Genomic DNA, 56,428 nt, shown 5'->3' with positions numbered 1-56,428 from the left:
CGCCGGCCAGGCTCATCGACACCAGGTCCAGATAGGCGCCGATCACCCGCCTGAGGTCGCGGCGCTTGTCGGTCGCGTCCCGCCGCGCCTCCAGGTCGGGCAGGAAGAAGAACAGGGCCGCGCAGGCGAGGGCCAGCCAGACCGGGATGACCGGGCTGTGGCCGAAGCCCATCGTCCACACCACCGCGAACAGCAGCGGCCCGAAGAGCAGACCGGCGCAGGCCAGCAGCACCTTGGTCGCCAGGAACCTCTCCCAGCTGCGGTCCAGCACCGCCAGGTCCGCGCGCAGCGACCGCTGTTCCCAGCCCTGCTGCAGATAGAACTCGGCCACGCGCGCGCCCACTTCGGCGCGCAGCGAGCCGAAGCGTCCGCTCTCCCTGGCCTGCTGGCGCGTGGACTCGTACGCCGCTCCCCGCGCCCGCATCGCGTCGATCCGGGCGACCTGCGAGACGGCGCTGCGCCGGGACGGCATGAGGGCGCGGATCAGGGCGTAGACGCCCAGTCCGAAGATCACGCCGACGATGATCGGCATCGTCAGGTTCACCGTCGTACACCTTCCTCGGACGGGAGCGGCTGCTGCGGCGCGGGCGTGCTGCGCGGCCGTACGAACTGCACGGAGGCCTCGTCGCGCACCAGGAACCGTTCGGGGGTCTCGATGGTCGACAGCTTGCGCAGCCACCAGAAGCCGAGCGCGAACAGGCCGCAGACGACGGCGAGGACGAGCTGGCCGACAGGCGTGCCGTACGGCGAGACGAAGTCGCGGTTGAAGACGGCGAGGCCGAGGACGAAGGCGACCGAGACCGCGACGACGATCTGCACCGAGCGCCGGGTGGAGGCGCGCTGGGCCATCACGCGCTGACGCATGTCGACCTCCTCGCGCGCCGACTTGGCGAGCGCGCCCAGCACCTGGCGCAGACCGGGGCCGCGCAGCCGGGCGTTGAGGATCAGGGCGGCGACGATGATGTCCGCGGAGGCGTCGTCGATCTCGTCGGCGAGCAGCTGGAGCGCGTCGGGCAGCGGGGTGCGGGCGCGCAGCCGGTCCACGAGGGCGTCGAGGTGGGACCGCAGGACGGGGGCGGCGGCCCGGGCGGAGGCGGGGATGGCCTGTTCCAGGCCGACCGCGCCCGCGATGGTGTCGCGCAGCGACTCCGTCCAGGAGGCGAGGGCCTCCACGCGGCGCATGGCGGCCCGTTCCTCGGCGGCGCCGCCGAAGAGCCGGTCCCAGAAGAAGACGAGGACACCGGCCGCGATGCCGGCCACCGCCCAGCGGGTCAGCAGCAGTACCACGAGCCCGACGATGGCGGCGAGCGAGCCGCGCCGGCCGGCGAAGCGGAGCAGCTCGGCGGCGCGTTCCTCGGCCTTCTGCCGCTCGTGCGCGGGCTTGGCGGGCAGGCCGCGGAGCGCGACCAGGAGCAGCGCGAGCCCGCCGCCGACGGCGACTCCGCTGCCGATGGCGTACAGGACGGTGGTGGAGAAGAGCCCGCCGAGCGAGCCGAGTGAACTCAGGTTCATGCTCACCCCCACGCCCCGTGCGGCTGGTAGCCGTAGGCCATCAGGTCCTCCAGGCAGGCTATGGGCGCGTGCGGTACGACCCGTCCGTCGGGCGCCTCGGCGAAGACCTCGCTGGACAGCACGCGGCCGTCGACGCCGTTGACCTCGCGCACGGAGGTGACCATGCGCTGGAGGCGGCCGCCGGTCTGGTAGTTGTTGCGCCGCTGGATGAAGACGACGAAGTTCACCGCGCCCGCGATCAGCATCTGGCTGGCCTCGATGGGCAGTCGCTCGGAGGCCTGCAGCGCGTAGGTGGAGATGCGGTTGAAGACCTCGCTGGAGCTGTTGGCGTGGATCGTGGACAGCGAGCCGTCGTTGCCCTGGGACATCGCGTTCAGCATGGTCACGATCTCGTCGCCGAGGACCTCACCGACGATGACGCGGGAGGGGTTCATGCGCAGCGAGCGGCGGACCAGCTCGGCCATGGAAATGGTGCCCTGGCCCTCGGAGTTGGGCAGCCGTTCCTCGAAGGCGACGACGTTCGGGTGCAGGTCGGGGAAGGTGTCGAGGCCCAGCTCCAGCGCGCGCTCGACGGTGATGAGCCGCTCGTGCGGCGGGATCTCGTTGGCGAGGGCCCGCAGCAGCGTCGTCTTTCCGGCGTTCGTGGCGCCCGCGATCATGATGTTCTTGCGGGCGCGGACCGCGCAGGCCATGAAGTGCGCGACCTCGGGGGTCAGCGTGCCGTTGCCGACCAGGTCGGAGATGAACACCTTGCCCATGCGCGCCCGTCGGATGGACAGCGCGGGCCGCCGGGCGACGTCCATGACGGCGGAGAGCCGCGAACCGTCGGGCAGCCGCAGGTCGAGCTGCGGGTTGGCGGAGTCGAAGGGCCGGGACGACAGACCCGAGTAGGCGCCGAGCACCTGGATCAGCTCGATGAGTTCCTCGTCGGTCTCGGCGACCGGCTCCCCCTTCGTCTCCCGCCCGTCCGCGTAGCCGACGAACACCTGGTCGCACCCGTTGATGTCGATGTTCTCGACCTCGGGGTCGTCGAGCAGCGGCTGGAGCCGGCCGACGCCGAACAGCGCGGCGTGCACGGCGGCCGCGTACTGCTCCTCGGTGTCGGCGTCCAGCGGTGTGCGGCCCGCGTTGATCTCGGTGCGGGCGTAGTCCTCGAGGATCTGGGCGATGACGGCACGGGCGTACTGCCGCTCGTCCTCGCTGGACATCGGTGTGACGGCGTTGACCTGGTCGAGACGGCGCTGCTCGGCGATACGGTCACCGGCGTCCTGCCGGAACCGCTTGACCAGCTGGTGGTCGACAGCGGTCATCGCCCGGCCCCCGCGTGGGGCACCTGGGTCGGTACGGTCCAGGCGGCGCCGTACTGCTGGTGGATGTCCGCGGTGATCTTGCGGGCCGAGCGGATCAGCAGGGACTTGTCGAGGCGCCCGCGCTTGCGGCCGGCCAACTGGTCGGCGCCGGTGGGGTCGTCGGCGAGGGTGCCCACGACGCGGGCGCCGGTCTGGGCGTGCACCAGCATGTCGTTGACCTGGTTGACCAGCTTGCCGGAGCTGCCCGGGTCGGCGATCAGGACGACGCCGATGAGCGGGGTGGCGAGGGCGGCGGCGCCGCGCGGGCCGCCGTGCAGCTTGGCGGAGAGCGCGGCGGCGCGGTCCCGGACGCGGGCGATGGCCTCGGGCTCGGTACGGCTGACCAGCAGGACGAGGGCGGCGTGCGGGAACAGTTCGACGGCCGGGGTGTCCCCGCTGATACGGCCGCAGTCGGCGATGACGTCCGCGGGGGCGTTCGGGGAGTCGGCGAGGGCGGCGAAGGCGCGGCCCAGGGTGGGCCACAGCCCCGCCAGACCGGTGGCCTGCTCGGCGATGCCGAGGCCCACCAGCACTTCGAGGCCGCCGCTGAGCGGCTGGACGTGGTCCCACAGCTGGTCGGGGACGAGGCCGCGCCGGGCGGTCGCGGCTATGGACAGCATCCCGGTGTTGGGGTTCAGCGGCCCGCCGTGCGCGGCGGCGCTGCGGTACACCAGGTCGCCGCCGGCCGGGTCGGTCTCGGCGAGCAGTGTCCGGCGCGGCCAGACGGCGGCGAGGGCGACGGCCGCCGTGGTGACGCCGGGGGAACCCTTGTCGGCGGCGATTGCGATGAGCGCCATGGGGTGGGTGCCGCCTTCTAGTTGCCGCTGCCGGAGACGTGCACGACGGCGACCGCACCGGCGGACGCGGCCCGCGCCACGGCGGCGGCGTCGGCCTGGTCGACGAGCAGCGTCATCGACAGGTTGCCGGTGCTCACGGTGGCGTCGCTGCTTTGGGCCACGGTGGCGACCTTGGCGTTGCCGACGAGGGCGCTGCCGGTGGAAGTGGAGGTGGAGCCGGTGCCGGTGCTGCCGGTGGACCCGCTCTTGCCGGAACCGGATCCGGAGCTGTCGACGTTGTAGACGGCGACGCTGTCACCGGGCTTGATGTCGGCCGGGTACTGGCCTTCCTTGAGCGCCACGCCCACGGAGGCCTTGCCGGCGGGCAGGCTGCTGCCCGAGGTGAACATCTCCCCGACGACGATCGTGCCCGGGTAGATGGTGGACTTGGCCTTCAGGGTCTTGAGGGTGTCCAGCTGGTCCCAGCGCACGTAGTGGATGCTGTCGTCGGAGGCGACCATCACGGACGTCGCGTTGGAGGTGTCGACGGACTGCCCCGCCTCGACCTGTTGCGTCACCTTGACGACCTCGATACGGTCGCCGGCGCGCAGCACCAGCGTCGTGGCGCCGAGCGCACCGAGCAGGATCAGCAGCACCGCCAGCGCGGCCAGCGCGGGCTTGCGCTCCCGGGGAGGTGTGGGAAGCCGGTCACCGACCGACGGCTGAGCCGGAACGGCGGCACGACCGGCGCCCGCCCCCGTACGCTCTTGGATTTTCACGCAACCGCTCCCCGTACATCCAAGAAGATGTCTACCAATTGCCCTTCAAAAGCGGACACTTCGCCCCTGGGATGTCTTGTGTCGTTTATCCAGCTCGGGGTCCGTGTCAAGCGCTCGCACCGTATCAGCCACACATAAGCCCCTCAAGGCGCGTTCGCACCCACGGCGTTCACCCGAATCGACGCTGCCGCACGCAACGGCGGTTATGCTCCCGGCGGTTCGGCAAGGGCCCGCACGGGGGGGGCACGGCCCGGGCCGACGCCCCCCTTAGCCCCCTGCACATTTCACACACACGAGGATGGTGAGGTTGTGACGAGATCTTTACCAGTGGCATGCCGCTGCCGTCAGCGACTGCCGCAACCCTCACCCTGCTCCCGCGCGGGGAAGGTACTCGTGTCGATCCGTACCCGCTCCCCGGTGGCCGGGGTGAAGCCGACCGGCCGCCCGTACGGAATCTCGGCGGCCCGCCCGTACCCCGAGGCGTGCGGCTTCGACATCATCGTCACCGTCTTCCTGAACGGGTCGGCGATCATGTAGAAGTCGATGCCGGAACGTCCGTACTTCCGGACGTTCCGGACGTAGTCCTTCTCGTCCTCCGGCTCGGAGGGCACCTCGACCACGGCCAGGACGTCGATGCAGGAGTAGCTGTTCTTACGGCGCTCGGCGTCGAAGCCGGCGATCGTCAGGTTCGGTGCCGCGTCGTTCTCGCCGGGGAAGGTGATGAGGACGTCACCGAAGACACGCTCCCGGGCGATCCCCGCGGCCTTCATCGCGTCCTTGACATCGGAGACGGTCCAGTCCTGCTCAGGACTCCGCGGCGTCATGATCACCCTGCCGTCGAAAACCTCGCCCCTGTAACCCTCAGGGATGGCGCCACGCTCGATCAGGTCACTCATGACGGACACGGAAGCTCGCCTCCCACGGGCATTATGACCGAGAGCGATCACTGTCCGACGACTCATCGGATTCGGCGGGGTACGCGACGAACATGCCCTTCACGGGGAGCGTGACCACGAGGCCGCGCTCGCCGAGTTCACGGACGGCGCGGCGGGCGGTCAGATTCGCCACCCCGTACTCCACGACGGACGAACCGGTCCTGGTCCACGAGGTCCACGCACCGACGGGCCCGGGCTTCGATGTCTACGCCTACCAGGGGTACGCGCCGTACTACCCACCCCTGACGGACCCCCTGGAACTCCTGGAGACCCCCCCCCGCGGCCGGTCCCGGCTCACCCTGCGCGTCTACAAGACCGACGCGGCAGGCACCGTGACCGAGGACCGGGGCCGGGTCGAGATCCTGGCAGGCGGACACAGTGAGCCACCACCGTGGACATCGGCGTATCCGCCGTGCGCCTGCCCCGTGGTGCAGAGCACCGCGATAGCAAAGGAAGGTGCGCCGCACGGACGGCCCCGGACGCGATACGCACCAAGCGCCCGGGGCGGTCACCCGTCCGGGTCAAGGGGGCGGACGGTACGAGGGCTTCGTCGAGCGCCTCGGCCTCGGCCGCATCGGCTGACGTCAGGGTGACCTGCCGGACGGCCCGCCCCCAACGCTCTTCCTCGTCGCACCAAGTCCCGTACCGCATGGGATCATTCGACCGCGTCGCGTAGTCGTTTGTTTCGAGGGGATGACATTGGGAGACGCTGGCACCCAGTCGAAAGTAGACAATCCGCACCTGGCCTCGCTGAAGAGTCTCAAGAACAGCCTCAAGTCCGAGACCGAGGAGCTGAAGAAACAGCTGGAGACCGCCGCGAAGGACATGGGCGGGAAGAAGGTCTGGGTCGGGAAAGCGGCCGATGACTGGGCCAGGGATCTCGAAGGCCGGCGGTCCCGCATGAAGACCCTGCTGGACAAGCTCATTCCCGCGGTGGACGCGGAGATCGCCAAGTGCCCGGAGAAGGTGACTCCGGGCGAGGCCAAGATGATGCGCATGGACCTGCAGGGCTACTGACGCCCCGGACGCCGCGCCGACACACGCACACCCACCGGGGGAGACACACATGGGCGAGTTCTCGGGGATCGACTCCAAGGCACTGAAGGGCATGATCGGATCGGTCGAGAAGGACAAGGACCGGTTGCGCCAAGGCGCCGCCGGGATCAAGTCGAGCTTCGAGCGGCACGGCATCGACACCCAGCCGTTGGCCGAACTCCTCGGCATCTGCGGCTGGCTGGACAACCAGGTGCCGCTCCTGACCCGCCGCTACCACCTCGCTCTCGCGGCCGAGAAACCGTACCCGTACGCACCCAAGGGCACGGTGATGGTGTCGATCGACGAGGCTCAGGTCGGCCGGAAGGCCGCCGCCGAACGCGATGGCAAGGTGCTCGCCGAGCGGTTCAAGAAGGACTTCAGCGGCAGCGATTCCGCTGAACTCTTCGCCGCGTTGGAGGCGAACGCCGGCGACGGCGACTTCCTCAAGGCCTTCTACGACTCCCTCGGACCGGACAAGCTGGTGTGGCTGTCCAACGAGATGGCCGACGACCCCTACGACGACTACTACGCCAAGCACCCGGACGCCCTGACCCACGACCGGACCCTGCTCGCCAAGACACTCGGCACTTTCACCCAGGTGGCCTTCGACGGCCAGACCACCAAAGAGAAGCGGGCGAACTGGGACAAATGGTTCGACAGGTTCGCCATGGACCCACAGCGCGGCTTCCGCCCGGACCGGCTGATGCCTCTGCTCGCCGGCGGAACGTACGACAAGGACTTCCTCGTCGCACTCGGCGACCGCGTCTTCTCCAAGGACCAGAAGACCTCGGAGAACGAGTGGATGAACGGCAGCGGCAAGGGCCCCTGGGAGGCCGACCACTACACCCAGCTGTTCAACGCCATCGCCAGGAACCCCGAGGCTTCCGGCGAATGGATGAGCGATGACCACGACAGCATCCAGAACATGCTCTACAACCCCGCGGGCTCATGGGACAAGTCCCGTTCGGCCGCCCTGGTCGCCGTACTGCACTCCGCGACCATCGACCTGCGCCCGACGAACGAGCCCCTGGCCGAGAAGCTGACCGCGCGGCTCATGTTCGACAACTACCGACACATGAACGGTGACGAGAAGGGCATCCACCCGATCGAGGGAGTGGACTACTTCTACTCCCAGCTGATCACTGCGTACTGGAAGGACTTCGAGTACGGGATCACGTCACCGGTCGCCGACAAATTCTGGATGGGCGACGCGACCATGGGCGGTTTCGCGGAGAAGGCGTCCACGTGGGACGAGAAGGCGTTCGCGAACAGCCAGGACCCGTCCCGCTTCGGCCTGGAGGCGGGAGGGCCGATGTGGCAGGCACTGATGAACGAGTCGGCCCGGGATCCGAGGGCGGCCGGGGAGTTGAGTGCGCTCTTCGACGCGTATCGCAATCAGATCGACGGGCAGATCGTTCCCACATATCGCACAGACGATGCTGCACTTGAATACCTGAGCATGAAGCAGGGCCTGATGATGAAGGCGTACGGGACGGCTTTCACCTACGCGAAGGGGTCCATCGAAGGGGACGCCGACGCATGGGCGGAGAGTGTGAACGAATTCCGCAAGACGCTGATCGAGACGGCGGCTGACGGAGCGCAAGCGGCCGCGACGGGCGGCACCACCGCCGTCGCCGACATGGGCCGGGAGCAGCTCACCGGGCTCGGTGACTCTGCGAAGGGCATGCTCACGGACTGGCTGGCGGAACAGGGGAGCGTCAAGCCCGAGGAGGCGCCGGGCGGCCTCGCCGAAAAGTACAGGAAGCTGTCGGAGGCCGAGTTGGACACTTCGTGGCGTGATGCTTACCGGAGGCTCGCCGACAGGCAGCTCGACGGAAACGCGGCCACGGGCCAGAAGCCCGGTTTCGACTCTGCCATCACCAGACCTGTCACGGTTGGGCCCGCTCACGAGAAGGGAGAGACATACACAGGAAATCCGCTAGACAAACATCGCCCGTACATCCACAGCCCGGCTGATAACTTCCTGACTCCTTCGGGTCAAGTGGTGGACCTGAACAAGATGAGCCCCAAGCAACTGAATGCCTACTCACAGTGGCTTGAGGACTTTGCTGTGGTCACCAAAGTCCAGCATGATGGTTTCAAAACGACCCAGCAATTTCAGAATCTTCCCGACTGACCCTCGGCACATTTATTCCGCTACACAGATGCTCCGCACTCACTTCGGCGGTGTGATTTTCAGTGCGTTGACGAAGTTACGGAGATCTCTGGGCGCTTCACCGGATACGATGAGGTCGTGGTTTAGCACAGGAGCCAAGGTGACATAGGTCGTGCCATTACGCCAACCACACGTGGTGAACGCGCTCCCGCCTACGGTGATAACCGCACACTGGATCTTTCCGCCCACGGCACCCGCTGGATACGTCTTCACCCGCCTCTGGTCGATCGTCGAATCGAGGACCGAGTAGAGCGTGTCACCAGATTCCTCCGACCCAGGCGTGGGCTGCGGCTCGAATCTGGCGCGGATAATCAACGCCCTTCCACCCGAAGCTCGATAAGTCAGATTAACCTCACCTTTTGCGATATCAGTATTGACCACAGCATCCTGTTTCCACTCGGTATCGCCAGCCTTGGCCTCCTTGTACGCGCCAAAAGCATTCGGCAGCACCGGAGTGCGCTGCGCGGCCTCGCCGCTCCCGCCCCTCGTTGCCAACCAGGCCCCACCGCCCACGAGCAGACCCGAGACGATCACCACCCCCGCACCGATGAGCCGCCTTCGACGACGTCGGTGCCCAGCCTCCGGTGCCGGCCGGTCTAGCGGGGACGGCGCCTTCGTGTCGTCGCTGAACGAGGAGTCAGTCACGAGTGTTCCTGTAGGTGTGGGGGCACGACGTGGACGTCGGAGATTGTCTGTCGGAGACCGGGGCGGTCAGCGGTTGACGGCTTGAATCTCCTGTACGACGACATCCTGGGTCGCCCCGAACGTGCCGTCCGGCAACGTGTCGCCCGTGCCGCCGCTGCCCGTCCAGTGGATCTTCCAGGTGATGGTGGCCTTGAGGGGGTACGAGCCCGTGCCCGAGGAGCGCAGGTACTTCACTCCACAGGGTGGTGTCTCGTCGGCCTTGCCCTTCGCGTAGGCCTCGCCGATGCCGCCGTTCTTGAACTCGCAGACCCCTGACGCCGGGTACGTCTCCGCGTCGGACGTGCCGGGGGCGATCCTCAGCGAGTACGGTTCGGCGGTGGTCGTCGCGGAGACGCCCAGCAGCGGGACGGAGGCGGTGACGGAAACCGGCTTGAACTCTGCGCCGTCCAGCCAGGCCCAGGTCGGCAGGTTGACCTTCGTCGCACCGGTCGGGGCCAGGGTCACCTTCGTGCCAGGGACACTGATCTGGTTGTAGGCCAGTTCGGCCAGGACCTTCGGGGTGATCGCCTGAGGGATGTCAGCGGGCGGGGCATTGTTCGTGTCCACCCAGAAGGGGGGCTCGGTGCAGTCAAGGGCGCCGGGGTCTCCCTCACGGCCCGGGGTGACGTAAGAGTCCCACCAGTAGCCCTTGCCGGCCTTGTCCTTGTTGAAGTCCTTGTACGGGTGCCCGTTGACATAACGGTCGCGCTGCTTGGCATCCCACTCGTAGCCGGTCGACTCCGCCTCCCAGATCGGCTCCAGAGTCGCCTTGAGCTGGTCGGGCGAATACTTCGGGGCGTAATAGCAGGCCGGCGGGGTCCATGCCGTCGTGGAGGCCACGGGACCGGCTGAGTGTCCGGAGCCGTTCTTGGAGACATCGAAGACCACGGCTCCCGCCGTCGCGGAGATCGCGCCTTTGCCGTCCGAGCTACCGGAAGGTCCCGTGGGCTGGGAACCCTGCCCCTCACCGGGCCCGTACGCCACAGCGGTGCCTGGCAGCGCGGAGGCGAATGCGGCCACAAGAGCGCTCAGCGCCAGGACCCGTCCCCGTGCACTCACGCGGCGCACGACTTGTCCCCCCGCTTGGAGATCAGGTTGGTGGTCTGCCACACGCCGTTCTTGTTCTTCTCAAGGCGCGTGTTGTACAGCACGTACGGACTCCCCTGCGAAGGCGTTTTGTCGACCTTCTTGGTCTTCCGGTTCTTGTTGAATCCCTTGCTCTCGTCAGAGCAGTAAACGACGGATGCCGTCGTGCCACCGGAAAGCGTGACCTTGGGATCGTAGTAGCGAGTGGTGCCCGTGAAGGAGAGGTTCGCCTTCACATACGCCTGCACCCAGGCCACAGCGTCACTCAGGGCCTTGTCCCGATAGTAAAAGGAGAGTCCCGGCGCCTTCGTGTCGCCGCGCAGAATCGCGTCGTTCGTCGCGTCGATGCGCGCGGCGGTATCGGCCAGGACCGCGTTCTCGGTCGCGTCGCCGCTTTTCCAGTTCTCGTACTTGTCCGTGACGTCCGACGGCAGTGTGATCCTGGGGCGCTCGGTTGACGTCGGCGCCGAAGCACTCGGTGTCGCCGACGCCGAGCCCCCCGTGTCCGCCCCCGCGATCTTGTCGTCCGGCTTCGACTTCGAGTCACCCCCTCCTCCGCACCCGGCAAGGAGGACTACGGCCGCCACACCGGCGGCGGTTGTCGTGAGCAGGCGGGAACGGCGGGTCACGGTGGGCTCCTGTGGGGCGGTTGGGGTCGAGAAGCAGCGATTACCGTATCGAGCCGGTCCCTGAGGCAAAAGAGCGAAGTGCCCCGCCGCACGGGCACAGAGGGCGTAAAGCAGGGTGAAGAGGGTTTACCGGCAGGGCTCGGAGCGGTTCTGGTGCCGTGGCTTGGCGTGCCCGCACGGCCTGGACAAGCTTCTGATTTGCCGGCGTGAACAGATGACTGACGGGGGCGGAGGAACTTGCCCGCCAGCCGCCCGCGTCAGCCACAGGCGTCGGCAACCCCCCATCGGCCCCGACCCCCACCCCACCCCCACCCCCGAAGCCACAGCCCGAGGACCCTTGAAGTACCGTGAGCGCGTCCGCAGTTCCCCTTGCCCCATGCAAATTCGCGCTGGCGGAACCGGGAATCACCCGGGTAGCGTCACCCTCTGGCTCAACTGGCTTGTCCGGTCGGGTGAAGGGCCACGGGTCGTGAGGGAGGAACGCGGTCGATGCGGATGTCCGTGACAGTGATCCGGCAGGGTGCGGATCCACAGGACGTCATCCTGGACTTCGGTGAGGACGCGAGCGTCGCCGAGGTGGCCAGGTCGTTGGCCGGTTCGGCCGCCCCCGCCTCGCCGGTCGTCGCGATCGCGCAGGGGTCGTACGATCCCCGCTTCGACAGCGCGCGGATGAAGGCCGCGGCGGTCGCCGCCTCAGCCGGACTGTGGGCCGACGGGCTGTACTGCGAACCCGGTGTTCGCGCGAGCGACGTACTCCGGGACGGTATGCGGCTCTCCGTCGACGACGCCCTCGGGCCGTTCCTGCGGGCCGGTGAACCGTCCGGCCGTTACGAGCTGCGCGTCACCGCCGGACCCGGCGCCGGCCGCGTCGCCCGGCTGGCCGCCGGGGTGACGACCATCGGCTCGGGGCAGAGCTGCACCATCGCCGTCGCCGACCCGAATCTGCCCGCCGAGGCGCTGCGGGTGAGCGTGGGCGTCGACGGCCGCGTCACCCTGGCGCCGGGCTCGGCCGGGGCGCAGGTGCTCCTCGACGGGGAGAGCGTGAACGGGGAACGCGAGTGGCCGCTGGGGGCGCTCGTCAGATGCGGCGGCTCCCTGCTGGTCCTCGACGACCCGGTGGAACCCGACGCCCACCTGGCGCCGATGGGCGAGGGCGGCCTGGCCTACAACCGGCCGCCCCGGCTGAGTTCGCTGCCGCCCCGGGCCCGGCTGGCGGTCCCGCAGGAGCCCGGCAAGGCCGAGCGCGCCCGCTTCCAGCTGATCGCCTCCCTCACGCCGTTGATCTTCGGCGTGGTCATGTACCTCATGACCAAGCAGGTCTACACCCTGCTGTTCTGCCTGATGAGTCCCGTGATGATGGCGGGCGAATGGGTCAGCCAGAACCGCGAGGGCAAGAAGAAGAACCGTACGTCGGTCAAGGAGTACAAGGCGCAGAAGGCCAAGTACGACGAGGAGCTGGCCGGGCTGACGGCCGCCGACCAGCGGGCGCGGCGCAGCGCCTACCCGGACGCCGCCTCCCTCCTGCTGTTCGCCACCGGTCCCCGGCGCCGTCTGTGGGAGCGCCGACTGACCGACCCCGACGCCCTCGTCCTGCGGGTCGGCGTGACGAACCTCCCGGCGAACATCGAACTCGTCGCCCCTCCGGGCAGGGCGGCGGAGGACGGGCCGCCCGCGCCGCCGCTCGTCCACGACGTCCCGGTTCCGCTGCCGTTCACCGAGCTGGGCGTGGTGGGCCTGGCCGGGGCGCGCCCGCAGGCGCTGGCCGGGGCCCGCTGGTTCGCCGCCCAGGCCGCGGTCCTGCACAGCCCGCGCGATCTGTCCCTGGTGCTGCTCTCCTCCGCGCCGGACGCCGGCACCGCCTGGAACTGGGTGCACTGGCTGCCGCACGCCGCGCCGCAGAACGGCCAGGACTGCGTCGCCCTCGTCGGCTCGGACGCCGAGACCATCGGGCGGCGCGTCAACGAACTGCTGATCGAGTTGAACCGTCGCAAGGAGGACGCCTCCGCCGGCGGCTCGGGCCGGCTGCGGCCCGACCCGTACGTCCTGATCGTCCTGGACGGGGCGCGGCTGCTGCGCCGGGTCCCGGGTGTTCCGCAGCTGCTGCAGGAAGGGCCGCTGTACGGGATGTTCGCGCTGTGCGTGGACGAGGACGAACGGCTGCTGCCCGAGGAGTGCCGGGCCGCGATCTGCTGGCCGCTGCGCTCGACGGACCGGGTGGTGCTGCGCGGCGCGGGGCTCGACGCCCTGGGCGAGGTGCTGGCCGACCAGGTCTCCCATGCCTGGTGCGAGCTGGTGGCCCGGTCGCTGGCGCCGGTTCGCGACGTCAGCCGCGACGACGCGGACAGTGCGCTGCCGTCGGCGGCCCGGCTGCTGAACCTGCTGCAGATGCCGGACCCGACGGGCGCCGCCATCGAGCGGATCTGGCGGGCCGGGGGCGCCACCACCCGCTTCCCGGTCGGCGTCGGCGCCGAGGGAACGTTCTATCTCGATCTCCGCCAGGACGGGCCGCACGGTCTGGTCGCCGGTACCACCGGTGCCGGCAAGTCCGAGCTGCTGCAGACGCTCGTCACCTCGCTGGCCGTCCACAACCGGCCCGACGCCCTCAACTTCGTCCTGATCGACTACAAGGGCGGCGCCGCCTTCCAGGACTGTTCCCGGCTTCCGCACACCGTCGGCATGGTCAGCGACCTGGACGCGCATCTGACGGAGCGTGCCCTGGCCTCGCTCGCCGCCGAACTGCGGCGGCGCGAGGAGCTGCTGCTGCGCGCCGCGCCGGCCAAGGACATCGAGGACTACACCGACGCCCGCCGGCTGCGTCCCGAGCTGGAGCCGATGCCCCGGCTGGTCATCATCATCGACGAGTTCGCCTCGCTGGTGGCCGAGCTGCCCGACTTCGTCGCCGGTCTGGTCGACATCGCCCGCCGTGGCCGTTCCCTCGGTGTCCACCTCATCCTCGCCACGCAGCGGCCCGCCGGTGTCGTCAGCCAGGACATCCGCGCCAACACCAACCTGCGGATCGCGCTGCGCGTGACGAACCGGGACGAGTCCGCGGACGTCATCGACGCCCCGGACGCCGGGAGCATCGCGAAGTCGACGCCGGGCCGGATGTACGTGCGGTCGGGGGCGAACGCCCTGATGGCGGTGCAGTCCGCACGGATCGGAGGCCGGCGGCCCGGGCAGTCGTCCCGGGCGGCCGTCGGTCTGCTCCCGCTGCCCTGGACCTCCGTGGGCCGTCCGCTGCCCAAGCAGGCCGAGGACGGCGACGACGGCACCCTGCAGACCGACCTCGCGGTCCTGGTGGACGCCATCGCGGACGGCTCGCGGCAGATGGGCTTCGGCCGGCCGCACAGCCCGTGGCTGCCCCCGCTGCCGGACCACGTCGCGGTGGCCGAGCTGCGCCAGGAGGTGCGCCCGGCGCACGGCGACGTGGCACCGGCGGTCTTCGGCGTGATCGACGTACCGTCCCGCCAGGCCCGTACCCCCCTGGAACTGGACCTGGTGAACGGCGAGCACCTCCTGATCATCGGCGGCCCCCGCTCGGGGCGCTCCACCGCCCTGCGGACGGTCGCCGCCTCGCTCGCCACGACCTCGGCCCCGTCCGACGTCCATGTGTACGGCATCGACTGCGGGGCCAACATCCTGCTGCCGCTGACCCGGCTGCCGCACTGCGGCGGCATCGTCACCCGCGACGAGACCGAGCGTCTGGTACGGCTCCTCGGCCGTCTGCAGAACGAGGTGACCCGGCGTCAGCAGCTGCTGGCCCACCTCGGCGTCTCCAGCGTGGCCGAGCAGCGGGCGTCGGCCGAGGGCGAGGACCGGCTGCCATGGATGGTGCTGCTGCTCGACGGCTGGGAGGGCTATGTCTCCACCTTCGAGGGCTACGACTACGGCAAGCTGATCGAGGCCATCACCCGGCTGTTCCGCGAGGGCCCGGCGGTGGGTCTGCGGGTGGTGATGACCACGGACCGCACCGGGATGAGCGGCGCCATGACCACCTCCTTCGGTGAGCGGCTGATCCTGAGGCTGACCGACCCCAACGACTACGGCATGGTCGGCATCAACCCGCGTTCCGTGCCGAAGGACATGCCGCCCGGGCGCGCGCTTCGGGTGACCGACGAGGGCGTGCAGGAGTGCCAGCTGGCCCTGCTGGCGGCGGACCCGGCGGGCAAGGCGCAGGTCGAGGCGTTGCAGCAGATCGCGACCGAGGCGGCACGGCTGCACCCGCGGCCGCCGCGGGCGCTGCGGCCGATGCGGGTGGACGCCCTGCCGGTACGGTGCACGGTCCGCGAGGCGCTCACCCTCGACCCGGACTTCGCGCCAGCCTCGGACCTGTGGGCGCTGGTCGGTGTCGGCGGCGACGAACTCGCGCCCCTCGGCGCGGATCTGTCGGAGGCCGGACCGGGTTTCGTGGTCGCGGGTCCGCCGAAGTCGGGCCGGTCGAGCACGCTGATCACGATGGCGCGGACGCTGACCCGTGGCGGTCTTCCGGTGGTGCTGATCACCCCGAAGCGCTCCCCGCTGAAGGAGCTGGAGGGGGAGCCCGGTGTCCTCGGCGTGCTCGCCGGTGACGCGGCGGGGCAGGACCTGACGGACCTGCTGGCGCAGGCGGAGGGGGGCCGGTACGCGGTCCTCGTGGACGACGCTGAACTGCTGTACGACTCCGCGCTGGACTCGGCGCTGGAAGAGGTCGTCCGCAGCGGCCTGGACGGCGACCACGCGGTCGTCGCGGCGGGTTCGGCCGAGTCGCTCGGGTCGCAGTACCGCGGCTTCGTCGTCGAGGCGCGGCGCAATCGGCACGGTCTGCTCCTGGCGCCCACCGCGGACGCCGGCGAGCAGCTCTTCGGGGTGCGGCTGCCCCGGACGTCCTCCGCCGGCCCCGCCGGGCGAGGCGTACTGATCCAGGGCGGCGCGGTCACGCAGGTGCAGGCCGTCATCGACGGCTGAGAGCGCCCCTGGGGCCGCCGCTGGTCGTCGGCATGGAAACGGCCCGGGGTGTGCCGTCCGACAGTCGGATGGCACACCCCGGGCCGAGACCAGAAGGCCCTCGTGGGGCCGCGTCCACTCAGTGACCGGCGGTCGCCCGACGGATGTTGTCGTGGTGGGTCTGCGAGGCCTGGTGGGCCTCGTGCAGCAGGTCCACGATCTTCTGGAGGTGCGGCTTCATCGAGGTCCACTCGTGGCGGAACTTGTCCGCCAGGGGGCCCGTCCAGTAACCGTGGCTCTCGTCAGCAGCCGAGTTCAGGCCGCTGAAGACCGACTCCAGGTTGATCTTCTGCGTCTTGAAGTGAGTGACCAGCTTGTTCAGCGCATCGAGATCGGCACCACTGATTGCCATGAGTCGCCGCTCCTCCCCGTATCAACAACATTGCCACGGACCCGTCGTCCGCGGTGGCACCGTACTCTACGCCACTCGGGAAACGTCCGTTGCTTTGCGTTCCTTTACAACACACGCCAGCCGCAGGTGCGTTGGTTCCCCATGCCATCATGTTGCTTCGACTCGGCCCATGTGGATGTGACGGAAGCGGGGAGAACTCATGGGGGATCCGGCAGCCCAGCAGAAGGTCGACAATCCCTGGCGAGCGGCGCTCGTGACGCTGAGGAACGATCTCAGATCGGAAACCGAGCGACTGAAGGCCATGTTGGCAAAGGCCGACGCCGACATGCAGGGCAAAAAGGTGTGGACCAGTGAGGCCGGCGGAGTCGCCGCGAAGTTCCGGGACGACCTGCACGGCAAAAAGCAGCGGATCGGGACATTGGCGGGCAAGTTGATTCCGCTGGTGGAAGCCGAAATAGCCAAGTGTCCCGAGAAGGTCTCGCCGGGCGAGGCAAAGATGTACCACATGGAGATGCAGGGCTACTGAGTCCCGCCGTCGACAGATTACCGATAAAACAACTCCAACGGGGAAGTAAAGAGTGGGCGAGTTTTCGGCAATAGACCCGGCGGCCATGCAAAGCATGATCACGTCCTACAGCAAGGACAAGGGTGACCTGCGCAACAGCGTCACCAACCTCAAGTCGCGCTTCGACCGGTTCGGTGTCGACTCCGGTGATCTGACGGAGATCCTGGGCATCTGCAACTGGCTCGACGACCAGCTCGCCTCCCTCACCCGCCACCAGGCCCTGGGCGCCGCGCTCGAACGCGAGCACCCCGGCCTCGCCATGGTCCAGGTGCCCGAGCCGGTCGTCAGCGCCGCGCAGGCCCGCAAGGACGGCAAGGACCTCGCGGACCGGATGAACAAGGTGACCGAACTCGACGGCGAGGGCGGAAAGCAGTACCACGAGATCGCGCAGCAGCTGGCTGCGCACCGGGACGACCCCGACTACTGCTCGGCGTTCTACGCCGCGCTCAGCCCGAACCTCACTCAGAATCTCCCCAATTTCCTCGCATCCACGGGCAGTTCCACGGCCGGCCAGGATCTGAAGGCGTTCAGCCAGGCGCTGGGCGTGGCCGTCAGCGACGCCTACCCGCCGCCGGGTTTCGACAAGGTCAGGAACCTCTTCACGACCCCGCCTCCCAAGGGCGGCCGCGCCCTCGCCTGGGACCGCGGCGCCATGCTCGCGTACGGCCAGTTCCCCGCCGACTTCCTGGCGAAGGCCGCCCGGGCCAACGTCCTGGACGACTTCGCCCACGACAAGGACCAGGACTTCCGGGGCGCGTCCCCCTTCGAGGTCCAGGCACTGGGCCTGCCGGACGACACCGTCGCCCTGTACCTGAACGACCTGGGCGACAACGGCGGGGCGGCGCGCCTTGCCCTCACCCAGATGGGACAGCCGGCCAGCAAGTCCGACTTGCAGGAGAACATCAAGTCGCTCATGGAGTACGGCCGGACGAACTCCGACGTCCAGACGGCCCTCGGCAAGACGATCGACGCGGGGGCCGGCGTACAGGGCACGACCGACAAGGACGGTCTCTGGCATGTCACGCCGGGGGCACACACGGCTGACGAGAGCAAGTTCGCGTTCGCTTCGATTCTTGCCGCAGGGCACGACGAGGATGTCCACAAGTTCGACGGCCTCTTCAAGCAGGACATGGGCAGACTCGCGGCCTCGTATGCGCCCGAGATGCTCATCGGCGGACACAACGTCGACGAGAACATCGGCGAATCATCCTTCGACTCACCAACCCAGTACGACAAAATACCCGGCATCGACCCGGCCTTCTACCTGAGCCCGCAGGACACATACCGGTTCATGAAGACGTTCGCCGATGACGACGGAATGTCTGCCCCCTTCGACGAGGCAATGGGCAGACTCCAACACGACGTGCTCGTCAAAGCGGCAAAATTCGACCACGACGCGAACACGGCTGGGAAGGACGCACGGTCATACGACCTTGCGGCCAAGGCCTTCGGTAACACACAACGTCTTGAGTACGACGCCGAAATGAAGATTCGCGGCGAAATGGACGAGTCGGAAAAAGCCTTCAAGGAGCACCTCAAGCAGGCCGCGATCCTTGGATCGGAAATTGCGGGCGAGCCCGAACTTCCCGCAGCCTGGAAAATGGCCTGGCGTGGTGGCATGTTCGCTCTCAAGGAGTACGGCGGGGGCGCGTATGTTGAATCCGGACCTGAGCGGACCGAGGTAGTCAAAGAGAAAAACTTCGAGATGGTCTCTCAGGCGCGGTACACCATGGCCACGACGCTCATGGACGGCGGCTGGAAGACCACGCCACTGCCCGACGACCTCAAGGGCCAGGACGGCAAGATCAAGTCCTTCGAAGACCTCTCGAAGGATCATCAACTCGAAGCCTTCAACGATTGGGCGAACGAACAGCGTGAAGGCGAGGTCTCCTTCCACACGAAGCAGGTCCTTGCGGCGGGCGAGCTGAGCAATCAAGATGCGGATGTCTATGTCAAGGAAGTGGACGGCGAATAGAACTCAAGCAGTCGGGTGACCAGCATGTAATTACCTGGCCACCCCACGGGCTTGCTGTACTCATAGGCAGTCCGTCGTTCCCGTCAGCGCATAGTCGAGGGTTGGCACGCCATGCGCCGTCAATGTGACAGTGATGCGAGTGCGCTCCTTCTTGTTGAACAGCACCTCGACATACCTGTTGTCACTTTTCCGAACCTCACCTTTGCCCGTGTCCGGTTCATATCCGCGCGATGCGAGGAGACCGCTCACATCGCCGGCGTCAAGCGTCAGAGCCGTATGGGCATTCGGTGACGCCGGGACCTTCATATTCGCAGCGAATGTCCGTTTGTGCTTACCGCTTCCGCATTGACTGTCGGTTGAGCCATCATCCGTTACGGTGTACCGCTCCGGTGCCTTCAACGACGTTTGCATGGTGGTCAGGAGCCACGTCGCATCCTTCGACAGTCGCGCCCCCGCATCCTTGCTGGTGGGTCCCTCAGAGGACGAAGTACACGCGGTAATGGCCACCGATGCCCCGATGGCAACCAAACCCAGCACCATTCGTTTGGAACGCCGCTCACTCGTCGACTGCATGATGTCTCTCCTCCAGAACAGCAAAAAGGTTTACAGCCGTACGATTCCCAGCACCAGCAGAGCAACGCCGAGCGCAGCCACAAGGAATTTGCCACGCATGCCGGAGCCCATCCCGCCGTATGGGTCCATGGGGCTGAAGGGGTGGTGCGGGGATACCAGAATGGTCATTGAGGTGCCGACGGCAGCGGGGCGCCTGAAAACCGGATTGGCGATCTCGGCCTCGTATCGTTTACCGTCGACGTAGTAGCGGACCACCGGAGTGGAATAGTACGCACCGGCGTTGCCACTTGAGGTGGACGTGTTGTCTATGACCTCCCCCGAGATTTCCATGGCCGTCGGGCGAATCTTTCGTAGCGTCGGGACTTGTACCAGTCTGTGCACAATTGAACCGAGTGACAGCGCGAGCGTCACAACTGCCAGTGCCAGGATCCACATGGGTCATCTATAGCGCACTGCGGATAGCACCCAGGGTGGCTACCCCACCCTCGACAGCACCGCCACCGGATTCCCCTCCGCCGTGCTGTCCGACGTGTACTTCAGGTTGTCGGCCACCGGGGTCAGTTCCACCGTGGTGGGGGACCGGTCGCAGCCGGGGTGGTTGGCTGCGGCGCCGAGCGAGGTCGCGATCAGGTTCGTCGGTGTCACCTGCTTCAAGGTGAGGACGTCCGTGCAGGTTCCGCCCAGTTGGTCCGTCTGGCGCAGGCGGCCCAGTTCCTGGCCCGTCGCCGCCTGGTGGACCGTGAGTCGGAAGGTGCCGATGGGGAGGTTGCCGTCGAGGGCGGTGGCCCGGCCCTGCCAGGTGCCGAGGTAGCGGGTGGGGATCTGGGTGGGGGAAGAGAGCGTTGAGGACGGGGAGGCCCCGGCCGCGCTGCCGCCGCTGGTGTCGCCGGCGTCGAACCACGGTCGTAGCAGGAAGCCCATGCCTACCGTCACCACCGCCAGCGCCCCCGTCACGGCCAGCGCGAGCGTGCAGCTGACCCGGCGTCCGCGTCCCCCCTCACCGGGGGTGGAGCCGGCGGCGACGGTGACCGACACCTTGCCCGGCCGCTGCGACGGCATCGCGGGCGCCGAGCCGAACTCCCCCGCCGAGCCCGCCGAGCCCCCCGCCGAGCCCGCCGAGCCCCCCGCCGAGCCCCCCGCCCGAGCGTCCGTCCCGCCCACCGAAGGGCTGCTGAAGGTCACCGGGCCCGACCGTGGTCCCTCCGTCGTCTCCAGGTTCAGCAGCTGTACGGCGCTGCGGCTGACCTGTTCCACCAGGGAGCCCGGGAGCCAGCCGTCCGTGACCAGCCGTGCCGCGCCCTCGGGGGCAAGCCGTCGGGACAGTTCGCCGGGGGTCGGCCGCAGCCCCGGCTCCTTGGCCAGGCAGGCCGCGGCCACCTCGCGCAAGTCGCCCCCCAGCGTGCCGAGTTCCGGCTCCTCGTGGACGACCTTGTAGAGCAGGGCGGCCGAGGAATCGCCGGGGAAGGGCGGGGACCCGGTCGCCGCGTACGCCAGCACCGCGCCCAGGGAGAAGACGTCCGCCGCCCCGGTGGCGTCCCTGCCGAGGATCTGTTCGGGGGACATGTAGCCGGGCGAGCCGACGGAGACCCCGGAGGAGGTCAGGGAGGCGGTGCCCCCGGTGGCGCGGGCGATGCCGAAGTCGATCAGCAGCGGGCCGTCGAGGGTCAGCAGGACGTTGGACGGCTTGACGTCCCGGTGCACCAGGCCCAGGTCGTGCACGGCCGCGAGCGCCTCGGCGAGGCCCGCGACCAGCGCGCGCACCGACGGCGTGGGCAGCGGTCCGTGGGCCTCGACGGCCGCCGCGAGGGACGGGCCCGCCACGTAGGCGGTGGCGACCCAGGGCACGGCCGCGTCCGGGTCCGCGTCCAGGACCGGCGCGGTCCAGGCGCCGCCCACCTTGCGGGCCGCCTCCACCTCCCGCCGGAAACGTGCGCGGAACTCCTCGTCCAGCGCGAAGTGCGGGTGCACGATCTTCACCGCGACGGTACGGCCGCCCGCGCTGCGTCCCAGGTAGACCCGGCCCATTCCGCCCGAGCCGAGCCGCCCGAGCAGCCGGTAGGGCCCGATGACGGCAGGTTCGTCGGCCGTGAGCGGCTGCATGGTGTCCACCCCATCCCCCGTGGAGGCCCCCTCAGGACTCACCAGCAGGTTAGTGGGAGCCCCCTCAGGGCTGCAGCAGATCCACCTTCACGTCCGCCGGGAACCCGGTCGTCGGGCCCACCCGGCGCGCGAACTCCGCGACCGCCGCCAGTTGCGTCCCGCCGAAGCTGAAGTCGAGGGTGGTGAAGTAGCGGGCGAGGACCTCCTCGTCGAAGGCCTCCCAGCGTGCCGCCTGCTCGGCGACCTTGCCGACCTCCTCCAGGGAGAGGTTGCGGGAGGCGAGGAAGGCCTCGTGCACCTGGCGGGTGATGTCGGGCTCGCGTTCGGCGTAATCCCGCCGGGCGGCCCACACCGCGAAGACGAACGGCAGCCCCGTCCACTCCTTCCACAGCCGGCCTAGGTCGTGCACCTGAAGGCCGTAGCGCGGCCCGTCGAGCAGGTTCGCCCGCAGCGCCGCGTCACCGATCAGTACGGCGGCCTCGGCCTCCTGCATCATCAGGCTGAGGTCGGGCGGGCAGGTGTAGTAGTCGGGCGTGACGCCGTAGCGCTCGGCCAGGAGCAGCTGGGCGAGGCGGACGGAGGTGCGCGAGGTCGAGCCGAGGGCGACCCGGGCGCCGTCCAGCCGGTCGAGGGGGGCCTGCGAGACGATCACGCACGACATCACGTCGCCGTCGCAGCCGACGGCGATGTCCGGGAAGGCGACCAGGTCGTCCGCGTTGCGCAGGAACTCCACGAGGGTGATCGGCCCGATGTCCAGGTCACCGCGCACCAGCTGCTCGCTGAGCTTCTCGGGCGTGTCCTTGGTCAGCTCGAAGTCGAGGAGGGTGCCGGTTCTCGCGAGCCCCCAGTAGAGGGGCAGGCAGTTCAGGAACTGGATGTGGCCGACGCGCGGCCGGGTGCGGGAATTGTCCACATCGCGAGACTAGACCCCGTGGGGTACGGTGCTGGGACCGGCCCACCGTCAACCCACCTACCGGAGCGTTCAAACATCCGGGTGACGTGATCTTGACCTCTATTGCTTTCGGCTGCCCGCGTGCTAGGCTCGCCGCAAGTTGCAGTTTGGTTTCCCTTGCAGTACAGAGCCTGCGGAGCATGTAACCGCGGGCTCTCGTCATTTTCAGACGTATGCAGTTGTGCAGCACCGTTTCGCACTTGCAGGATCTGGAGCAGGGCAACCCTTTTGAGCCCAAGGAGGGCTTATGGCTACCGGAACCGTCAAGTGGTTCAACGCCGAAAAGGGCTTTGGCTTCATCGCCCAGGAGGGCGGCGGCCCCGACGTCTTCGTCCACTACTCCGCGATCAACGCCTCGGGTTTCCGTTCGCTGGAGGAGAACCAGCAGGTCTCCTTCGACGTGACCCAGGGCCCGAAGGGTCCGCAGGCGGAGAACGTCACTCCGGTCTGAGCGACCTGATCGCCCAGTAACCAGATCCTGAGAGCAGTACCCAAGGAGCCCCACGCCGCGAGGCGACGGGGCTCCTGCCTTTTCTCCGCCAGGGGCCCCGGGGGCCATAACCGGCAGCGCTCCCGGTAACGGCGTAACCCCTGGTCAAAGCCTCCTCGAGGCCCTGTCGAGGCCCACTTGAAAGGCGGACTACCGACGGCCTCCCGGTCGTCGGGAACCAGCGGGTACGGCAGCGGTACCGCCCCCCAAGAGAGTCGTTGTCGTCCCGGTGAAACGCCGGGGCCTTGACGAGAAGCTGCGTCTCTCCTGGGGGTTGGACATGCACGCGATCACACTGCGCACCAAGACGGTTCTGGCCACGCTCACCGGCGCCGGCATCCTGGCGCTCGGAGCCGTCGCGGCGACGCCGGCGGTCGCGCACCACTCCCTGGCCGGCGACGGCCGCGGCCCCGGCGTCGTCTCCTCCTCGGTCGTCCTGGCCGACGGCCGCGGCCCCGGCTTCGTCCAGGGCTGACCAGCCGGGCCCAGCCCGGCACCAACCGGTACCGGCCGGCAGACCAGCCCGGCAGACCTCACAGCGCACCGCCTTGCAGGATCACCGGCCGCACAGGCCGTCCACGCAGGCAGCCCCGCAGCCGGCCGCAGAGCCGGCCCCACACCCGGCCTCAGAGCCGGCGGCCCGCCTCCGTGACTCCCATCGCGTCGTACAGTGCCTCGGCCGCCAGCTGATGGCGGCGGGCCGTCTCCGCCTCGCCCAGCGCCTGGGCCGCCTCCGCCATACCGTGCAGGGCCCGCGCGGTCTCGATGCGGTAGCCCAGGCGGGACGCCAGCTGGTGGGCGTGCCGGTGGAGCTCCAGGGCGCGGGTGGGAACGCCACGCCGAAGATGCACGAGTCCCACCACGTTCACGACGGCCGCCTGCCGCAGGGCGGTGCCCTCGGCCGACACCAGGTCGAGTGCGCGCTCGGCGTGTTCGGCGGCCGTTCGCACCTCCCCGAGCCGCTGGCACACCCGGGCCCAGTGCGCGAGCACGAAGGCGACGTTGCCGGGCTGGCGGGACTCGTCGCACAGTTCGAGCGCCTGGGCCAGACAGGCCCGCGCCCGCTCGTCCTCGCCGGTGCCGAGATGGGCCAGCGCCAGCCAGGTCAGCGAGGAGATCTCGTTGCTGCGCTCACCGAGCCGCCGGTTCAGCTCGGTGGCGCGGGCGGCGTGCCGTACGGCCTCCTCGTAGTGTCCCGCCCACGTCTGCACCGAGCTGAGGTTGATCAGCGCCTCCGCCTCCATGCGGGACGCGCCCAGCTCCCGGTGCAGGGCTATGCCCTGGGCCAGATGGCTGCGGGCCTCGTCGAAGTTGCCCAGCGCCCCGTGCAGCAGCCCCAGGACGTCCAGGCAGAGGGCCTCCGTGCGGCGGTCGTCGGCCGAGGCCAGCTCCAGGGCCTCGCGGGCGGTGCTGATGCCGTCCTGGAAGTCGCCGAGCCACCAGTGACCCACCGCAAGGTTCGACAGGCTGATGCTCAGCAGCACGGGATCGCCCAGCCGCCGGCAGGAGTCGACCGCGATCCGCCCGATGACCCGGAACTCCTCGTAGTGGCCGCGCAGGTCGAGGTAGAAGAGCACGTTGCGGGCGAGCAGCGCTGCGGTCTGGTGCAGCCCCTGCGCGTCCGCCTGCCCGACCACCGCCAGCAGCGCCTCGTGCTCCCGGTCGAACCATCTCAGCGCCCGGTCACCGCACTCCAGCCGGGGCAGCTCCGGAGTACTCCGCCCCCCGGCCGGGTCGCCGTAATGGCTGCGGCCGGGGAAGAGGACGTCACAGGCCGCGTCGGTGGCCACCGCGTAGTACGACACCAGCTGCCGCATGGCCTCGTCCTCGTCGTCCTCGGCCTCCCGCACGCTCATGGCGTACGTCCGCACCAGGTCGTGGAAGCCGTACAGCCCCGCCTCCTGCTGCTCCAGCAGGTGCGCGTCCAGCAGGCTCTCCAGGACGTCCTCGGCGTCGTGCACGTCGGTGCCGAGCAGCGCCGCCGCCGAGTGGACGTCGATCGCGCTGCCGGGGTGCAGGCCGAGCAGCCGGAAGGCGGCCCGCTGGTCCTCCTCCATCGCCTGGTACGACAGCCGCAGCGTGGCCTCGACGCTGCGTTCCCCGGCGCTCAGCTCGCGCAGCCGCCGGGTCTCGTCGGCCAGCCGGTCCACCAGGTACTGCACGGTCCAGCGCGGCCGGTTGCGCAGCCGGGCGGTGGTGATGCGCAGGGCGAGCGGCAGTCCGCCGCACAGGCTGGCCAGCCGGGCGGCGGCCTGCGGTTCGGCGGCGGTGCGGTCGGGGCCGAGCACCCGGTCCAGCAGGGTGGCGCTGTCGTCGGCCGAGAGCAGGCCGAGGGAGAGCCACTCGGCGCCGTCCAGGTCGAGCATCCGTACCCGGCCGGTGAGGATGGCCAGGCAGTCCTCGGAGGCGGGCAGCAGGGGCCGTACCTGAGCGGCGTCGGCGGCGTTGTCGAGGAGCAGCAGGAGCCGCCTCTGGGCCGAAACGGTTCGCCACAGGGTGGTGCGCCGCTCCAGGTCGTCGGGGATCCGGTCGTCCGGAACGCCCAGCGTGCGCAGCAGCGAGTGCAGCACCGCGCCCGGCTCCTGTGCCTTCTCGCCGGGGCTGAAGCCGCGCAGGTCGACGAAGAGCTGGCCGTCCGGGTAGTCGGCGGCGAGCAGATGGGCGGCGTGCACGCCGAGCGCGGTCTTCCCGCTGCCCCCCATGCCGTCCACGCCCACGATCCGGGCGCTGCCCGCGGCCGGCGCCCGGCCCGCCTCCAGCAGCCGCGCCAGCTCGTCGTCCCGGCCGGTGAAGTCCGGCAGGTCGTACGGGAGCGTGCAGGGCGCCGGCTCCTCCCGCGAGGGTTGCGGGAACGGCGCCGGTACGAGCAGCGCGGCCCGGTCCGCCAGGGACTGCGGCAGCCGGGGCGCCACCTCGGGGCTGTCCCGCAGGATCGCCTCGTACAGCCGGGTCAGCTCGGCGCCCGGGTCGATGCCGAGCTCCTCCACGAGCAGCTCGCGCACCCGGCCGAACTCCTCCAGTGCCTCCGCCTGCCGTCCCGCCCGGTACAGCGCCAGCATCAGCCGCCCGCGCAGGGTCTCCCGCAGCGGATGCGCCGTCACCAGTTCCCGCAGCGGGCCGACCAGTTCGCCGGACTGGCCCAGTTCCAGCTGGAGTTCGAAGTACTGCTCGGCGACGGCCATGTGGCGCTCCTCCAGCGCCGCCGAGGCCGCGGAGATCACCGCGCCGCCCCCGCCCGCCATCACCGGCCCCCGCCACAGGTCCAGACAGGTCCGCAGGTGCTTGACCGCGTCGGTGGCCCGCCCCTCGGCCACGGCCTCGCGGGCCAGCCGGGCCCGGCGGTTGAATTCGTGCAGATCGAGCTGGTCCTCGTCGAGCACCGCCCGGTAGCCCACGCCGTCGGTGACGATCAGCGAGGCGCCGTCCGGGATCCGGTTGCGCAGCGCGGCCACGGCCTTGCGGATCTGGTGGCCGGCGGTCTGCGGCGGGTCCTCCTCCCAGGCCGCCGCCACCAGCCTGGGCACGGGCACCATGCGACCCGGCTCCAGCAGCAGGGTCACCAGCACCCGTTCCTGGGTCGGACTGCCCAGCCGCAACCGCTGCTCGCCGTGCCAGCCTTCCAGAGACCCGAGGATGTTGAACCTCACGATCGGCCGAGCGGATGCCGCCGACTCCACGTACCCGTCCCCCCCGCCCCATCGCGCTGCCCCGTCCGAGTTGTTCGGGTCAATCCTAGGTTGCCCACCGAACGGGCAGCAGGATAAGACGACTTCACGTTAGCGGCGGTACCTCTCGGTGCGAGCAGAAAACTAACAAGCCTCAAGCAAGCTGGAGGAGAAAAGTAGATCGCGCTTCGCCCGCGAGCGCCGGATCATGGCAGAGAATGGCGCTTTCCACCTGTCGTAGCGCCGGAGATGGCTCAATTCCTAGCTCGTCGCCCAGGTGCCGGCGCATCCGGCGGAACACGTCGAGGGCGTCGGCCTGCCGCCCCGAACAGTACAGGGCGATCATCAGCTGCTCGCAGAACCGCTCCCGCAGCGGGTGGTTGGTGTGTGCCTCGGCCAGCTCGGCCAGCAGTGCCGCGTGGTGCCCGAGCCGCAGCTCGGCGTCGAAGCGCAGCTCCATCGCCCGCATCCGGTACTCGTCGTACCGCGCGCCGGCCAGCTGGCACAGCGTCCCACCTGGGAATCCCCCGAACACCGGCCCTCGCCACAGCGCCAGGGCCGAGCCGAGCAACCCGGCCACTCTGCCCGCGTCGTGCGGGCCGGCCGCCTCGGCCTGCCGCACGGTCCTGATGAACTCGGCGGCGTCCAGCTCGCCCTCGCCGACGGTGAGCCGGTAGCCGGAGGGGTGGATGGTCACCCGGGAGGTGGCGCGGTCGGGCTCCAGGCTCTTCAGTTTCCGCCGCAGCCGGCTGATGTGCGCCTGCAGCGCGTTGGCCTGATTGTCGGGTACGGCATCCCCCCACATCTCCTCGACCAGGCTCTCGCCCGACACCGACTGTCCCTCGGTGACCAGCAGCGTCTGCACGAGAGTGCGCTGCAGGTCGCCGGAGATCTCCGCCGGACCGGACACGGTACGGATCTGCAGCGCCCCGAGAATCGAGAACTTGAGCATGCCGAATCCGCCTCCCCGTTAGATCTCGGGCGTCGTCGTCCTTTCCGGCGACGTACCAAGAGTGGGGTTGTTCCGTACCGAACCGTTCCCGTTCGGGTCCCGGAGCGGGTCCCGCGTGTTCCGCATTTCGGTCAGCGTCCGTCACCCACGACAAGCGAACGCAGTACGGCGACCCGCTCGGCCGCCGCCTCGGGCGAATCGGCGTGGATGACGAGGTGCCCGGGAGAGCCGTTCCTCGGCGGCAGCACGGACCGGACATGCGGCAGCGCGCCGATCTCGGCGCTTTCCAGCCGCCACGGTTCGTCGAGTACGGCGGCCGCGGCGAAGCGATTCGGCCGCACGGCGTCCACCAGCCGGCCCTCCAGCACCTCGATCGCTCCCGCCGCCAGGTCGAACCCTCCCGCCACCTTGACCAGGGCCGGCACCGGGTCGTCCGCCAGCGCGGCCCGGCACGCCGTGATCACGGGCCCGCGCGAGGTCAGCGAGACGCGGGTGTGGGCGGGCCCGAACTGGTAACCGGCCAGGTCGAGCAGCGCGGTGACCACCGCGCGCACCTCGGCGGCCGTGTCGTCGGTCAGCGGTGCGGGGTGGATGAGGCCGTAGGCCGTCGCCGCCGTGATGCCGACGGTCTGGTGCATGCCGTGCACGGTGAGCGTCTCCACGCTGAGCCGCATCGCGCCGGGGGCGGGGCTCGGCTCCCCGGGGGAGAGCCGGTTGTCCCGGACCAGGCGGCGTACGGCCTCCGGGTCCGACAGCACCCGCACCGCGCGGACCGGGTTGACGCACAGCCCGGCCGCGGCGGCCTCGGCGAGCGGCGCGCGCAGCGCGGACTCGTCCCTGGCGTCGACCCGGACCGCCCGCACGTGCACGCCCGCGTGGGCGGCCTCGCGTATGAGGCGGTGATCCGGGTTCAGCAGGAAGATCCGGCGGTCGTCCTTGTGTTCAGTCATGCCTCTGCTCGGGGGGTGGAGTCGGCGAGGGTGGAAGGGCAGGCTACGAGTGAGCGTTACCGATCCGATCCCGACTGGTTCCCTTGGCGAGGGAGAGGAAGGTGCACCAGGCGGTGGGGGTGAGGCTCAGGTGGGAGGTGGTGGGGGATTTGGAGTCGCGGATGTGGATGTGGGTGGGGGTGGGGGATATTTCGAAGCATTGGCCGCCCTCGCCATCGCTGTAGCTCGACTTGTGCCACGAGTAGGCGGCTTCCAGGCATTCGCCGCCTCCGCCACTGCTGTAGCTGCTCTTGAACCAGCTGAGTTCGCCAGTGCTCATAGCCGTCCCCGCAGTCTCTCAATCAGGTCCAGCGACTCGCTGGGCCGCAGCGCCTGCGCCCTGAGGAGCCCGTAGCGCTCGCCCAGGACGCCCACTTCTTCGGGATCAGTGACGAGCCGTGGATAAGTGTGGATCTCGACGTACGCTACCTGCTCGCCTTTCCTCACCGTCAGCAGATTGAACGGGCCGTCCATGCTGGGCTGTTCCGCGCGTTCCATGGGCATCACCTGGAGTTCCACAGTCCGCAGGCTGCCGATGCGCAGCAGGTTCTGGAGCTGCGCCGCATGCACCTCTCGCCCGCCCACCGGCCGCAGAAGCACGCTCTCGTCGGCCTCCTCGCTGAGGAGCGGGCGCCACTGCGCGAACACGGCCCCGGCGTAACCGTCGGTCTGAAGCAACCCCGGCACCAACTGATTGGTGTACACGTGCAGAGCAGACGCCTGCTCCTCAAGTGCCGCATACCCCCGATACCACTCAGGATGACGAGTCCGCGCCTTGGCCATCGCCTCCTTGATCTCAGGGATGACCTCCTTCAACAAGCCCCCCGCATCCAGGACCTCGTCCGCCTTGTCCAAGAACTCCGGCTGAGGAGTCCGTACCCCCCTCTCCATGGCCGAGATCTGATCGGGGCCGTACGACACCAGCTGGCCGAATTCCTTCTGCGTCAACCCGGCCCGCTCCCGCAGCAGCCGCAGCTGCTTGCCCAGGGCCACGAACAGCCCCGTCGTCCCGTCGGCCTCCGCCGGAGCCTCCGGTCGCCGCTCCTGCTCCTCCGTCAAAACAACCCCACCCCCGTCACGCGCCCTCGCTGGTCACGGCCGACAAGCCGTACAGCGGACGCACCCGACCCGTACGGCTACCCAACGTCGCGGGTTCGTCACTGGAAAGCCTAGAGAGAACCCGCCACGCTCGGTCACGTGAACGCCGAAATCTCCACCCCCACCACCGAATTCACCCAGCGTCTGAGCGCCACGCCGCGGGCGGCCCGGCTGGCCCGCCGCCTGACCACCACCCAGCTCTCCACCTGGGGATACCCGCACGACGATCAACGGACGCACACCGCGGAGCACATCGTCGCGGAGTTGGCGGCGAACGCCGTCACCCACGGTCGCCTGCCGGCCCGGGACTTCGAACTCCGGCTCAGCCTGCGGCAGGCGCGGGGCACGCTGCGTATCGAGGTGAGCGACGCGCGCGGGGACCGTCACCTGCGCTTCCGGGGCGGGCCGGAGGAGGAGGGCGGGCGGGGTCTTGTGCTGGTGTCGCTGCTGGCGCTGAGGTGGGGGGTGATGGAGCGGGAGGTGGGCAAGACGGTGTGGGCGGACGTCTCCCTCGCCCCGCGACGGGAACGCGGCCCGCGTCGGCCCGTCGGTCCCCTACCCTTCGTACAGCCCCTCCACGGCCTCGGCGAAGTCCCGCACGACCGCCTCTCGCCGTAGCTTCATCGAGGGGGTCAGATGGCCTGCCTCCTCGGTGAAGTCGACCGGGAGGACCGCGAAGCGGCGTATCGACTCGGGGCGGGACACCAGGCGGTTGGCCTCGTCCACCGCGCGTTGCAGGACCGCGTTCAACTCCGGGTCGCCGACGAGGAGTTCCGGCGGCACCGGATGCTTGCCGTTCATCTGACGCCAGTGGGTGATGCCGTCCGGGTCGAGGGTGAACAGCGCGGCCACGTACGGGCGGCCGTCGCCGACCAGCATGCACTGGGAGACCAGCGGGTGTGAGCGCAGCCAGTTCTCCAGCGGAGCCGGGGCCACCGACTTGCCGCCGGCCGTGATGAGCAGTTCCTTCTTGCGGCCGGTGATGGTGAGGTAGCCCTCGTCGTCCAGTTCGCCGATGTCGCCGGTGGCCAGCCAGCCGTCCTTCGTCGCCGGGACGACACCACCCGCCGCCGGGTCCCAGTAGCCGCGCAGGACCTGGTCACCGGCGATCAGGATCTCGCCGTCGGCCGCGATCCGCACCCGTGTGCCCGGCATCGGCCAGCCCACCGTGCCCAGTCTGGGTTTCAGCGGCGGGGTCACCGTGGAGGCGCCCGTCGTCTCCGTCAGGCCGTACCCCTCGAAGATCTCGATGCCCGCGCCCGCGTAGAACGCGGCGAGGCGCCGGCCGAGCGGTGAGCCGCCGCAGATCGCGTAACGGACCTTGCCGCCCATGGCATTGCGGATGCGCCGGTAGACCAGGGGGTCGTAGAAGCCGCGCGCGGTCTTGAGGGCGCGGGTGGGACCGCTGCCGGTTCCCGTCTGGCGGGCCTCCAGCGCCTCGCCGTACCGTCTCGCCACCGCGGCCGCCCGGTCGAACGACGAGGCCCGACCGCCCGCCTCCGCCTTGGCGCGGGCGCTGTTGAAGACCTTCTCCAGCATGTACGGGATGGTCAGCAGGCAGGTCGGCCGGAAGGCGGCGAGGTCCGGCAGCAGGTCCTCCGCCTTCAGGCTGGGCGCGTGGCCGAGCCGCACCCGCGCCCGGACACAGGCGATCGCCACCATCCGGCCGAAGACGTGGGACATCGGCAGGAACAGCAGGACGGACGCGTCGTCGCCGGAACCCTGGTTCTGTCTGAAGACCGGGTGGAGCAGTTCGATCGCGTTGTCCACCTCGGCGAAGAAGTTGCCGTGCGAGAGCGCGCAGCCCTTGGGGCGGCCGGTGGTGCCCGAGGTGTAGATGAGGGTGGCGAGGGTCTCGGGGCTCAGCATGCCCCGCCGTACGGCCACTTCGGCGTCCGGGACCTGCGCGCCCAGCTCCGCCAGCCGGTCCACATGGCCCTTCTCCATCACCCACATGTGCCGCAGGTCGGGGAGGTGTTCGAGTTCGGGGCCCAGCGCGGCGGCCTGTCCCGCCGTCTCCGTGGCCAGCGCCACCGCGCCGGAGTCGTGCAGGATCCAGCGGGTCTGGAAGACGGAGGAGGTGGGGTAGACGGGCACCGTGACCAGCCCGGCGGCCCATGCGGCGAAGTCGAGCAGGGTCCACTCGTAGGTGGTCCTCGCCATGATGGCGATGCGGTCGCCGGGCACCAGCCCCTCGGCGATCAGCCCCTTCGCGACCGCCAGGACCTGTGCCGCGAACTCCGCCGCCGTCACGTCCGTCCAGCGGACGTCCTCGCCCTCGCCCAGCCTGCGGCTCAGGACGACCGCTCCCGGGTCCGTCTCCGCGTTCTCGAACGGCAGGTCGCCCAGCGACCCGTGGGTCACCGGCGGCACGAACGGCGGTACGTACGCCTCCCGTACGGCTCCGTCCAGCCGTCTGGTCTCCGGCTCGATGAGGACGGGATTGCCGTCGTAGTCCGTGGCGAAGACCGGTGTGCCGGAGGAGTGGGGTGCGCCGGGGACGGATGGGGCGTCGTTCGGGTAGGGCGTGGACACGGGGCGACTCCTCGGGCGTGCAGCGGCCAACTGCTTGCTGCATGACGTACGTGCCTCGCGCACCGAGGCGTTCACCGTCGGTGGGCCAAGACGGCACCAAAAGGTGTTACCGGCGGTTAGGGAGCAGATCGTACGGGCCCACTGTGGCGGGCTCGTGCGGTTTTGGGGAGGGTCCGGGGCCAGGGCTGTGCAATCTCGTGGATTACGTGAGGGTCGTTCAGGTCCCCACCGCGCCCGAGGGGTCCGTCTCGACCTGCTCCTCACCGTGACGTAAGCTTACCTGCGGTAACCTTACTCCAGAGTAAGCAAGGTACGCAGTGGGGAGACGGACATGGCCGACCGCTATCTGAGCTTCACCGGCACCGCGCCCGGCCGCTTCCTGACCCGCCGCCTGGGTCTCCCCCAGCCCGCCGAGCTGACCCGCTGGTCCAGCCGACGCCCCGCCCTCGACGGCCATGTGCTGCATCTGACGGCCGGCAAGACCGACCTCGGCCTCGCCCCGGTCCTGGCCCGTACGGGCCTCCCCCAGGACGGCACCGGGCGGCCGGCCGCCGTCGTCCTCGACGCCACCGGGGTCCGGGACGTCGACTCGCTCTCCGAGGTGCACGCGGCCCTCCACCCCGTGGTGCGGGAGGTCGCCGCGAGCGGCCGGGTGCTCGTACTGGGCGCCCCGCTCGACCCCGCCGACCACCACCAGGCCGCCGCCCAGCAGGCCTTGGAGGGATTCACCCGTTCCCTCGGCAAGGAGATCGGCCGGGGCAGGACCGTCAATCTCCTGCGGCTCACCGACGCGGTCGCCGCCGAGTCCACCCTGCGCTTCCTGCTCTCCCCCAAGTCCGCCTACGTGAGCGGACAGGTGATCGAGACGGGGGATCAGGAAGTCGCCGCTCCCGAGGACTGGGACAGACCTCTCGCCGGGCGCACCGCCCTGGTCACCGGCGGCGCGCGCGGGATCGGGGCCGCCGTCGCCGAGACCCTGGCCAGGGACGGCGCCCGGGTCGTCGTACTGGACGTGCCGGGCGCCGAGGACGAGGCGCGCGCCCTCGCCGAACGGCTGGGCGGCACCGCGCTCGCCCTCGACATCACCGCCGCCGGCGCCGGTGAGCGCATCGTCGCCGCCCTGCCCGACGGCCTGGACGTGCTGATCCACAACGCCGGCGTCACCCGCGACCGACGGCTGGTCAACATGCCCGCGGAGCGCTGGGATCCGGTGCTGGAGGTCAACCTCGGGAGCGTGCTGCGCACCACCGACGCCCTGCTGGAGAGCGGGACCCTGCGGCGGGGCGGGCGGATCGTCGCCACCGCCTCCATCGCCGGGCTCGCGGGCAACGCCGGGCAGACCAACTACGGGGCGAGCAAGGCCGGGATCGTCGGGCTGGTGCGGTCGCTGGCGCCGCGTGCGGCGGCGGCGCACGGGGTCACCGTGAACGCCGTGGCGCCCGGCTTCATCGAGACGAGGATGACCGCCGCGATCCCCCTCCTCATCCGGGAGGCCGGACGGCGCATGAACTCCCTCGCCCAGGGCGGTCTGCCCGCCGACGTCGCCGAGACCACGGCCTGGCTCGCCCACCCCGCCTCCGGCGCGGTCAACGGCCAGATCGTCCGGGTCTGCGGCCAGAGCCTGCTGGGGGCCTAGTGACGACCGCCGCCATCGTCCTGAGCGCCGCCCCGGCCCTGCCCCCGCTGCTCGCCCAGGGCGCCCTGCGCTCCCCCTTCAAACGGCCCGCCCCGGACGCGGACTTCCCGCGCACCCGGCTGATGCTGCCCGGACTGGGCGTCGACCTGGCCCGGCTGGCCGCCTACGAACGGGTCTGCGGCTTCGCCACCGGCGACGACTCGCTGCCCGTCACCTATCCGCACGTCCTGGGCTTCCCGCTGGCCATGCGGCTGATGAGCGCCCGGGACTTCCCGCTGCCGCTGCTCGGCCTGGTCCACACCTCGATCGAGATCGTCCAGCACATCGAGCTCCCGGCCACCGCCGAGTACGAGATCGCCGTCCACGTAGAGGGGCTGGCCCCGCACCGGCGCGGTACCGAGGCCACCGTGGTCACCGAGGTGCGCGGCGGCGGGAGCGTCGTATGGGAGTCGAGGAGCACCTATCTGGCGCGGCACCGCACCGGAGACGGCCGTCCCGGTGAGGACCGTACGGGCGACGAGGCGGGCGGGCGGCGGGAGCCGGGCGCGCTCCCCGTCGTCGCCGAGTGGCGGATCGCCGGGGACGTCGGGCGGCGGTACGGCGCCGCCTCCGGCGACCGCAACCCCATCCATCTGCACCCGCTCACCGCGCGCCTGTTCGGCTTCCCCCGGGCTATCGCGCACGGCATGTGGACCGTCGCGCGCTGCCTGGCCGCCCACGGCACCCCGCGGGCGGCCCACGTCCGTGCGCGGTTCCGGGCCCCGGTGCCGCTGCCGGCCACGGTGGCGTACGCGGCGGACGGCTCGGGGCGCTTCGAACTGCGCGGCGAGGGCGGGCGCACGCACCTGAGCGGAGAGGTGCTGCCGCTCCTCTAGTGCCGGCCGGGTACTCAGGTACTAGGGGACGACGGTCGGCGCGGGCTCCTGGCTCGTCGGAGGGGACCAGGGGCGGCCCTCCATCAGGTTGCCGAGGCCGGCCCAGGCGAAGTTCATCAGGGTCGCCGCCGCCTGACGCGCCGTGACGCCCGGGGTCGCGTTGGCCCAGGCGGCCAGCGACTCGGCGGCGCCGAACAGGGCCTCCGCCAGCCCCGCGACCTCGCGCTCCGCCAGGTCGGGGTCGCGGTGGGCCTCCCGGGCCGCGACCGCGATCAGCTCGGTCACGAACGCGACGATCTCCTCGCGCATCGCGGCGACCTCGGCCGCGAACGGCTCACCGTGGGTACGGGCCTGGAGGTGCAGCACGGACCAGCCGTCGGGGTGCTCGCCGGTGTGCGCGAAGAACGCCTGGAGCCCGTCCCAGAGCTGGCGGTCGGCGGGCAGTCCCGGTCGCACCGAGGTGCGTACGGCCTCCGTCAGCGCCTTGGCCTCACGGCGGATGCAGGCCGTGAAGAGGTCTTCCTTCGAGTTCAGGTACAGGTACACCAACGGCTTGGACACGCCCGCCAGTTCGGCGATCTCGTCCATCGACGCGGCCATGTACCCGCGCTGCCCGAAAGTCCGTACGGCGGCGTCGAGCATCTGCTGTTCCCGCACCGCCCGCGGCATCCGCTTGGTCTTCACGGCACCCATGGAGCAAGAGTAGTTGGGCCCGGGGGCGCCGGAACCGGACGGCGAGCGGTCAGGAGGCCTGACTGCGCGCGCGGACCGTGTCGTCCGCCCCGTCCTCCTGGCTGCGGTTGGCCTCCAGGTTGGCCTTCATCCGGTCCACCTTCTGCACGATCTTCACGGAGGCGCGGTCCCGCTCCTTGCGCAGCACCACCCAGCTGACCGGCGCCGACAGCACCAGGGAGAGCAGCAGGACCCACAGGAGGTTGGAGTCGCCGAAGCCACGCGGGAAGATCCCGGAGTAGACAGCGCCCCAGACGACCACGAGGCAGCCCGCGAAGATACCGAGGCGCATCAGCGTGTAGCGGAGCATCTCAATCCAGTCTTCCGATTCCGTAAAGGGGGCACCGTCCAGTGAAGCACGCCGGAGCACCGATCTTGGAGGGGGGTGCGCGGCGTCACCCGGCTCCCCCGGGGGGTCACCTGAGGGGCAGCAGCATGGTGATGTCGTCCCGGTAGTCGCCGGGGGCGACGCGGATGGCGCCGGGGACCCGGCCGACCTCCCGGTAGCCGCAGGAGCCGTAGAACCGCTCCAGGCCGTGCCCGCCCCGGCAGCCGAGGCGTATCGCGTCGATGCCCTCGAAGGTGCGGCCCGCGTCCGCGACGGCCGCCATCAGGTCCCGGCCGTACCCCTGGCCCTGGTACTTGGGGTGGACCATCACCGTGTACAGCCACACCCAGTGCGTCTGCAGCCGGTGCGTGTTGAAGGAGAAGAAGGCGGTGGCGGCCACCGTCCCCGCCTCGTCGCGTCCGACCAGCAGGCGGTTGCGTCCCTCGGCCATCGCGACGAAGTGCCTGACCAGCTCCGGCCGTATCTCGTCCCGGCTCACCGGCGCCACGAAGCCGACCGCTCCGCCCGCGTTGGACACGTCCGTCCACAGGTCGAGGATGCCGTCGCGCAGGGCGGGAGTGATGGCCGGGTCGAGGGTGAATGTAAGGGGCATGAGGGGATGCTATCCCCTACGGGCCCGATGCCGTCCCCTACGCGGTCCCGGGTGCCGACGCGTGTGCCGGCCCGTTCTCCCCCAGTACCCGCGCCGCCACCCCGAGGTCCGCGACCAGCCCCCGGTACGCCCCCTCCCGGTCCTCCGCGCGCAGCACCGCCGAGGGATGAACGGTGGGCACCAGCCGCCGCTGACGCCCGTGGATCTCCCGCTCCAGCACGGTCCCGCGGGTCTCGGTCACCCGGAACGACGACCCCAGCAGCGCCTTCCCGGCGGTGGCGCCCAGCAGCACGATCAGCTCGGGCTCCACCACGGCCAGCTCGGCCGCGAGCCAGGGCCCGCAGGCGGTCGTCTCGCGCAGGGAGGGCGCCTTGTGGATCCGGCGCTTGCGGGGCTCGGCCCGGGTGAACTTGAAGTGCTTGACGGCGTTGGTGACGTACGCGTCCGCCGGGTCCAGACCGGCTTCCGCGAGGGCCCGGTCGAGGAGTTTCCCGGCGGGGCCGACGAAGGGTTCGCCCTGACGGTCCTCCTGGTCGCCGGGCTGCTCGCCGACGAGCATCACCCGGGCGGGCGCGGAGCCCGCGCCGAACACCGTCTGCGTGGCGTCCCGGTGCAGGGGGCAGCCCCGGCAGTCGGCGGCGGCCCTGCGCAGCGCGGCTAGGCCGCCCCGCTCCGGGACGAAGGGCTCGGCGGTGCAGGCGTCCTCGGGAGCCTTCGTGCTCACCATGCCGGCCGGGTACCCGTCCGGCACCCGGCGTCACGTCACACCCGCATCGGCTGCGGCGACTCACGGCGTGCCGGGTCCGGGCCGTCGTACTCCCGGATGATCTCGTACCGCGTGTTCCGCTCCACCGGACGGAAGCCCGCGTCGCGGATCAGGTCCAGCAGGTCCTCGCGGGTCAGCTTGTTCGGCGTGCCGTAGTTGTCCGCGTCATGCGTGATCTTGTACTCGACGACCGAGCCGTCCATGTCGTCGGCGCCGTGCTGGAGGGCAAGCTGGGCGGTCTGCACGCCGTGCATCACCCAGAACACCTTGACGTGCGGGACGTTGTCGAACAGCAGCCGGGAGACGGCGAAGGTCTTCAGCGCCTCGGCGCCGGTCGCCATCTGGGTCCGGGCCTGGAGGCGGTTGCGGACCTTCCCGTCCTTCATGTCGACGAAGTCGTGCTGGTAGCGCAGCGGGATGAAGACCTGGAAGCCGTTCGTCTCGTCCTGCAGCTCACGCAGCCGCAGCACGTGGTCGACGCGGTGCCGGGGCTCCTCGATGTGGCCGTAGAGCATGGTGCAGGGCGTCTTGAGCCCCTTCTCGTGCGCGAGCCGGTGGATGCGCGACCAGTCCTCCCAGTGCGTCCGGTGGTCGACGATGTGCTGCCGGACCTCCCAGTCGAAGATCTCGGCGCCGCCGCCGGTCAGCGACTCCAGGCCCGCGTCGATCAGCTCGTCGAGGATCTCGGAGGCGGACAGCCCGGAGATCGTCTCGAAGTGGTGGATCTCCGTCGCCGTGAAGGCCTTCAGGGAGACGTCCGGGAGGGCCGCCTTCAGCTCCCTGAGCGAGCGGGGGTAGTACCGCCACGGCAGATTGGGGTGCAGGCCGTTGACGATGTGCAGCTCGGTGAGGTTCTCGCCCTCCATCGCCTTGGCGAGCTTCACCGCCTCCTCGATGCGCATCGTGTACGCGTCCTTCTCGCCCGGCTTGCGCTGGAAGGAGCAGTAGGCGCAGGACGCCGTGCACACGTTGGTCATGTTGAGGTGCCGGTTGACGTTGAAGTGGACGACGTCGCCGTTCTTGCGCGTCCGCACCTCGTGCGCGAGACCGCCGAGCCACGCCAGGTCGTCCGACTCGTACAGCGCGATGCCGTCCTCGCGGGTCAGCCGCTCACCGGCCCTGACCTTCTGCTCCAGCTCGCGCTTGAGCCCGACGTCCATGCCTCAACCTTTCTCCGACAACGACCCCACCGTACGCGAGAACCTTCACGCTTCCTCGGGCAGCTCTCCGACCCGGTTCTCCCACTTGGTGGAGAGCACGATGGTGGTACGGGTCCGGGAGACCCCCTTGGTCCCGCTCAGCCGCCGGATCGTCTTCTCCAGCCCGTCCACGTCCGTCGAACGCACCTTGAGCATGAACGAGTCGTCGCCGGCGATGAACCAGCAGTCCTCGATCTCGGGGAGTTCCTTCAGCCGCTGCGCCACGTCCTCGTGGTCGGCGGCGTCGGAGAGCGAGATGCCGATCAGGGCGATGACGCCGAGGCCGAGGGAGGCCGCGTTCACGGTGGCGCGGTAGCCGGTGATGACGCCGGCCGCCTCCAGCCGGTTGATGCGGTCGGTGACACTGGGTCCCGACAGGCCGACGAGGCGCCCCAGCTCCGCGTAGGAGGCCCGGCCGTTCTCCCTCAGGGCCTGGATGAGCTGCCTGTCCACGGCGTCCATGCGATCGAAGCCTTCCGCTGAAAAGTTCCGAAGTGATGAGAGGTACTGCTTGCCCACTGCGACGTGCCCACTGCGACGTGCCCGGCTAACTCGCGGCCCCGCCGCCGCCCAGCTCGCCCTGCCACCGCCGGTAGAGGCCGTGCCCGACGCCCGCCGCGTCCAGCACCCGCCCGGCGACGAAGTCCACCAGGTCCTGGATGTGCGTCGCGCCCGCGTAGAAGGCCGGGGAGGCCGGCACCACGGTGGCACCCGCGTCGTCCAGGGCGACCAGATGACGCAGCGTCTGACCGTTCAGCGGGGTCTCCCGTACGGCCACGACCAGCGTCCGGCGCTCCTTCAGTGTGACGCTCGCCGCACGCTGGAGCAGGTCCTTCGACAGGCCGAGCGCGACCCCGGCCACACAGGCGGTGGAGGCGGGCACGATGAGCATGCCCTTCGTCCGGTACGACCCCGACGACGGTCCGGCGGCGAGGTCACCCGCGCTCCAGTACCGCACGCCGGTGACGTCCACGTCGTAGGTCCCCGGCTTCCCGTCGGCCCCACGCGCCAGCCATTCCCGCAGGTCGTCCTGCCAGTGCGCGTCCCGGAAGGAGATCTGGGTCTCGTCGAGCAGGGTGAGCCGCGAGGCCCGGCTGACCACCAGGTCGACGCTCTCCCCCGCCCCCAGCAGCGCCCGCAGCACAGCAGCCGCGTACGGCGTCCCGGAAGCTCCGGACACCCCCACGATCCAAGGTACGCGCTGCGATTCTCCTGCGTTCACACCTTGAGCGTACCGGCGGGGATTGCGGTGCGATGTGTCAGGAGTGTCAGACCGTCAGCCCCCGGACCAGAAGGTCCAGCAACGCGCACACGAACAGGGCAATGCCGATGAACCCGTTGACCGAGAAGAACGCCCGGTTCAGGCGGGACAGGTCGTGCGGGCGGACGATCCGGTGCTCGTACACGAACGCGCCCGCCACGATCACCAGGCCCAGCCAGAAGAACGCGCCCGCGTGGGTGGCCAGGGCGTACCAGACGAACAGGGCCGTCGTGACCGTGTGGCACACCCGCGCGCCCCGGATCGCCGCCGGGATGCCGAAGCGCGCCGGGACCGACAGCACGCCGATCTCGCGGTCCGTCTCCACGTCCTGGCAGGCGTAGATCAGGTCGAAGCCGCCGATCCAGACGCCCACGGCGAGGCCGAGGACCACCGCGTGCCAGTTCCACTCGCCGCTGATCGCCAGCCAGCCGCCGATCGGCCCCATCGCCTGGGCGAGCCCCAGGATGGCCTGCGGGAAGTTCGTGAACCGCTTCCCGTACGGGTACACCACCATCGGGATCACCGCGATGGGGGCCAGCGCCAGGCACAGCGGGTTCAGCAGGGCCGCCGCGCCCAGGAAGACCACCAGGGCGATCAGGGCGCCGGTCCAGGCGTGCCGGACGCTCATGGCGCCGGTCACCAGCTCCCGGTGGGCCGTGCGGGGGTTCCGCGCGTCGATCTCGCGGTCGATGATCCGGTTGACCGCCATGGCGAACGTCCGCAGGCCCACCATGCAGACCGTGACCAGCAGCAGCCGGACCCAGTGGATGTCCTTGTCCCACTCGTACATCGCGGTGAGCGAGGCGATGTAGGCGAAGGGCAGCGCGAAGACGGAGTGCTCGATCATGACCAGGCGCAGGAACGCCTTGGTGCGTCCCGGCTGGGGGATCGCGGCAGAGGCGGTGCTCACAGGCCGTACTCCTTCCAGCGACGGTCGACCGTCGCCGCCGTATCCGGATCCGACACCACCATGTCCGGCCACCCCCCGTCTCGCGTGTAGCCCTCCTCGGGCCACTTCCTCGTCGCGTCGATGCCCGCCTTGCCGCCCCAGAACTGCTGGTAGGACGCGTGGTCGAGGTGGTCGACCGGGCCCTCGACCACCGTGAGGTCGCGGGCGTAGTCCGTGTTGCCGAGCGCCCGCCAGGCGACCTCGTGCAGGTCGTGGACGTCACAGTCGGAGTCCACGACCACGATCAGCTTGGTCAGGGACATCATGTGTGCCCCCCAGACCGCGTGCATCACCTTCTGCGCGTGCTTCGGGTACTTCTTGTCGATCGAGACGATCGCGCAGTTGTGGAAGCCGCCGGCCTCGGGCAGGTGGTAGTCCACGATGTCCGGGACGATGATCTTGAGGAGAGGGAGGAAGAAACGCTCCGTCGCGCGGCCCAGCGGACCGTCCTCCGTCGGCGGCCGGCCGACCACGATCGACTGGAGCAGCGGCCTGCGGCGCATGGTCACGCAGTCGATCGTCAGCGCCGGGAACGGCTCCTGCGGGGTGTAGAACCCGGTGTGGTCGCCGAACGGGCCCTCCGGGAGCATCTCGCCCGGCTCCAGCCAGCCCTCGACGACGACCTCGGCCTGCGCCGGGACCTGGAGCGGGACCGTCTTGCAGTCGACCATCTCGATCCGCTTGCCCGCGAGGAACCCGGCGAAGAGGTACTCGTCGATGTCACCGGGGAGCGGAGCGGTGGAGGCGTAGGTGACGGCGGGCGGACACCCGAAGGCGATCGCCACCGGCAGCCGCTCGCCCCGCCGGGCCGCGACCTGGTAGTGGTTGCGGCTGTCCTTGTGGATCTGCCAGTGCATGCCGATGGTGCGCTTGTCGTGGCGCTGCAGGCGGTACAGCCCGAGGTTGCGGATGCCCGACTCGGGGTCCTTCGTGTGGGTGAGCCCCAGGTTGAAGAAGGACCCGCCGTCCTGGGGCCAGGTGAACAGCGCGGGCAGGGCGTCGAGGTCGACGTCGTCGCCGGTGAGGACGACCTCCTGGACCGGGGCGTCCTTCACCTTCCTCGGCGGTACGTGCGTCATCGCCCCGAGCTTCCCGAACGCCTCCCGCACGCCCACGAAGCCGTGCGGCAGCTCGGGCTTCAGCAGACCGCCGATCCGGTCGGAGATCTCGCCGTACGACTTCAGGCCGAGCGCCTTCAGCAGCCGCCGGTCGGTGCCGAAGACGTTCATCGCCAGCGGCATCGCCGAACCCTTGACGTTCTCGAAGAGCAGCGCCGGGCCGCCAAACTTCTGCACCCGGTCGACGATCTCCCCGACCTCCAGATACGGGTCGACCTCGGCCTTGATTCGCTTGAGGTCTCCCTCGCGTTCCAGCGCCCGGAGCAGGGAACGAAGATCGTCGTAAGCCATGTGTCCCAGTATCGGCCACCCGCTACCCTGGCCCCGTCACCGGGGCCGCCCCGTTTCTCTGGGAGATCGCACGACCATGCTGAGGTATCTGCCGTTCCTGCTGGTCCTGGCGCTGTGGATCTACGCCTTCGTGGACTGTCTGAACACCCCCGAGGAAGAAGTGCGCCACCTGCCGAAGGTGATGTGGGTGATCATCATCCTGCTGTTCGGCGAGGTGCTGGTCGGCCCGGTCGCCTGGCTGCTCACCGGCAGACTGCGCGGCACCCCGGCACAGCCCCGGTGGGTCGCCCCCGACGACAACCCGGAGTTCCTGAAGTCCCTGAAGAGGGACGAGCCGGGGGGCGAGTGAGGCCATGGATTCCTCGGACCGGGAACAGGCCCGCGCCCAGCTCGGCGTCGCCCTCGCCGAGGCCCGGGCGGGGCTGGCCGAGGGAGGCGTCCCGGTCGGGGCCGCGCTCTACGGCCCGGACGGCGGTCTCCTCGGCCGGGGCCGCAACCGCCGGGTGCAGGACGACGACCCCTCCACACACGCCGAGACGGCCGCGTTCCGCGCGGCGGGCCGGCAGCGGACCTACCGGGGTACGACGATGGTGACCACGCTGTCGCCCTGCTGGTACTGCAGCGGTCTGGTCCGGCAGTTCGGGATCTCGCGGGTGGTGATCGGCGAGGCCACGACCTTCCGGGGCGGACACGACTGGCTGGCGGAACACGGCGTGGAGATCGTGCTCCTCGACGATCCCGAATGCGTCGAGCTGATGCGGGACTTCGTCAGGGACCACCCGGCCCTGTGGAGCGAGGACATCGGTGAGTGAACCGCGTGTCCCGACCACCGGCCCGAGCACCTGGCCGGAGGGCGGCGCGGGCGATCGCCGTGGGCTGAAGCGGCGCGCGTCGATGCTTCATAACAGATATTTTCGTAACCCAACGGACATCACGGCATCTGGCCCGCAGCAACTTCCCCTTCCTACACTGGAGTTCAAGGGGGGATGCGGTGCACAGAGGTCTGCACGGGCGTGGGGCCCTGTTCGACACGGATCCGGCCGGACTCGTACCGCGACTGGTGGGCCTGCGCCCGAACCAGCATCGCGCGCATCCGTTCGAGCATCCGAAGGAACCGCCCCTCGTCGTGCTCACGGGGGCGCGGGGTCTGGGCAAGAGCGCGGTGCTCGGCGAACTGCGGGACGCCTACCAGGGGCATACGCCGGTAGCGTTGATCGACTGCGCGGAGCCGCAGTTCGCCGCGCCGCCGGCGGACCGGCCCGAGGAGTCGTGGTCGCCGGTGACGCAGGGGCTTCTGGTCGTCGCCGAGCAGCTGGCGGAGCCGGTCACGGGGGCCGGGCGGATCACGTTTCCCCGGCTGATGTCGGGGCTCGTCGCGGTGGCCGCCGGCGGCTGGGGCGACGCCGATTCGGAGCGGATCCGGCGCGAGGTCGAGCGGATCCTGCTGCTGAACGAGGGCGGCTCGTGGGTCAGCGGCTTCGCCGGACGCTGGGCGGGGAAGGTGGCGGCGAAGGTGGTCGCCGCCGCGACCGGCACCGGACCGCTGGTGTCCGGGGCCATCGAGGCGACCCTGGAGTCCGTCGCCGAGGGCTTCACCAGCCGCCGGCACCAGAAGGCGTCGGTGTGGTACCGGACGTATCCGAACGCCGGCGGCAACGCGCAGCGCGGACTCATCCTGCTGTCCGGGCACTTCCGGGCCGACGGCACCTCCCGCGAGCACGCCGAACGGCACCTCGTGCGGGCGCTGCTGACCGACCTGACGGAGGCGTACACGGGCGTGCTGCCCCGGATGCGGCGCCTGGGCCGGCCGCTGGTGCTGGTCGACAACGCCCAGTCGGCTCCCGGTCCCGAGCTGATCGAGGCCGTACTGCGCGACCGGGCCGACGGCGGCACCGACCAGGTGGCGTTCGTCGCGGCCCGGCGCGGCGACGGCCGCCGGGCGGCCCTGCGCGGGGCGGTACGGCGTGAGCTGCCCGAGGTGGCCCGGCGCAGCGACTGGACCCCGGACCCGGCGGTGCCCTCCTCACGGGCGCTGCTGGTCGCGCTCACGCCGCTCACCCCCGACGACACCCTGCACATCGTGGGCGCCGTCTGCGACGAGATCCCGGTGCCGCCCCAACTCCCGCACGCCACGCACCGGCTGACCGGCGGAAACCCGCTGGGCATCGGTGTGCTCGCCGAGTCCGCCGCCCAGCACCTGCCGGCGGCGGACTCGCTCGGCGAGCTGCTCACCGCGGACGTACGGCTGCACGAGGACCGGGACGGGGTCCCCGCCTACCGGGAGCTGCTGGACCGGCTGGTGCCCGCCGACCGGCTGGACGAGCTGACCGTGCTGGCCGCCGCCCACGACCACGACTCGGCCTGCGCGCTGGCCGCCGCCCTGCTCCCGGACGACTTCGGCCCGGCGGACGTACGGGCCCTGCAGACCCGGCTGGCCGAGGAGGGGCTGCCGGGGGCGCCCGGCCAGTTCGTCGGTGACCCGTTCGTACGGACGTTGCTGCTGCTCAGGCTGCATCTGCGGGACGCGGACCACTCCGGGTGGCGCAGGGCCCACGAGACGCTGATCGCGCACTACGCGCCGGGCGAGGGGGACGGCGGCGACGACCCCGAGCGGGCCCGGTACCGGCTGTACCACGAACTCGCCCTGGGCTCCCCGGACTCGGCGGTGGCCCATCTGCGGGACACCTTCGCCACCGCCGGCACCCGCACCTGGCTGCGCACCCTGCGCTTCGTCGCGTCGGCGCCCTACTTCCACGCGCACGACGCCCAGGGCCGCGACTTCACCGGCCGGGGCGACCGGCGGGCGGCGGTGGCGCTGGGCCGTACGGACGCCGGGCAGCCGGCGCCCGAGGGCGCGGACGCCGTACTGGACCTGCGGGTGCGGCGGCTGCTGCACGCCGTGTGGCAGCTGGCGGATCCGCTGGTGCTGCCCGATCCGAAGGTGTGCGACCGGCTGCGGTTCGAACTGGAGCAGCTGTCCAACCTTCGGCCGGCGGGCAACGCGCTGCTGTGGCGGGCCTCCCGTGACTGGCCGGCGGCCGCGCTCGCGGGGCGCCCCCTGGACGCGCTGGACGCCCCGGACGAAGAGGACGGGGACGACTCGGACGACGGCGGCGGGGAGGCCTGATGACGCGCAGGGGCGTGGGCACATGGTTGCGCGAGGGCGTCTGGGAGATCCCGCTGCGCCGCTATCTCGCCCTGCTGGTGGCGGCGGCGCTGGTGACCGGCGGGGTCTTCGGGGTGCGCGCGCTGGCGCACGACGACCGGTCCTGTGCGCCGGGGGTGGTGCGGCCGCAGGGCAGTGACGAGTGCGTGGGCGTGGCGAGCGGCCCGTACGACTTCGGGCGGCCCCAGCTGGCGGACGCCGTCAAGGCGATCGACCGGGAGAACCGGCGGCTGAAGCCCGGCGGCTATGTGACCGTGGCGCTGATGCTGCCGTACACCTCCACCTCCCCGTCGAGCCTGGCCGACATCCAGCACCAGCTCCAGGGCGCCTGTCTGGCCCAGTACCAGGCCAACCACGCCCCCAACGGGATGGTCCCGGCGATCCGGCTGGTGCTGGCCAACCCGGGGGCGACGGGGGCGTACTGGCGGCTTACGGTCGACCGGCTGACGGCGATGACGACCTCCGCCGACCGGCTGCGGGCGGTGGCCGGGATCGGGCAGAGCACCGACAGCAACAAGCAGGCGGTCGGCGAGCTGACCCGGCGCGGCATCCCGGTGGTCGGCTCCTCCATCACCGCCGACGACCTGGCCAACGGCCAGGGCGGGAAGGACCCGTTCCCGGGGCTGGCCCGGGTCTCGCCGACCAACACCGACGAGGCCCGTGCGCTCGCGTCCTTCGCCAAGGTCGCCGCGAACCGGGCGATGCTGGTGTACGACAAGCCCGGGGACCCGTACACCGAGACGCTGAAGACCGCGTTCACCTCGCTGCTGAAGGGCTCCCCGCTGGAGCCCCGGCCGTTCTACCCGCCCGCCGACCGCAGCCAGGAGGGCTCGACCGCCGGCACCTTCTGGGAGATCACCCAGATCCTGTGCTCCACGCCCCGTACGGTGGACACGATCCTCTTCGCGGGACGGCACACCCAGCTGCGGCAGTTCATCAACGCGCTGGGCGGACGCGGCTGCGACGACCGGAAGTTCACCCTGCTGACCGGGGACGAGGGCTCGTACCTGACCGCCGACGGGAAGCTGGACCGTACGGCGCTCGGCCGCAACCTCTCGGTGCGCTACACCTCGCTGGCCCACCCCGACGCCTGGAGCGCCACGCCGGCGACCGACGGGGGCTCGGCCAGGGACACGCGGAAGCTGCTCGACCTGGTGGCCGCCGCGAAGACCGAGCCGGTCGGTCCCGTCGGCCCGACCGGCCTGGACGACGGCCAGCTGATCATCGGTTACGACGCGGTGCAGCTGGCCTCGCGGGGCATCCTGATGGCCGCGCGGGGTGGCAGGGTGCCTCCGCCGCTCGCCCAGGTGGGCCACGAATGGGGGCAGGTGCAGGGGTCGCTGCGGGTGGACGGGGCGAGCGGCTGGATCTGCCTGGACGCGCACGGCAACCCGTACGACAAGGCCGTACCGATCGTGGAACTCACCCAGCAGGGCGGTTCCCGGTTCGTGAAGGTCGCCTGGCCGGAGGGGAAGCCGCCGGGGAAGGAGTGTCTGCCGCCGTCCTAGGCGGGCTGGACAATATCGATCAGGCGTTCGAAGCGGGTGTGCCAGGCCGCCTCCGACCCGCCTTCGCTCCCGCCCTGGAACTCGTGGGTGAGGCGCAGCACGCTCGCCGTGTCCCCGTCCCGTTCCAGGTGGAACCGGACTCGGCCGCCGCCCTCCACCGTGTACTCGGCGACCCGGTCCACGTCCCACGCGGTGACCCGCCCGGTGCCCAGGTCCCGCAGGGTGACCAGGCCGTCGAGGCGGGGTTCGAGAACGTCGACGGCGGTGAACCACCCCGCGAGTCCCTCCGGGGTGGCCACCGCCGGCCAGACCTGCTCCATGGGCCTCGGGATCCGCACGAGCAAGTGGAGTACGTGCGTGTCGGAGCCGCTCATGACTCCAGTGTCACCGACCGGGCGCTCACACGCCCGCGTAGGAGTGCTTGCCGGTGACGAAGATGTTGACGCCGTAGAAGTTGAACAGCCAGCAGGCGAACGCGATCATCGCCAGGTAGGCGGCCTTGCGGCCCTTCCAGCCGGCCGTGGCGCGGGCGTGCAGGTAGCAGGCGTAGGCGACCCAGGTGATGAAGGACCAGGTCTCCTTCGGGTCCCAGTTCCAGTACCGGCCCCAGGCGTCGCCCGCCCAGATGGCGCCGGCGATGATCGTGAACGTCCACAGCGGGAAGACGGCCGCGTTGACCCGGTAGGCGAACTTGTCGAGGGAGGCCGAGGCGGGCAGCCGCTCCAGCACCGAGGTCGCGAAGGCGCCGGGCTTGCCGCCGGTCTCCAGCTTGTTCTCGTACGAGTCCTTGAACAGGTACAGGATCGTGGCGACCGCGCCGACGTAGAACACCGCGCCGCAGAAGATCGCGGTGGAGACGTGGATGTACAGCCAGTACGAGTGCAGGGCCGGGACCAGCTGGTCGCTCGCCGTGTAGAGGACGGTGACCGCGAGACCCAGGTCCAGCAGGACCGTGGTGATGAGGAACAGGCCGAGCCAGCGGACGTTCTTCTTCAGGGCGAGCAGCGAGAGGTAGATGCCGACCGCCACACAGGAGAACGTGATGTTGAACTCGTACATGTTGCCCCACGGCGCCCGCTGCACGGAGGCCGCGCGGGCGACGACGCCGCCCACGTCCACCAGCCAGGCGAGCACGGTCAGGGACACGGCGATACGGCCGTAGAGATCGCCCTGCGCGTCGCCCCCGTGGGCACCCGGACCGTCCGGCACGTCCCGGGCACCGGACGCCGCCCGGACGACGACCTTGGGCCGCTCCAGCACGGCGGTGCCGCCGGCCTGCTTGACCTGGACGGCGGGCCCGGCGCCCTTCTTCGCGGCGTCGGCGGTCAGCGAGGCGGCCGTACGGGCCACCTTGCTGCGGCTGCCGAAGATCCATTCCGCGATGTAGGCGAGGAAGGCCAGGGTGTAGACGGTCATCGCCGAGTAGATCAGCGTGTTGCTGATGCTCGCGAGGTGTTCGTTGGTCGCTGCGGCGAGATCGGTTGTGGCGGCGAGAGTCACTTCTCAGCCCCTTCGGCAGGTACGACGTGGGAGTCGGGGGTTTCTGCGGGGTCGTCGTCGGGGCCGGGTGCCCCCGGCGCCTGGTCGTAGAGGGTTCCTGCGAGGTCGCCCAGCTCCTCGGGCACCTTGGCGGACTCGCTGCGGCCGAGTCCGGCCATCTCGACGACCGTCACGCCGTCGGCGCCGCGCACGGCCCGCACCCAGACGCGGCGGCGCTGGATGAACAGGGAGGCGGCCAGGCCGAAGATCGCCGTGAGCGCGCCGCCGAGCGCCCAGCCGCCGCCGGGCTCCTGGACGATCTCGAAACCGGCCCATTCCTTCACGTCCTTCTCGAACGTGATGGATCCGGCGCCGTTCGGCAGCGACATGGTCTGGCCGGGCCTGAGGTTGCCCCGCAGCTGCCGGCCCTTGGAGTCCTTGAACTCCTTCATGTGGGTCTTGTCCAGCTGGTACACGCTCTGCGGCAGGCCCGAGTCGACGCCGAGGTCGCCGTGGTACGGCGCCAGGTTGAGCACCGGGTTCAGCAGCGCCGGGAACTGCGAGAGCACGTTGGCGCCGCCGCCGTAGGTCGGCAGGAAGAAGGCCTGCACGCCCAGCTGTTCGCTCGCGCCCTGGGCGTTCTTGTAGCCGTCCATGACCTTGACGACGCCCTGCGAGGTGACGTTTCCGTCGAGCGGCAGCAGCGGTACGGCGTCCCGGTAGACGACGTCGCCCTTGCCGTCGCGGACGGTGATGACCGGCGCGTAGCCGTGGCTGACGAGGTAGACCTTTGCGTCGTCGATCTCCAGCGGCTGGTTGACCTTGACGGTGGTCTCCTGCGGCTTGCCGTACGCGCCCTTGCTGTAGCTGATCCTCGCCTGGAACATGCGCGGGGTGCCCCGGTTGGGTCCGCTGGTCTCGTAGGTGGCCTTGAAGTCCTGGAGGTCGAAGCTGAACGGCACCAGGTCGTCGCTGTGGAAGAGGCTGCCGGACTTGAAGTCGTCGTACTGCAGGATCGAGTTGGCGAACCCGTCGCCCTCGACGACCAGCTTGGTGCCGTCCGACTTGTACATCTGGCCGGAGGCGAAGGCGATCAGCAGCACGATCAGCGCGATGTGGAAGGCGAGGTTGCCCAGTTCACGGACGTACCCCTTCTCGGCGGCGACCGCCTCCCCCGCGACGTGCGCGCGGAAGCGGCGCCTCTTGAGGAGGGTGAGCGCGGCCTCGCGGACCTGCTCCGGCTCGGCCGTGGTGCGCCAGGTGGTGTAGGCGGGCAGCCGGTCCAGGCGTCGGGGGGCGCCCGGCGGCCGGCCGCGCAGCTGGCCGACGAACTGCCAGGTGCGGGGGACGATGCAGCCGATGAGGGAGACGAACAGCAGGATGTAGATCGCGGAGAACCACACCGAGCTGTAGACGTGGAAGAGGCCGAGCTTGTCGTAGACCGGCGCGAGCGTCGTGTGGGTCTTGCGGAAGTCGTCGACCTTGTTGATGTCGGCGCCGGTCTGCGGGATCAGCGAGCCGGGGATGGCGCCGAGCGACAGCAGCAGGAGCAGCAGCAGCGCGACCCGCATGGAGGTCAGCTGGCGCCAGAACCAGCGGACCCAGCCGATGACGCCCAGGGAGGGCAGGCTGACCGCCTCCTCCTGCGGGGCGGTGGACAGCTGCGAGGCGGCCGCCCCCAGGTCCTGGTCCCGGTCCTCGGCTCCGCCCGTGGGGGTGCCGGTGGTGGTCTCGCTCATCGATCAGATCCCCACAGTGAAGCCGTTGGACCAGGTCTGCATCTCCTGCACGAGACGGTCCCACGCGCCGGTCAGCAGCAGCACACCGGTCACGATCATCATCGTGCCGCCGATGCGCATCACCCAGACATAGTGGCGCTTGACCCAGCCGAAGGCACCGAGGGCCTTGCGGAAGGCGACCGCGGTGAGGACGAAGGGGACACCGAGGCCGAGGCAGTAGGCGACGGTCAGGACGGCGCCGCGGCCGGCGCTCGCCTGCTGGGAGGAGAGGGCGACGACGGAGGCCAGGGTGGGGCCGATGCAGGGCGTCCAGCCGATGCCGAACAGGGCGCCGAGCAGGGGCGCGCCGACCAGTCCGGTGGCGGGCCGCTTGTGGAAGCGGAACTCACGCTGGGTCAGCCAGGGCATCAGCCCCATGAAGAAGACGCCCAACAGGATCATCAGCACGCCGAGCACCTTGGAGAGGGTGTCCTTGTGGTCCTGCAGCGTCTGGCCGAAGAAACCGAACAGCGCTCCGCCGGAGACGAACACGGCCGTGAAGCCGAGCACGAACAGGGAGGCACCCGCCACCATCCGGCCCCGGCGGGCGTCTCCCAGGTCGGCGCCGGTGACGCCGGTCACATAGGAGAGGTAGCCGGGCACGAGCGGAAGGACGCACGGGGAGAAGAAGGAGACCAGGCCGCCGAGGACGGCGACCGGCAGGGCGATCAGCAGGGCGCCGTCGCGGACGGTCGTGTTCTGGCCCGTCAGGGCGGCAAGCGTCACAAGGTCGCTCACGTCACTTCTCCGCGAGGACCGGCTTGAGCATCTTGAGCAGGTTCTCCTCGCTGAGCGCCTCCAGCGCCCGCGCCGCGATCTTCCCCTCGCGGTCCAGGATCAGCGTGGAGGGGACCAGTTGCGGGTTGAGCGTGCCCTTGTTGAAGCGGAGCATCAGCTTGCCCGTCGGGTCGTACAGGCTCGGGTAGGTGATCCCGTGCTCCTTCTCGAAGGCGACCGCGGGGGTGTTGCTGGTGTCCCGGGTGTTGATGCCGACGAACTGGACGCCCTTGCCCGCGTAGTCCTTGGAGACCTTGGAGAAGTACTGCGCCTCGGCCCGGCACGGCCCGCACCACGAGCCCCAGACGTTGATGACGACGACCTTGCCCTTGTAGTCGGCGACGTCGAGGGTCTTGCCGTCGATGGTCTTGCCGGACAGGTCGGGTGCCGCCGTCCGCTTGCCCTGGGGGGCCGTGTCGATGCCGTTGTTGCCGGTGACGAAGTTGGTGTTGCCGCCCCCGCCGGAGGTGCCGCCGGAGCCGCACGCGGACAGGGTCAGGGCCGCGGCGGCGGCCACGGCGCTGAGGAGGACAACGCGGCTACGGGTACTCATGTGAAAAGTTTCGCATGCCCGTTCCGGGGATCTTGCGCACCCCCCTCAGGGGCGGAAAACCGCATTTCAGGCGGCACCCGCGGAGGACGACGCGGCGCCCTTCGTGCCCTTCGTGTCCTTCAGGAAGCCCTTCCAGCCGCCGGCCGGCTTCTGCCCGACCCCCAGGGTGCGCAGCTGGGCCAGCACCTCCGGCTTCTGCACGTCGATCCAGTCCACGAACTGCCGGAACGAGACCATCCGCACGTCCGCGCCCTTCTCCTTCTCCCGGGCGATGTGCTTGAAGGCCTCCTCGACGGAGTCCATGTAGATGCCGCCGTTCCAGTGCTCGAAGTGGTTGCCTATGAAGAAGGGTGCCCGGTTTGTCTCGTATGCCCGCTGGAATCCCGATATGTAGGCCTGCGCGGACTGCGTCCGCCAGCCCGGGTAGTTGTAGGCGGGCGCCTTGGTGGTCTTGAGGGACTGGTTGGCCATCATGTTGTAGTCCATCGACAGGACCTCGAAAGAACGTCCGGGGAAAGGTATCTGCTGCAAGGGCAGGTCCCAGAGCCCCATCCGCTTCACCGGCCACACCTGACGGCCGCCCGGCGAGGAGGCGTCGTAGCGCCAGCCCAGCTTGCGGGCGGTGGGCAGCAGGTTGTCCTGGCCGAGCAGACAGGGCGTACGGCCGCCGACCAGTTCCTTGTCGTAGTCGAACGGCAGGGCCGGCAGATCGCTCCAGCCGGTGTTGGTCCGCCACTCCTTGACGAAGGCCTTGGCCTGCACGATCTCGCTGTGCCACTGCTTGGGTGTCCACCACTTCACCGAGCCGTGCCCCTCACCGCAGAAGTGGCCGTTGAAGTGGGTGCCGATCTCGTGCCCGTCCAGCCAGGCCCGGCGGACGTTGGCGAGGGTGGCCTTGAGGTGCGCGTCGTTGAGGTAACCGATGTCGGAGGCGCCGCGCCGGTTGTTCGGCGGGTTGTAGAGCCGCTTCTTCGACTCGGGCAGCAGGTAGCTCCCGGACAGGAAGAAGGTCATGTGCGCGCCGTGCTGGGCGGCGAGGTCGAGGAAGCGCGGGAAGAGGCCGTTGCCCACCTCGGCCGCCCCGTCCCAGGAGAAGATCACGAACTGCGGCGGGGTCTGGCCCGCCTCCAGCGGCTGGGGCTGCTCGGGCTGGTGCGGCTGCTTGCCGGTGTAGGACGTGGAACCGTCGCCGATGCGCCGGGCGGTGACCTTCGGCTGGTCACCGGAGTGACCGCTGCCGGAACCACCGCCCGAACTCGATCCGCTCGAGCCGCCCGTGAGAGTGCCGCAGCCGCTGAGTCCGGCAGCGGCCGCGGCACCCGCACCGAGCCCGAGCATCCCCCTGCGAGTGAGAGCGCGCATTCCAAACCCCGATCCGTACGTCCTTCTGGTGGTCACATATTCAGAGGACGCGACGAAGCGGAAGGTTCCCCAGCGATCTCAACCGGTTCGTAATAAAAGTAATGAAAATAAGATCCGAGGCCCGAGGGCCATGCTCAGGCGCCGAAGGCCTTGCCCTGACCCTTCACCGGCTTGGCTCCGGACAGCAGATGAGCCGGGACCAGGTCCCGGGCCGGCTCGCTGTAGCCGACGGACACGATCCGGTCGCCCTTGTAGGTGAAGGTCGTCAGCGAGGCCAGCGTGCACTGCCGCTTGCGGGGATCGTGCCACAGCCGCCGCTTCTCCACGTACGACCGCACGATCCAGATCGGCAGCTGATGGCTGACCAGCACCGCCTCGTGCCCGCGTGCCCGGTCCTTCGCCACGCCCAGCGCGCCCATCATCCGCACGACCTGGTCGACGTACGGCTCGCCCCAGGAGGGCTTGAACGGGTTGAAGAGGTGCTTCCAGTTGTCGGGCTTGCGCAGCGCGCCGTCCCCCACCCCGAAGGTCTTGCCCTGGAAGACGTTCTCGGCCTCGATGAGCCGTTCGTCGGTGGCGAGGTCGAGGCCGTGCGCCTTGGCGATCGGGGTGGCGGTCTCCTGCGCCCGCTCCAGCGGGGAGGCGCAGACGTACGTCACGTCCCGCGGTGCGAGGTGCTCGGCGACCCGCTCGGCCATCTGCCGGCCCAGTTCGGACAGGTGGTATCCGGGCAGCCGCCCGTACAGGATCCCGTCCGGGTTGGCGACCTCGCCGTGCCGCATGAGGTGGACGACGGTGATGTCGCTTTCGGTGCTCACGCGGTGGCCTCCGCGGCGGCTCGGGCCGCCGCCGGAAGGGCGTCGGCGATCTTCTGGATGGCCCGCTCGTCGTGGGCCGTGGACACGAACCAGGCCTCGAAGGAGGACGGCGGCAGATAGACACCGTTCGCGAGCAGGGCGTGGAAGAACGCGGTGAAGCGGAACGACTCCTGCCGCTTGGCGTCCTCGTAGGTACGCACCCGCCGGTCGGTGAAGAAGACGGAGAACATGTTGGAGGCGGTCTGCAGCCGGTGCGCCACGCCCTCCTTGCTCAGCGCCTCGGTGACCAGGTGCTGGATCTGCGCGGAGACGGCGTCGACCTTCTCGTAGGCCGCGTCGTCGAGGAGCCGCAGCTGGGCGAGGCCCGCGGCGGTGGCGACGGGGTTCCCGGAGAGGGTGCCGGCCTGGTACACGGGCCCGGCGGGCGCGAGGTGGGCCATCACGTCGGCCCGCCCCCCGAAGGCGGCGGCGGGGAACCCCCCGCCCATCACCTTCCCGAAGGTCATGAGGTCGGGCCTGACCCCGTCGATCCCGTACCAACCGCTCCGGCTCGTCCGGAACCCGGTCATGACCTCGTCGGAGATGAAGAGGGCGCCGTTCTTGGAGCAGGCGTCCTTGAGGCCCTGGTTGAACCCCGGGTCCGGCGGTACGACGCCCATGTTGCCGGGCGAGGCCTCGGTGATCACGCAGGCGATCTCACCGGGGTGCCGGTGGAAGGCCTCCTGCACGGCCTCCAGGTCGTTGTACGGCAGCACGATGGTGTCGCCGGCCTGGGCGCCGGTGACGCCGGGCGTGTCGGGCAGCGCGAAGGTGGCCACCCCGCTGCCGGCGGCGGCGAGCAGCGAGTCGACGTGCCCGTGGTAGCACCCGGCGAACTTGATCACCTTGGACCGCCGGGTGAACCCGCGGGCCAGCCGGATGGCGGACATGGTCGCCTCGGTGCCGCTGCTGACCAGCCGCACCTGCTCGACCGGCTCGATCCGGGCGACGATCTCCTCGGCGAGGGCGACCTCGCCCTCACCGGGCGTACCGAAGGACGTACCGCGCGAGACGGCCTCCTGTACGGCGGCGATGACCTCGGGGTGGGAATGGCCGAGGATCATGGGCCCCCAGGAGCACACGAGGTCCACGTACTCCCGCCCGTCGGCGTCGGTGAGGTACGGGCCGGTGCCGGACACCATGAACCGGGGCGTGCCGCCCACGGCGCGGAAGGCGCGCACCGGGGAGTTCACGCCGCCGGGCGTGACGGCGGACGCACGGTCGAAGAGCGCCTGTGAGGCAGGCGCTTCATAGGGATAGGGCAGTTCACTCATGGCACTCACCTCCTCAGGGTAGGCCGCGCCCGGGACGGACCATCGCCGACCTCATGATCGAGGCCACACCATCTGCGAGACTGAGAGCTGATACACACAGCTCATACGGCACACCGTGTCCAGAGGCTGCGAAGATCCTGCGGACCGATGTTTCGGCGCACGTTTCGGCGGGCGGCCGTGGGGGAGGTCACTGACACGATGATCGGGTTGCGCGGCGGGGGCCGCGCGTCCTAGAAAAGCAGTCGGGTGGAGATATGCATCGCGGTGGCGGACTGGGCGAGGGGACTGACGACCTGGGTCCTCGACGTGCCCGGCGGGGAAGGCACCGGCGCGAGGCGGAGGAAGCGACCGAAGCACGTCCGACCCAGGGCGTGCCGAGTGAGCCGGAGCGGCTCGACCGACGTATAGATCACCTGGATCGTCGGATCGACGAGTTGAGGGCTGGGAGCAGGAATGGTGGTCGGGTGGGGGTGACGTACAAATACTTCGGCGCACCCGACGGTGCGACGGCGGCCCGCGTCCCGATCTCGATGCGTCCCGAGGAACTCGGCGGTGACGAGCTGGGCATGAACGGCATGTTCACCAAGATCAAGCCGGAGACGATGGCCGCGATGGTACTGACCGGCATCGAGGGCGTCCCGCTCCACAAGGTGCCGCCGCTGGAACTGGTCGTCCTGCACCCCGACTACGCGGTGGTCAAGCTCCCCATGACGGTCGTGGACCCCCTGCGCGGCATCGGCGAGGAGGCGGTGGGCGCGGCGGCGTTCATCTGGTCGACGGTCCCGGACCGCGGCGGCCCTCGCGACGCGTTCAACGTGTACCAGCTGCTGCACGAGTGGCAGGACTTCAGCCATCGGCTGCATGAGGCGGGGCATCAGCCTTATTGCCTTGTGTGGCCTTGAGCCGGGGTTCTTCGGCAGCAGCCCGTCCTCCACGGCCATGCCGAGAATGCTGGAGACGATGTCGAAGATGCCCTCGGCCATCGGCACTTCCGGTTCCGCGTCCTGGCGCATGCGGATCCAACCCTGAATGATCGAGGGCTTGTTGAGGGACCGCAGTTCGCGTCGGCCGAGGTGATCGACGTTGGGTTGCGGACCATCGCCTCGTAGCGGAGCGCGGTCGACGGACCGACGGAGTTCGCGTCAAACCACTTCTGGGTGTAGGCGCCGAGCGTCCGTTCCGTCTCGGCGGGGACGACGGAGGAGCCGCGCCGGGTCTCGACACCCACCTCGGCGGCGCGGTTGTCCGCCTGGGCTTTCGTGTCGAAGTTCTCCTCGCCTGCGCCGGCGGACGTCAGGGTCGCGCCGACGGACATGCCGGCGCTTGCCGATGCCATGGTCGGCGGTGGGAACCATGGTGCGGCTCTTGTATTCGCCGCACTGGGCCTCGGTGGGAGTGGGTGGGACTTGTACCGAGGGTCGAACACGTCGGCCAAGAAGGACCCCGGGATGCGGTCGGGGGTCTGAGGGAGGGTCTGGACCGCCCCTCAGAGGCATCACCGCCCACCGGAGCGCTCAGCTGGTTTCGGTCCCCCCGTTCGGTGCGGGCACGCGAGCAGATTCGGTCAGGTCGAGGGCCGGTACGAGCGTGGGGGACAGCGGTGCCGTTGCGCCGGCCGCGTTCGCTTCGCGGGCGAGGAAGGAGCCGAGTTCGCCGATGGTGCTCATCAGCGGTGCCGGGAAGACGACGGTGGTGTTCTTGTCCACGCCGATCTCG

Annotated in this window: 52 protein-coding genes and 1 pseudogene (1 of these 53 cut by a window edge); 15 read left to right on the top strand and 38 right to left on the bottom strand. The window is 70.1% G+C overall.

The annotated features are described in order from the left end of the window. The 6 genes from ACFYMM_RS35740 to ACFYMM_RS35715 all read right to left on the bottom strand — a co-directional run. Window positions 1–544: the 5' portion of a type II secretion system F family protein gene (locus ACFYMM_RS35740; RefSeq protein WP_388394647.1), read on the bottom strand. It extends 380 nt beyond the left edge of the window; the window shows 544 of its 924 coding nt (coding positions 1–544); its start codon is at window positions 542–544; its stop codon lies off the left edge, out of view. Further along, entirely contained in the window at window positions 541–1,512 is a 972-nt protein-coding gene (locus ACFYMM_RS35735) for a type II secretion system F family protein (protein ID WP_388394645.1), read from the bottom strand. The genes ACFYMM_RS35740 and ACFYMM_RS35735 overlap by 4 nt, the downstream gene beginning before the upstream one ends. 2 nt (window positions 1,513–1,514) lie before the next feature. Continuing rightward, window positions 1,515–2,822: a CpaF family protein gene (locus ACFYMM_RS35730; protein WP_388394643.1), complete on the bottom strand. Its 1,308-nt coding sequence runs from the start codon at window positions 2,820–2,822 to the stop codon at window positions 1,515–1,517. Next, entirely contained in the window at window positions 2,819–3,658 is an 840-nt protein-coding gene (locus tag ACFYMM_RS35725) for a hypothetical protein (RefSeq protein WP_388394641.1), read from the bottom strand. Before ACFYMM_RS35725 ends, ACFYMM_RS35730 begins: the two co-directional genes overlap by 4 nt. A gap of 17 nt (window positions 3,659–3,675) precedes the next feature. Then, window positions 3,676–4,416: a hypothetical protein gene (locus tag ACFYMM_RS35720; protein WP_388394639.1), complete on the bottom strand. Its 741-nt coding sequence runs from the start codon at window positions 4,414–4,416 to the stop codon at window positions 3,676–3,678. Window positions 4,417–4,760: 344 nt separating this feature from the next. Beyond that, entirely contained in the window at window positions 4,761–5,312 is a 552-nt protein-coding gene (locus tag ACFYMM_RS35715; RefSeq protein WP_388394637.1) for a Uma2 family endonuclease, read from the bottom strand. A 732-nt stretch (window positions 5,313–6,044) separates the two neighbouring features. Between ACFYMM_RS35715 and ACFYMM_RS35710 the strand changes: the two genes are divergently transcribed. Together ACFYMM_RS35710 and ACFYMM_RS35705 are read left to right on the top strand one after the other, a co-directional pair. Continuing rightward, window positions 6,045–6,368, top strand: coding sequence for a hypothetical protein (locus ACFYMM_RS35710; protein ID WP_388394635.1), 324 nt, complete (start codon window positions 6,045–6,047; stop codon window positions 6,366–6,368). A gap of 49 nt (window positions 6,369–6,417) precedes the next feature. Continuing rightward, window positions 6,418–8,523 carry a hypothetical protein gene (locus ACFYMM_RS35705; RefSeq protein WP_388394633.1) on the top strand — a complete coding sequence of 702 codons (2,106 nt, stop codon included), beginning with the start codon at window positions 6,418–6,420 and terminating at the stop codon, window positions 8,521–8,523. Window positions 8,524–8,562: 39 nt separating this feature from the next. On the opposite strand, the gene ACFYMM_RS35700 is transcribed toward ACFYMM_RS35705, so the two are convergent. From ACFYMM_RS35700 to ACFYMM_RS35690, 3 genes are all read right to left on the bottom strand, one after another. Beyond that, a complete protein-coding gene (locus ACFYMM_RS35700) occupies window positions 8,563–9,099 on the bottom strand; it encodes a hypothetical protein (protein ID WP_388394630.1) in 537 nt (178 codons plus the stop codon). Window positions 9,100–9,273: 174 nt separating this feature from the next. Further along, on the bottom strand, window positions 9,274–10,314 hold the full coding sequence (locus tag ACFYMM_RS35695) for a hypothetical protein (protein WP_388394628.1): 1,041 nt from the start codon (window positions 10,312–10,314) through the stop codon (window positions 9,274–9,276). Continuing rightward, window positions 10,302–10,961, bottom strand: coding sequence for a hypothetical protein (locus tag ACFYMM_RS35690; protein WP_388394626.1), 660 nt, complete (start codon window positions 10,959–10,961; stop codon window positions 10,302–10,304). The genes ACFYMM_RS35695 and ACFYMM_RS35690 overlap by 13 nt, the downstream gene beginning before the upstream one ends. 489 nt (window positions 10,962–11,450) lie before the next feature. Here ACFYMM_RS35690 and ACFYMM_RS35685 point away from each other — a divergent pair, with 489 nt between their 5' ends. Beyond that, entirely contained in the window at window positions 11,451–15,905 is a 4,455-nt protein-coding gene (locus ACFYMM_RS35685; RefSeq protein ID WP_388394624.1) for an FtsK/SpoIIIE domain-containing protein, read from the top strand. Window positions 15,906–16,023: 118 nt separating this feature from the next. On the opposite strand, the gene ACFYMM_RS35680 is transcribed toward ACFYMM_RS35685, so the two are convergent. Beyond that, complete coding sequence (locus ACFYMM_RS35680) at window positions 16,024–16,296, bottom strand: WXG100 family type VII secretion target (protein WP_388394622.1); 273 nt, start codon at window positions 16,294–16,296, stop codon at window positions 16,024–16,026. Between the two features lie 199 nt (window positions 16,297–16,495). Between ACFYMM_RS35680 and ACFYMM_RS35675 the strand changes: the two genes are divergently transcribed. Continuing rightward, window positions 16,496–16,822 (top strand): hypothetical protein, encoded by a 327-nt coding sequence (locus ACFYMM_RS35675; protein WP_388394620.1) that lies wholly within the window; start codon window positions 16,496–16,498, stop codon window positions 16,820–16,822. A 52-nt stretch (window positions 16,823–16,874) separates the two neighbouring features. Continuing rightward, a complete protein-coding gene (locus ACFYMM_RS35670) occupies window positions 16,875–18,836 on the top strand; it encodes a hypothetical protein (protein WP_388394618.1) in 1,962 nt (653 codons plus the stop codon). A gap of 60 nt (window positions 18,837–18,896) precedes the next feature. On the opposite strand, the gene ACFYMM_RS35665 is transcribed toward ACFYMM_RS35670, so the two are convergent. The 4 genes from ACFYMM_RS35665 to ACFYMM_RS35650 all read right to left on the bottom strand — a co-directional run bounded on the left by ACFYMM_RS35665 (window position 18,897) and on the right by ACFYMM_RS35650 (window position 22,422). Then, window positions 18,897–19,409 carry a hypothetical protein gene (locus ACFYMM_RS35665; RefSeq protein WP_388394615.1) on the bottom strand — a complete coding sequence of 171 codons (513 nt, stop codon included), beginning with the start codon at window positions 19,407–19,409 and terminating at the stop codon, window positions 18,897–18,899. 30 nt (window positions 19,410–19,439) lie between these two features. Next, window positions 19,440–19,844, bottom strand: a complete 405-nt coding sequence (locus tag ACFYMM_RS35660; RefSeq protein ID WP_388394612.1) for a hypothetical protein — start codon at window positions 19,842–19,844, stop codon at window positions 19,440–19,442. A gap of 39 nt (window positions 19,845–19,883) precedes the next feature. Next, on the bottom strand, window positions 19,884–21,509 hold the full coding sequence (locus ACFYMM_RS35655) for a serine/threonine-protein kinase (RefSeq protein WP_388394610.1): 1,626 nt from the start codon (window positions 21,507–21,509) through the stop codon (window positions 19,884–19,886). 64 nt (window positions 21,510–21,573) lie between these two features. Then, window positions 21,574–22,422: a menaquinone biosynthetic enzyme MqnA/MqnD family protein gene (locus ACFYMM_RS35650; RefSeq protein WP_388394607.1), complete on the bottom strand. Its 849-nt coding sequence runs from the start codon at window positions 22,420–22,422 to the stop codon at window positions 21,574–21,576. A gap of 286 nt (window positions 22,423–22,708) precedes the next feature. On the opposite strand from ACFYMM_RS35650, the gene ACFYMM_RS35645 reads away from it, so the two are divergent. Beyond that, a complete protein-coding gene (locus ACFYMM_RS35645; protein WP_003992177.1) occupies window positions 22,709–22,912 on the top strand; it encodes a cold-shock protein in 204 nt (67 codons plus the stop codon). Between the two features lie 319 nt (window positions 22,913–23,231). Then, entirely contained in the window at window positions 23,232–23,426 is a 195-nt protein-coding gene (locus ACFYMM_RS35640; RefSeq protein ID WP_388394605.1) for a hypothetical protein, read from the top strand. 151 nt (window positions 23,427–23,577) lie between these two features. On the opposite strand, the gene ACFYMM_RS35635 is transcribed toward ACFYMM_RS35640, so the two are convergent. The 5 genes from ACFYMM_RS35635 to ACFYMM_RS35615 all read right to left on the bottom strand — a co-directional run bounded on the left by ACFYMM_RS35635 (window position 23,578) and on the right by ACFYMM_RS35615 (window position 29,616). After that, window positions 23,578–26,598, bottom strand: coding sequence for a BTAD domain-containing putative transcriptional regulator (locus ACFYMM_RS35635; protein ID WP_388394602.1), 3,021 nt, complete (start codon window positions 26,596–26,598; stop codon window positions 23,578–23,580). Window positions 26,599–26,770: 172 nt separating this feature from the next. Further along, a complete protein-coding gene (locus ACFYMM_RS35630; protein ID WP_388394599.1) occupies window positions 26,771–27,568 on the bottom strand; it encodes a BTAD domain-containing putative transcriptional regulator in 798 nt (265 codons plus the stop codon). A 131-nt stretch (window positions 27,569–27,699) separates the two neighbouring features. Further along, a complete protein-coding gene (locus ACFYMM_RS35625) occupies window positions 27,700–28,518 on the bottom strand; it encodes a hypothetical protein (protein WP_388394597.1) in 819 nt (272 codons plus the stop codon). A gap of 43 nt (window positions 28,519–28,561) precedes the next feature. Next, window positions 28,562–28,837, bottom strand: coding sequence for a DUF397 domain-containing protein (locus ACFYMM_RS35620; RefSeq protein WP_388394595.1), 276 nt, complete (start codon window positions 28,835–28,837; stop codon window positions 28,562–28,564). Then, window positions 28,834–29,616 carry a helix-turn-helix transcriptional regulator gene (locus tag ACFYMM_RS35615; RefSeq protein ID WP_388394592.1) on the bottom strand — a complete coding sequence of 261 codons (783 nt, stop codon included), beginning with the start codon at window positions 29,614–29,616 and terminating at the stop codon, window positions 28,834–28,836. The genes ACFYMM_RS35620 and ACFYMM_RS35615 overlap by 4 nt, the downstream gene beginning before the upstream one ends. 138 nt (window positions 29,617–29,754) lie before the next feature. Here ACFYMM_RS35615 and ACFYMM_RS35610 point away from each other — a divergent pair, with 138 nt between their 5' ends. Next, complete coding sequence (locus tag ACFYMM_RS35610) at window positions 29,755–30,273, top strand: ATP-binding protein (protein ID WP_388394589.1); 519 nt, start codon at window positions 29,755–29,757, stop codon at window positions 30,271–30,273. Here ACFYMM_RS35610 and ACFYMM_RS35605 read toward each other — a convergent pair. Continuing rightward, window positions 30,211–32,190 (bottom strand): AMP-dependent synthetase/ligase, encoded by a 1,980-nt coding sequence (locus tag ACFYMM_RS35605; protein WP_388394586.1) that lies wholly within the window; start codon window positions 32,188–32,190, stop codon window positions 30,211–30,213. The two genes, ACFYMM_RS35610 and ACFYMM_RS35605, sit on opposite strands and share 63 nt — an antisense overlap. A 331-nt stretch (window positions 32,191–32,521) precedes the next feature. Between ACFYMM_RS35605 and ACFYMM_RS35600 the strand changes: the two genes are divergently transcribed. Both ACFYMM_RS35600 and ACFYMM_RS35595 read left to right on the top strand, forming a co-directional pair. Then, on the top strand, window positions 32,522–33,826 hold the full coding sequence (locus ACFYMM_RS35600; protein WP_388394583.1) for a 3-oxoacyl-ACP reductase: 1,305 nt from the start codon (window positions 32,522–32,524) through the stop codon (window positions 33,824–33,826). Further along, complete coding sequence (locus ACFYMM_RS35595) at window positions 33,826–34,701, top strand: MaoC family dehydratase (RefSeq protein ID WP_388394580.1); 876 nt, start codon at window positions 33,826–33,828, stop codon at window positions 34,699–34,701. Before ACFYMM_RS35600 ends, ACFYMM_RS35595 begins: the two co-directional genes overlap by 1 nt. A gap of 21 nt (window positions 34,702–34,722) precedes the next feature. On the opposite strand, the gene ACFYMM_RS35590 is transcribed toward ACFYMM_RS35595, so the two are convergent. The 9 genes from ACFYMM_RS35590 to ACFYMM_RS35550 form a co-directional block, all read right to left on the bottom strand. Then, the gene (locus ACFYMM_RS35590; protein WP_388394577.1) at window positions 34,723–35,394 is read right to left on the bottom strand and encodes a TetR/AcrR family transcriptional regulator; all 672 of its coding nucleotides are present in this window, start codon (window positions 35,392–35,394) and stop codon (window positions 34,723–34,725) included. Between the two features lie 49 nt (window positions 35,395–35,443). Further along, window positions 35,444–35,743: a DUF4229 domain-containing protein gene (locus ACFYMM_RS35585; protein ID WP_388394574.1), complete on the bottom strand. Its 300-nt coding sequence runs from the start codon at window positions 35,741–35,743 to the stop codon at window positions 35,444–35,446. Between the two features lie 106 nt (window positions 35,744–35,849). Next, complete coding sequence (locus tag ACFYMM_RS35580; protein WP_388394571.1) at window positions 35,850–36,374, bottom strand: GNAT family N-acetyltransferase; 525 nt, start codon at window positions 36,372–36,374, stop codon at window positions 35,850–35,852. A 37-nt stretch (window positions 36,375–36,411) separates the two neighbouring features. Next, window positions 36,412–37,101, bottom strand: coding sequence for a UdgX family uracil-DNA binding protein (locus tag ACFYMM_RS35575; RefSeq protein WP_388394569.1), 690 nt, complete (start codon window positions 37,099–37,101; stop codon window positions 36,412–36,414). Window positions 37,102–37,136: 35 nt separating this feature from the next. Continuing rightward, window positions 37,137–38,300, bottom strand: coding sequence for an aminofutalosine synthase MqnE (gene mqnE / locus ACFYMM_RS35570; RefSeq protein ID WP_388394566.1), 1,164 nt, complete (start codon window positions 38,298–38,300; stop codon window positions 37,137–37,139). A 45-nt stretch (window positions 38,301–38,345) separates the two neighbouring features. Continuing rightward, a complete protein-coding gene (locus tag ACFYMM_RS35565; protein WP_388394564.1) occupies window positions 38,346–38,801 on the bottom strand; it encodes an Lrp/AsnC family transcriptional regulator in 456 nt (151 codons plus the stop codon). Between the two features lie 85 nt (window positions 38,802–38,886). Further along, entirely contained in the window at window positions 38,887–39,561 is a 675-nt protein-coding gene (locus ACFYMM_RS35560; protein ID WP_388394561.1) for a UbiX family flavin prenyltransferase, read from the bottom strand. A 46-nt stretch (window positions 39,562–39,607) separates the two neighbouring features. Then, the gene (mqnP, locus tag ACFYMM_RS35555) at window positions 39,608–40,510 is read right to left on the bottom strand and encodes a menaquinone biosynthesis prenyltransferase MqnP (RefSeq protein WP_388394559.1); all 903 of its coding nucleotides are present in this window, start codon (window positions 40,508–40,510) and stop codon (window positions 39,608–39,610) included. After that, complete coding sequence (locus tag ACFYMM_RS35550) at window positions 40,507–41,958, bottom strand: menaquinone biosynthesis decarboxylase (RefSeq protein WP_388394557.1); 1,452 nt, start codon at window positions 41,956–41,958, stop codon at window positions 40,507–40,509. The genes mqnP and ACFYMM_RS35550 overlap by 4 nt, the downstream gene beginning before the upstream one ends. A gap of 76 nt (window positions 41,959–42,034) precedes the next feature. On the opposite strand from ACFYMM_RS35550, the gene ACFYMM_RS35545 reads away from it, so the two are divergent. The 4 genes from ACFYMM_RS35545 (at window position 42,035) to ACFYMM_RS35530 (ending at window position 46,632) form a co-directional block, all read left to right on the top strand. Continuing rightward, a complete protein-coding gene (locus ACFYMM_RS35545; protein ID WP_388394555.1) occupies window positions 42,035–42,307 on the top strand; it encodes a PLD nuclease N-terminal domain-containing protein in 273 nt (90 codons plus the stop codon). Window positions 42,308–42,311: 4 nt separating this feature from the next. Then, entirely contained in the window at window positions 42,312–42,770 is a 459-nt protein-coding gene (locus ACFYMM_RS35540; protein WP_388394553.1) for a nucleoside deaminase, read from the top strand. A 179-nt stretch (window positions 42,771–42,949) separates the two neighbouring features. After that, window positions 42,950–45,085, top strand: coding sequence for a hypothetical protein (locus ACFYMM_RS35535; protein WP_388394550.1), 2,136 nt, complete (start codon window positions 42,950–42,952; stop codon window positions 45,083–45,085). Further along, window positions 45,085–46,632 carry a hypothetical protein gene (locus tag ACFYMM_RS35530; RefSeq protein ID WP_388394547.1) on the top strand — a complete coding sequence of 516 codons (1,548 nt, stop codon included), beginning with the start codon at window positions 45,085–45,087 and terminating at the stop codon, window positions 46,630–46,632. The genes ACFYMM_RS35535 and ACFYMM_RS35530 overlap by 1 nt, the downstream gene beginning before the upstream one ends. Here ACFYMM_RS35530 and ACFYMM_RS35525 read toward each other — a convergent pair. From ACFYMM_RS35525 to hemL, 8 genes are all read right to left on the bottom strand, one after another. Further along, complete coding sequence (locus ACFYMM_RS35525) at window positions 46,629–47,006, bottom strand: SRPBCC family protein (protein ID WP_388394544.1); 378 nt, start codon at window positions 47,004–47,006, stop codon at window positions 46,629–46,631. The two genes, ACFYMM_RS35530 and ACFYMM_RS35525, sit on opposite strands and share 4 nt — an antisense overlap. A gap of 25 nt (window positions 47,007–47,031) precedes the next feature. After that, window positions 47,032–48,132: a c-type cytochrome biogenesis protein CcsB gene (ccsB, locus tag ACFYMM_RS35520; RefSeq protein WP_388394542.1), complete on the bottom strand. Its 1,101-nt coding sequence runs from the start codon at window positions 48,130–48,132 to the stop codon at window positions 47,032–47,034. Further along, complete coding sequence (locus tag ACFYMM_RS35515) at window positions 48,129–49,850, bottom strand: cytochrome c biogenesis protein ResB (RefSeq protein WP_388394540.1); 1,722 nt, start codon at window positions 49,848–49,850, stop codon at window positions 48,129–48,131. The genes ccsB and ACFYMM_RS35515 overlap by 4 nt, the downstream gene beginning before the upstream one ends. 3 nt (window positions 49,851–49,853) lie before the next feature. Beyond that, complete coding sequence (locus tag ACFYMM_RS35510; RefSeq protein ID WP_388394538.1) at window positions 49,854–50,627, bottom strand: cytochrome c biogenesis CcdA family protein; 774 nt, start codon at window positions 50,625–50,627, stop codon at window positions 49,854–49,856. A gap of 1 nt (window position 50,628) precedes the next feature. After that, window positions 50,629–51,219, bottom strand: a complete 591-nt coding sequence (locus ACFYMM_RS35505; protein ID WP_388394536.1) for a TlpA family protein disulfide reductase — start codon at window positions 51,217–51,219, stop codon at window positions 50,629–50,631. Between the two features lie 66 nt (window positions 51,220–51,285). After that, window positions 51,286–52,581 carry a hypothetical protein gene (locus ACFYMM_RS35500; protein WP_388394534.1) on the bottom strand — a complete coding sequence of 432 codons (1,296 nt, stop codon included), beginning with the start codon at window positions 52,579–52,581 and terminating at the stop codon, window positions 51,286–51,288. 134 nt (window positions 52,582–52,715) lie between these two features. Beyond that, a complete protein-coding gene (locus ACFYMM_RS35495) occupies window positions 52,716–53,363 on the bottom strand; it encodes a histidine phosphatase family protein (RefSeq protein WP_388394757.1) in 648 nt (215 codons plus the stop codon). A 32-nt stretch (window positions 53,364–53,395) separates the two neighbouring features. Further along, the gene (gene hemL / locus ACFYMM_RS35490; RefSeq protein ID WP_388394532.1) at window positions 53,396–54,712 is read right to left on the bottom strand and encodes a glutamate-1-semialdehyde 2,1-aminomutase; all 1,317 of its coding nucleotides are present in this window, start codon (window positions 54,710–54,712) and stop codon (window positions 53,396–53,398) included. 464 nt (window positions 54,713–55,176) lie between these two features. On the opposite strand from hemL, the gene ACFYMM_RS35485 reads away from it, so the two are divergent. Further along, complete coding sequence (locus ACFYMM_RS35485) at window positions 55,177–55,614, top strand: hypothetical protein (RefSeq protein WP_003974483.1); 438 nt, start codon at window positions 55,177–55,179, stop codon at window positions 55,612–55,614. 612 nt (window positions 55,615–56,226) lie between these two features. Here ACFYMM_RS35485 and ACFYMM_RS35480 read toward each other — a convergent pair. Next, window positions 56,227–56,428: pseudogene (locus ACFYMM_RS35480) on the bottom strand (slipin family protein); the annotation flags it as partial.

It is taken from the genome of Streptomyces sp. NPDC006739, assembly GCF_042869815.1.
Classification (GTDB): domain Bacteria; phylum Actinomycetota; class Actinomycetes; order Streptomycetales; family Streptomycetaceae; genus Streptomyces.
The sequence above is the reverse complement of the archived record's forward strand: the minus strand, read 5'-3'. Positions and strand labels throughout refer to the sequence as shown.

Bases quoted from the DNA above. Each gene is read 5' to 3' on its own strand.
- ACFYMM_RS35565 (WP_388394564.1), bottom strand. From the start codon at position 38,801: ATGGACGCCGTGGACAGGCAGCTCATCCAGGCCCTGAGGGAGAACGGC.
- ACFYMM_RS35600 (WP_388394583.1), top strand. From the start codon at position 32,522: ATGGCCGACCGCTATCTGAGCTTCACCGGCACCGCGCCCGGCCGCTTC.
- hemL (WP_388394532.1), bottom strand. From the start codon at position 54,712: ATGAGTGAACTGCCCTATCCCTATGAAGCGCCTGCCTCACAGGCGCTC.
- ACFYMM_RS35550 (WP_388394557.1), bottom strand. From the start codon at position 41,958: ATGGCTTACGACGATCTTCGTTCCCTGCTCCGGGCGCTGGAACGCGAG.
- ACFYMM_RS35680 (WP_388394622.1), bottom strand. From the start codon at position 16,296: ATGGCAATCAGTGGTGCCGATCTCGATGCGCTGAACAAGCTGGTCACT.
- ACFYMM_RS35500 (WP_388394534.1), bottom strand. From the start codon at position 52,581: ATGCGCGCTCTCACTCGCAGGGGGATGCTCGGGCTCGGTGCGGGTGCC.
- ACFYMM_RS35575 (WP_388394569.1), bottom strand. From the start codon at position 37,101: ATGGTGAGCACGAAGGCTCCCGAGGACGCCTGCACCGCCGAGCCCTTC.
- ACFYMM_RS35665 (WP_388394615.1), bottom strand. From the start codon at position 19,409: ATGCAGTCGACGAGTGAGCGGCGTTCCAAACGAATGGTGCTGGGTTTG.
- ACFYMM_RS35655 (WP_388394610.1), bottom strand. From the start codon at position 21,509: ATGCAGCCGCTCACGGCCGACGAACCTGCCGTCATCGGGCCCTACCGG.
- ACFYMM_RS35710 (WP_388394635.1), top strand. From the start codon at position 6,045: ATGACATTGGGAGACGCTGGCACCCAGTCGAAAGTAGACAATCCGCAC.
- ACFYMM_RS35525 (WP_388394544.1), bottom strand. From the start codon at position 47,006: ATGAGCGGCTCCGACACGCACGTACTCCACTTGCTCGTGCGGATCCCG.
- ACFYMM_RS35590 (WP_388394577.1), bottom strand. From the start codon at position 35,394: ATGGGTGCCGTGAAGACCAAGCGGATGCCGCGGGCGGTGCGGGAACAG.
- ACFYMM_RS35715 (WP_388394637.1), bottom strand. From the start codon at position 5,312: ATGAGTGACCTGATCGAGCGTGGCGCCATCCCTGAGGGTTACAGGGGC.
- ACFYMM_RS35730 (WP_388394643.1), bottom strand. From the start codon at position 2,822: ATGACCGCTGTCGACCACCAGCTGGTCAAGCGGTTCCGGCAGGACGCC.
- ACFYMM_RS35515 (WP_388394540.1), bottom strand. From the start codon at position 49,850: ATGAGCGAGACCACCACCGGCACCCCCACGGGCGGAGCCGAGGACCGG.
- ACFYMM_RS35675 (WP_388394620.1), top strand. From the start codon at position 16,496: ATGGGGGATCCGGCAGCCCAGCAGAAGGTCGACAATCCCTGGCGAGCG.
- mqnE (WP_388394566.1), bottom strand. From the start codon at position 38,300: ATGGACGTCGGGCTCAAGCGCGAGCTGGAGCAGAAGGTCAGGGCCGGT.
- ACFYMM_RS35530 (WP_388394547.1), top strand. From the start codon at position 45,085: ATGACGCGCAGGGGCGTGGGCACATGGTTGCGCGAGGGCGTCTGGGAG.
- ACFYMM_RS35685 (WP_388394624.1), top strand. From the start codon at position 11,451: ATGCGGATGTCCGTGACAGTGATCCGGCAGGGTGCGGATCCACAGGAC.
- ACFYMM_RS35625 (WP_388394597.1), bottom strand. From the start codon at position 28,518: ATGACTGAACACAAGGACGACCGCCGGATCTTCCTGCTGAACCCGGAT.
- ACFYMM_RS35585 (WP_388394574.1), bottom strand. From the start codon at position 35,743: ATGCTCCGCTACACGCTGATGCGCCTCGGTATCTTCGCGGGCTGCCTC.
- ACFYMM_RS35620 (WP_388394595.1), bottom strand. From the start codon at position 28,837: ATGAGCACTGGCGAACTCAGCTGGTTCAAGAGCAGCTACAGCAGTGGC.
- ACFYMM_RS35505 (WP_388394536.1), bottom strand. From the start codon at position 51,219: ATGAGTACCCGTAGCCGCGTTGTCCTCCTCAGCGCCGTGGCCGCCGCC.
- ACFYMM_RS35660 (WP_388394612.1), bottom strand. From the start codon at position 19,844: ATGTGGATCCTGGCACTGGCAGTTGTGACGCTCGCGCTGTCACTCGGT.
- ACFYMM_RS35630 (WP_388394599.1), bottom strand. From the start codon at position 27,568: ATGCTCAAGTTCTCGATTCTCGGGGCGCTGCAGATCCGTACCGTGTCC.
- ACFYMM_RS35705 (WP_388394633.1), top strand. From the start codon at position 6,418: ATGGGCGAGTTCTCGGGGATCGACTCCAAGGCACTGAAGGGCATGATC.
- ACFYMM_RS35640 (WP_388394605.1), top strand. From the start codon at position 23,232: ATGCACGCGATCACACTGCGCACCAAGACGGTTCTGGCCACGCTCACC.
- ACFYMM_RS35545 (WP_388394555.1), top strand. From the start codon at position 42,035: ATGCTGAGGTATCTGCCGTTCCTGCTGGTCCTGGCGCTGTGGATCTAC.
- ACFYMM_RS35580 (WP_388394571.1), bottom strand. From the start codon at position 36,374: ATGCCCCTTACATTCACCCTCGACCCGGCCATCACTCCCGCCCTGCGC.
- ACFYMM_RS35725 (WP_388394641.1), bottom strand. From the start codon at position 3,658: ATGGCGCTCATCGCAATCGCCGCCGACAAGGGTTCCCCCGGCGTCACC.
- ACFYMM_RS35495 (WP_388394757.1), bottom strand. From the start codon at position 53,363: ATGCGGCACGGCGAGGTCGCCAACCCGGACGGGATCCTGTACGGGCGG.
- ACFYMM_RS35540 (WP_388394553.1), top strand. From the start codon at position 42,312: ATGGATTCCTCGGACCGGGAACAGGCCCGCGCCCAGCTCGGCGTCGCC.
- ACFYMM_RS35735 (WP_388394645.1), bottom strand. From the start codon at position 1,512: ATGAACCTGAGTTCACTCGGCTCGCTCGGCGGGCTCTTCTCCACCACC.
- ACFYMM_RS35645 (WP_003992177.1), top strand. From the start codon at position 22,709: ATGGCTACCGGAACCGTCAAGTGGTTCAACGCCGAAAAGGGCTTTGGC.